The sequence below is a fragment of the Brevibacillus ruminantium genome, assembly GCF_023746555.1.
GTDB lineage: Bacteria > Bacillota > Bacilli > Brevibacillales > Brevibacillaceae > Brevibacillus > Brevibacillus ruminantium.
This window is the reverse complement of the sequence record NZ_CP098755.1, coordinates 1278768-1336438: the sequence shown is the minus strand read 5'-3', so window position 1 is coordinate 1336438 and position 57671 is coordinate 1278768. Positions and strand designations below refer to the sequence as shown.

The 57671-nt window shown below is 52.3% G+C and carries 53 protein-coding genes and 1 riboswitch (1 of these 54 only partly in view); of the genes, 7 read left to right on the top strand and 46 right to left on the bottom strand.

All coding sequences use genetic code 11. The features are described 5' to 3' along the window. The 12 genes from NDK47_RS06525 to NDK47_RS06470 all read right to left on the bottom strand — a co-directional run. Nucleotides 1-227 carry the start of an aldehyde dehydrogenase family protein gene (locus NDK47_RS06525; RefSeq protein ID WP_251874052.1) on the bottom strand. The gene continues 1246 nt to the left of window position 1, outside the view, so 227 of the gene's 1473 nt are visible here — the first part of the coding sequence; the start codon lies at nucleotides 225-227; its stop codon lies beyond the left edge, outside the window. Between the two features lie 46 nt (nucleotides 228-273). Further along, nucleotides 274-1245 (bottom strand): agmatinase, encoded by a 972-nt coding sequence (gene speB, locus NDK47_RS06520; RefSeq protein WP_251874051.1) that lies wholly within the window; start codon nucleotides 1243-1245, stop codon nucleotides 274-276. A 1244-nt stretch (nucleotides 1246-2489) separates the two neighbouring features. Continuing rightward, entirely contained in the window at nucleotides 2490-3635 is a 1146-nt protein-coding gene (locus tag NDK47_RS06515) for a hypothetical protein (RefSeq protein WP_251874050.1), read from the bottom strand. Continuing rightward, nucleotides 3577-5004, bottom strand: a complete 1428-nt coding sequence (locus NDK47_RS06510; RefSeq protein ID WP_251874049.1) for a WG repeat-containing protein — start codon at nucleotides 5002-5004, stop codon at nucleotides 3577-3579. The genes NDK47_RS06515 and NDK47_RS06510 overlap by 59 nt, the downstream gene beginning before the upstream one ends. 144 nt (nucleotides 5005-5148) lie before the next feature. Continuing rightward, the gene (locus NDK47_RS06505) at nucleotides 5149-6261 is read right to left on the bottom strand and encodes a transposase (protein WP_251874048.1); all 1113 of its coding nucleotides are present in this window, start codon (nucleotides 6259-6261) and stop codon (nucleotides 5149-5151) included. A gap of 11 nt (nucleotides 6262-6272) precedes the next feature. Beyond that, a complete protein-coding gene (gene tnpA, locus NDK47_RS06500; protein WP_251871489.1) occupies nucleotides 6273-6671 on the bottom strand; it encodes an IS200/IS605 family transposase in 399 nt (132 codons plus the stop codon). A gap of 125 nt (nucleotides 6672-6796) precedes the next feature. Further along, entirely contained in the window at nucleotides 6797-7000 is a 204-nt protein-coding gene (locus tag NDK47_RS06495) for a hypothetical protein (RefSeq protein ID WP_251874047.1), read from the bottom strand. 84 nt (nucleotides 7001-7084) lie between these two features. After that, nucleotides 7085-7837, bottom strand: a complete 753-nt coding sequence (locus NDK47_RS06490; RefSeq protein WP_251874046.1) for a hypothetical protein — start codon at nucleotides 7835-7837, stop codon at nucleotides 7085-7087. Beyond that, complete coding sequence (locus tag NDK47_RS06485) at nucleotides 7834-8547, bottom strand: fluoroquinolone export ABC transporter permease subunit (RefSeq protein WP_251874045.1); 714 nt, start codon at nucleotides 8545-8547, stop codon at nucleotides 7834-7836. Before NDK47_RS06485 ends, NDK47_RS06490 begins: the two co-directional genes overlap by 4 nt. Further along, a complete protein-coding gene (locus NDK47_RS06480; RefSeq protein WP_251874044.1) occupies nucleotides 8544-9398 on the bottom strand; it encodes an ABC transporter ATP-binding protein in 855 nt (284 codons plus the stop codon). The genes NDK47_RS06485 and NDK47_RS06480 overlap by 4 nt, the downstream gene beginning before the upstream one ends. Continuing rightward, nucleotides 9395-10015 carry a TetR/AcrR family transcriptional regulator gene (locus NDK47_RS06475; RefSeq protein ID WP_251874043.1) on the bottom strand — a complete coding sequence of 207 codons (621 nt, stop codon included), beginning with the start codon at nucleotides 10013-10015 and terminating at the stop codon, nucleotides 9395-9397. Before NDK47_RS06475 ends, NDK47_RS06480 begins: the two co-directional genes overlap by 4 nt. A 185-nt stretch (nucleotides 10016-10200) precedes the next feature. Further along, the gene (locus tag NDK47_RS06470; protein WP_251874042.1) at nucleotides 10201-11115 is read right to left on the bottom strand and encodes an NAD(P)-dependent oxidoreductase; all 915 of its coding nucleotides are present in this window, start codon (nucleotides 11113-11115) and stop codon (nucleotides 10201-10203) included. A 133-nt stretch (nucleotides 11116-11248) separates the two neighbouring features. On the opposite strand from NDK47_RS06470, the gene NDK47_RS06465 reads away from it, so the two are divergent. Both NDK47_RS06465 and NDK47_RS06460 read left to right on the top strand, forming a co-directional pair. Continuing rightward, on the top strand, nucleotides 11249-12409 hold the full coding sequence (locus NDK47_RS06465) for a sensor histidine kinase (protein WP_251874041.1): 1161 nt from the start codon (nucleotides 11249-11251) through the stop codon (nucleotides 12407-12409). Beyond that, nucleotides 12406-13062: a response regulator gene (locus tag NDK47_RS06460; protein ID WP_251874040.1), complete on the top strand. Its 657-nt coding sequence runs from the start codon at nucleotides 12406-12408 to the stop codon at nucleotides 13060-13062. The genes NDK47_RS06465 and NDK47_RS06460 overlap by 4 nt, the downstream gene beginning before the upstream one ends. Here NDK47_RS06460 and NDK47_RS06455 read toward each other — a convergent pair. From NDK47_RS06455 to NDK47_RS06430, 6 genes are all read right to left on the bottom strand, one after another. Next, the gene (locus NDK47_RS06455) at nucleotides 13028-14773 is read right to left on the bottom strand and encodes a sigma-54 interaction domain-containing protein (RefSeq protein ID WP_251874039.1); all 1746 of its coding nucleotides are present in this window, start codon (nucleotides 14771-14773) and stop codon (nucleotides 13028-13030) included. The two genes, NDK47_RS06460 and NDK47_RS06455, sit on opposite strands and share 35 nt — an antisense overlap. 159 nt (nucleotides 14774-14932) lie before the next feature. Continuing rightward, complete coding sequence (locus NDK47_RS06450) at nucleotides 14933-16264, bottom strand: M20 family metallopeptidase (RefSeq protein WP_251874038.1); 1332 nt, start codon at nucleotides 16262-16264, stop codon at nucleotides 14933-14935. After that, entirely contained in the window at nucleotides 16242-17750 is a 1509-nt protein-coding gene (locus tag NDK47_RS06445) for an MFS transporter (protein ID WP_251874037.1), read from the bottom strand. The genes NDK47_RS06450 and NDK47_RS06445 overlap by 23 nt, the downstream gene beginning before the upstream one ends. A 206-nt stretch (nucleotides 17751-17956) precedes the next feature. Next, nucleotides 17957-18868, bottom strand: coding sequence for an ABC transporter substrate-binding protein (locus NDK47_RS06440; RefSeq protein ID WP_251874036.1), 912 nt, complete (start codon nucleotides 18866-18868; stop codon nucleotides 17957-17959). Between the two features lie 117 nt (nucleotides 18869-18985). Further along, complete coding sequence (locus NDK47_RS06435; RefSeq protein WP_251874035.1) at nucleotides 18986-19636, bottom strand: ABC transporter permease; 651 nt, start codon at nucleotides 19634-19636, stop codon at nucleotides 18986-18988. Continuing rightward, on the bottom strand, nucleotides 19633-20775 hold the full coding sequence (locus NDK47_RS06430) for a betaine/proline/choline family ABC transporter ATP-binding protein (RefSeq protein WP_251874034.1): 1143 nt from the start codon (nucleotides 20773-20775) through the stop codon (nucleotides 19633-19635). Before NDK47_RS06430 ends, NDK47_RS06435 begins: the two co-directional genes overlap by 4 nt. A 158-nt stretch (nucleotides 20776-20933) precedes the next feature. Further along, nucleotides 20934-21078: riboswitch (cyclic di-AMP (ydaO/yuaA leader) on the bottom strand. A gap of 162 nt (nucleotides 21079-21240) precedes the next feature. On the opposite strand from NDK47_RS06430, the gene NDK47_RS06425 reads away from it, so the two are divergent. After that, nucleotides 21241-22593 (top strand): hypothetical protein, encoded by a 1353-nt coding sequence (locus tag NDK47_RS06425; RefSeq protein ID WP_251874033.1) that lies wholly within the window; start codon nucleotides 21241-21243, stop codon nucleotides 22591-22593. Between the two features lie 98 nt (nucleotides 22594-22691). Here the strand turns inward: NDK47_RS06425 and NDK47_RS06420 are convergent, their stop codons facing one another. From NDK47_RS06420 to NDK47_RS06385, 8 genes are all read right to left on the bottom strand, one after another. Continuing rightward, nucleotides 22692-23891, bottom strand: a complete 1200-nt coding sequence (locus tag NDK47_RS06420; protein ID WP_251874032.1) for a sensor histidine kinase — start codon at nucleotides 23889-23891, stop codon at nucleotides 22692-22694. A gap of 183 nt (nucleotides 23892-24074) precedes the next feature. Then, nucleotides 24075-25061, bottom strand: a complete 987-nt coding sequence (locus NDK47_RS06415) for an ABC transporter ATP-binding protein (protein WP_251874031.1) — start codon at nucleotides 25059-25061, stop codon at nucleotides 24075-24077. Between the two features lie 15 nt (nucleotides 25062-25076). Next, the gene (locus NDK47_RS06410) at nucleotides 25077-26045 is read right to left on the bottom strand and encodes an ABC transporter ATP-binding protein (protein ID WP_251874030.1); all 969 of its coding nucleotides are present in this window, start codon (nucleotides 26043-26045) and stop codon (nucleotides 25077-25079) included. A 15-nt stretch (nucleotides 26046-26060) separates the two neighbouring features. Then, nucleotides 26061-26990: an ABC transporter permease gene (locus NDK47_RS06405; RefSeq protein WP_251874029.1), complete on the bottom strand. Its 930-nt coding sequence runs from the start codon at nucleotides 26988-26990 to the stop codon at nucleotides 26061-26063. Nucleotides 26991-27005: 15 nt separating this feature from the next. Then, nucleotides 27006-27923, bottom strand: coding sequence for an ABC transporter permease (locus tag NDK47_RS06400; protein ID WP_251874028.1), 918 nt, complete (start codon nucleotides 27921-27923; stop codon nucleotides 27006-27008). A 75-nt stretch (nucleotides 27924-27998) separates the two neighbouring features. Further along, entirely contained in the window at nucleotides 27999-29582 is a 1584-nt protein-coding gene (locus tag NDK47_RS06395) for an ABC transporter substrate-binding protein (RefSeq protein ID WP_251874027.1), read from the bottom strand. 58 nt (nucleotides 29583-29640) lie between these two features. Next, complete coding sequence (locus NDK47_RS06390) at nucleotides 29641-30843, bottom strand: M20 metallopeptidase family protein (protein WP_251874026.1); 1203 nt, start codon at nucleotides 30841-30843, stop codon at nucleotides 29641-29643. Between the two features lie 46 nt (nucleotides 30844-30889). Further along, nucleotides 30890-32239, bottom strand: coding sequence for a M20 family metallopeptidase (locus NDK47_RS06385; RefSeq protein ID WP_251874025.1), 1350 nt, complete (start codon nucleotides 32237-32239; stop codon nucleotides 30890-30892). A 215-nt stretch (nucleotides 32240-32454) separates the two neighbouring features. Here NDK47_RS06385 and NDK47_RS06380 point away from each other — a divergent pair, with 215 nt between their 5' ends. The 3 genes from NDK47_RS06380 to NDK47_RS06370 all read left to right on the top strand — a co-directional run bounded on the left by NDK47_RS06380 (nucleotide 32455) and on the right by NDK47_RS06370 (nucleotide 35151). After that, a complete protein-coding gene (locus NDK47_RS06380; protein ID WP_251874024.1) occupies nucleotides 32455-32631 on the top strand; it encodes a hypothetical protein in 177 nt (58 codons plus the stop codon). Continuing rightward, nucleotides 32625-33932 carry a helix-turn-helix domain-containing protein gene (locus NDK47_RS06375; RefSeq protein ID WP_251874023.1) on the top strand — a complete coding sequence of 436 codons (1308 nt, stop codon included), beginning with the start codon at nucleotides 32625-32627 and terminating at the stop codon, nucleotides 33930-33932. Before NDK47_RS06380 ends, NDK47_RS06375 begins: the two co-directional genes overlap by 7 nt. Before the next feature lie 94 nt (nucleotides 33933-34026). Then, nucleotides 34027-35151 carry a M20 family metallopeptidase gene (locus NDK47_RS06370; RefSeq protein WP_251874022.1) on the top strand — a complete coding sequence of 375 codons (1125 nt, stop codon included), beginning with the start codon at nucleotides 34027-34029 and terminating at the stop codon, nucleotides 35149-35151. Nucleotides 35152-35362: 211 nt separating this feature from the next. Here the strand turns inward: NDK47_RS06370 and NDK47_RS06365 are convergent, their stop codons facing one another. The 6 genes from NDK47_RS06365 to NDK47_RS06340 all read right to left on the bottom strand — a co-directional run bounded on the left by NDK47_RS06365 (nucleotide 35363) and on the right by NDK47_RS06340 (nucleotide 41384). Continuing rightward, nucleotides 35363-35725 (bottom strand): cytochrome-c oxidase, encoded by a 363-nt coding sequence (locus NDK47_RS06365; RefSeq protein WP_251874021.1) that lies wholly within the window; start codon nucleotides 35723-35725, stop codon nucleotides 35363-35365. A 358-nt stretch (nucleotides 35726-36083) separates the two neighbouring features. Continuing rightward, entirely contained in the window at nucleotides 36084-37100 is a 1017-nt protein-coding gene (locus NDK47_RS06360; RefSeq protein WP_251874020.1) for a GNAT family N-acetyltransferase, read from the bottom strand. Nucleotides 37101-37133: 33 nt separating this feature from the next. Continuing rightward, nucleotides 37134-37952 (bottom strand): carbohydrate ABC transporter permease, encoded by an 819-nt coding sequence (locus tag NDK47_RS06355; RefSeq protein ID WP_251874019.1) that lies wholly within the window; start codon nucleotides 37950-37952, stop codon nucleotides 37134-37136. An 18-nt stretch (nucleotides 37953-37970) separates the two neighbouring features. Then, on the bottom strand, nucleotides 37971-38939 hold the full coding sequence (locus tag NDK47_RS06350; protein WP_251874018.1) for a carbohydrate ABC transporter permease: 969 nt from the start codon (nucleotides 38937-38939) through the stop codon (nucleotides 37971-37973). Between the two features lie 20 nt (nucleotides 38940-38959). Beyond that, complete coding sequence (locus NDK47_RS06345) at nucleotides 38960-40330, bottom strand: ABC transporter substrate-binding protein (protein WP_251874017.1); 1371 nt, start codon at nucleotides 40328-40330, stop codon at nucleotides 38960-38962. Between the two features lie 199 nt (nucleotides 40331-40529). Beyond that, complete coding sequence (locus NDK47_RS06340) at nucleotides 40530-41384, bottom strand: MurR/RpiR family transcriptional regulator (RefSeq protein ID WP_251876023.1); 855 nt, start codon at nucleotides 41382-41384, stop codon at nucleotides 40530-40532. Nucleotides 41385-41592: 208 nt separating this feature from the next. On the opposite strand from NDK47_RS06340, the gene NDK47_RS06335 reads away from it, so the two are divergent. Then, nucleotides 41593-41871, top strand: a complete 279-nt coding sequence (locus NDK47_RS06335) for a glutaredoxin (RefSeq protein WP_251874016.1) — start codon at nucleotides 41593-41595, stop codon at nucleotides 41869-41871. Nucleotides 41872-42014: 143 nt separating this feature from the next. Here NDK47_RS06335 and NDK47_RS06330 read toward each other — a convergent pair whose 3' ends face one another. The 14 genes from NDK47_RS06330 to NDK47_RS06265 form a co-directional block, all read right to left on the bottom strand. Then, on the bottom strand, nucleotides 42015-42242 hold the full coding sequence (locus NDK47_RS06330; protein ID WP_251874015.1) for a sulfurtransferase TusA family protein: 228 nt from the start codon (nucleotides 42240-42242) through the stop codon (nucleotides 42015-42017). 98 nt (nucleotides 42243-42340) lie between these two features. Then, the gene (locus tag NDK47_RS06325) at nucleotides 42341-43465 is read right to left on the bottom strand and encodes an MBL fold metallo-hydrolase (RefSeq protein WP_251874014.1); all 1125 of its coding nucleotides are present in this window, start codon (nucleotides 43463-43465) and stop codon (nucleotides 42341-42343) included. Nucleotides 43466-43562: 97 nt separating this feature from the next. Then, the gene (locus NDK47_RS06320; protein WP_251874013.1) at nucleotides 43563-43946 is read right to left on the bottom strand and encodes a rhodanese-like domain-containing protein; all 384 of its coding nucleotides are present in this window, start codon (nucleotides 43944-43946) and stop codon (nucleotides 43563-43565) included. A gap of 21 nt (nucleotides 43947-43967) precedes the next feature. After that, nucleotides 43968-44447 (bottom strand): DsrE/DsrF/DrsH-like family protein, encoded by a 480-nt coding sequence (locus NDK47_RS06315; protein ID WP_251874012.1) that lies wholly within the window; start codon nucleotides 44445-44447, stop codon nucleotides 43968-43970. 133 nt (nucleotides 44448-44580) lie between these two features. Next, on the bottom strand, nucleotides 44581-46566 hold the full coding sequence (locus NDK47_RS06310) for a sodium:solute symporter family protein (RefSeq protein ID WP_251874011.1): 1986 nt from the start codon (nucleotides 46564-46566) through the stop codon (nucleotides 44581-44583). A 16-nt stretch (nucleotides 46567-46582) separates the two neighbouring features. Further along, nucleotides 46583-47347 (bottom strand): cyclase family protein, encoded by a 765-nt coding sequence (locus NDK47_RS06305; RefSeq protein WP_251874010.1) that lies wholly within the window; start codon nucleotides 47345-47347, stop codon nucleotides 46583-46585. A gap of 19 nt (nucleotides 47348-47366) precedes the next feature. Then, nucleotides 47367-48185: a beta-keto acid cleavage family enzyme gene (locus NDK47_RS06300; RefSeq protein ID WP_251874009.1), complete on the bottom strand. Its 819-nt coding sequence runs from the start codon at nucleotides 48183-48185 to the stop codon at nucleotides 47367-47369. A 183-nt stretch (nucleotides 48186-48368) separates the two neighbouring features. Further along, a complete protein-coding gene (locus NDK47_RS06295) occupies nucleotides 48369-50096 on the bottom strand; it encodes a sigma-54 interaction domain-containing protein (RefSeq protein WP_251874008.1) in 1728 nt (575 codons plus the stop codon). A 155-nt stretch (nucleotides 50097-50251) separates the two neighbouring features. Further along, nucleotides 50252-51421, bottom strand: a complete 1170-nt coding sequence (locus NDK47_RS06290) for a branched-chain amino acid ABC transporter substrate-binding protein (RefSeq protein WP_251876021.1) — start codon at nucleotides 51419-51421, stop codon at nucleotides 50252-50254. A gap of 414 nt (nucleotides 51422-51835) precedes the next feature. After that, nucleotides 51836-52837, bottom strand: a complete 1002-nt coding sequence (gene cuyA, locus NDK47_RS06285; RefSeq protein ID WP_251874007.1) for a D-cysteate sulfo-lyase — start codon at nucleotides 52835-52837, stop codon at nucleotides 51836-51838. 208 nt (nucleotides 52838-53045) lie between these two features. Continuing rightward, nucleotides 53046-53996, bottom strand: a complete 951-nt coding sequence (locus NDK47_RS06280; RefSeq protein WP_251874006.1) for a hypothetical protein — start codon at nucleotides 53994-53996, stop codon at nucleotides 53046-53048. A 289-nt stretch (nucleotides 53997-54285) separates the two neighbouring features. Beyond that, nucleotides 54286-54537 (bottom strand): hypothetical protein, encoded by a 252-nt coding sequence (locus NDK47_RS06275; RefSeq protein ID WP_251874005.1) that lies wholly within the window; start codon nucleotides 54535-54537, stop codon nucleotides 54286-54288. A 71-nt stretch (nucleotides 54538-54608) separates the two neighbouring features. Further along, complete coding sequence (locus NDK47_RS06270) at nucleotides 54609-55691, bottom strand: CapA family protein (RefSeq protein WP_251874004.1); 1083 nt, start codon at nucleotides 55689-55691, stop codon at nucleotides 54609-54611. 184 nt (nucleotides 55692-55875) lie between these two features. After that, on the bottom strand, nucleotides 55876-57456 hold the full coding sequence (locus NDK47_RS06265) for a long-chain-fatty-acid--CoA ligase (protein ID WP_251874003.1): 1581 nt from the start codon (nucleotides 57454-57456) through the stop codon (nucleotides 55876-55878). Nucleotides 57457-57671 lie beyond the last annotated feature (215 nt).

Sequence of the window (57671 nt, the reverse complement as noted above, 5' to 3'; positions counted from 1 at the left end):
TCTGCCACTCGGAACAAGAGCCGGGCCCGCTCCACTGCCGGTACGTCCGACCAGATGCCGCTGTCAAAAGCTTCCCGCGCAACCTGTATGGCTCTTTTCGCATCCCCCACTGTTCCTTCGGCAGCAAGTGCGATCACCTCGCCGGTCGCCGGATTGACAATCTCTCTTTTCTCTCCGTTTTCCGCTTCTACCCACTCACCTGCGATATACATCTTCAAATTGATCATCTGTTTTGCCCACCTCTCATTTTTATGAATATTTCGTATTTTATTCTCATAGAAAGCCTGGCGCTGTTTGTTCGGCCGCACTGCCCCCGCTTTTTTGGCGCTCCGCGACCAGTGCCGCGAAATCATGCACCAGTGTGGCGGCCAATAGCGAGGTCGTCTGCGCGGGATCATAGGGGGGCAGCACTTCGACCACGTCAAAGCCGATGTAGTTCAAACCAGTCAGCCCGCGAACCAGCTCCAACGTCTCAAAACTGGTAAATCCGCCGACCTCTGGTGTCCCGGTTCCCAGGGCATAGGCCGGGTCGACAAAATCAATATCAAAACTGAGAAAACAGGGAGTCGATCCGATCGTTTCTTTAATCTGGCGGATGATGTCAGCAGCTCCCCTTTTTCGCATCTCCTGTGTCGTAATCACCTGATAACCCAGCTCCAGACTTGCTTCCACGTCACCAGGATGGTTCAGGGTCCCGCGAATACCGATCTGCACGACCTTTTCGGGAAGCAGCAAGCCTTCCTCATGCGCACGGATAAATGGAGAGCCGTGCCAGTACTTCTCTTCGTAATACGTGTCCCAGGTGTCCGTATGCGAATCAAACTGGATCAGCGCCACGGGACCCCACACCTCTTTGGCTGCTCGGAGTGTCGCCAGCGTTACCGAATGGTCTCCGCCCAGCCCGATGGGAACAATCCCTTTTGCCATCAAATCTCTCATGGCTGTTTCCATCCGCTCGTAACTGCGGTGAATATTGTGCGGGATCACGGACACATCCCCGATGTCGATCGCCCTTGTGTCTTCAAACGGGAAGACTTTGTGGACGGGATGATAGGGAAATAACAGCATCGAGGCCTGACGGATTGCCTGCGGCGCAAAACGGGCCCCCACGCGGAACGAGGCTGCCGTATCAAAGGGCAGACCGACGATGGCGACGAGGGCATCCTCCCGCTGCGCAGGCAAGCGCATGTATGAACCCGTCGTGCAAAATTCCGGCTTGACGTCCGGAGATAACGGATATTGCAAAGTGTTCTCACCCCCGTGATTCGTCCGTACTTGCCTGTATAGAATGCAAGCCTCGTGCCAGTCGTTTAGGCGGCTGCCTCTTCGCGCGTTTTCACCTGGCGGCGCTTTATCGCTCCCTTTTTCCTGACGTTTTGGTTCGGGGGCTTCTCATCTGATGGAAATGCTTCTCATTTTTGAGAAATAGGTTGCAACTATCAGTTTTTGAACATACGTTTGGTTAAACTCATGTCTAACTCCGCGTAACGGGGCTTTTGTGAGAAGAATCATGTTTCCCTGCTTGGCTCCGTACTCCGCCCTGCTGGGAGGATTCACTGTCCGCTCCACAGCGGCTGGCGGGGGTCCGCAAAAGCAGCAACGCTTCGAGGTCATCCCAAGGTTGCGTCCCTGTTTCCCGCCATCCACTGCTCCGCTGAGCTGGGCTACGCAGTCGCACCGCAGGGAAACATGATTCTTCTCCATACATTCTGCTTCTTCGTGCATTTTTAAGTGTATGAAAAACAAGGGCATTTGTACGTAAAAACAGGATTGTTATGATTGAAAAGCTAGATCCTTGTTGATGGATGGAGGATCATGATTGATAGATGAAAGATCATAATTGATGAAAAGCAAATGATGATCCTTACAGATATGGAACAAGGGCTGAAACAACCTTATTTCCCCTCGGCGAATGAACTAAATTACTTTGAAGGAGCGAATGTAAATTTCTCCATCTCAATGCTTGGGCTTCGTATCGAATTTACCTTTGCTTTTATCTTGGCTTTTATCATTTACACTCATATTTACTATCCAATTTGTCTTAGCTGTTGTCTTAGCTTTTGTCTTTCATTTTTGATTTCATCTTTCATTTTCATCATCGCTTCCGCCCACATTTTTTAAAAATCCCCGCTTTCATGAAGAAGCATGTTTCCCTGCGGTGCGACTGTGGAGCCCTGCCCCAGCGGAGGGGGGATTCGCGGGAAAAAGGAGCGCAACCTTGGGATGACCTCGGAGCTGTTCTGCTTTTGCGATCCCCCGCGAATCTCCCCGGAGCGGACAGTGTATGCTCCCTTGCGGGCGGAATACGGAGCTGAGCAGGGAAACATGCTTCTTCTCACTACAGCTCCGTTTTTATGTTTTTCATTGCAGTAAAATTTGGGAAGTATGTCCCCAAAATCAAAATCGCCTGGCTATAAAATGAACAAAGTCCGCACACAGCACGGTGGCCATATACGGACTCTACATGTAACACGGTATGAGTGAAACCCTTAAAGCTGCTTCACGGCTGCTTGCAGCATCGCTTGCGCCTGCTTGTTGTATGGTTGAATCAGTACGTTCAAATGCCGGTTCAGCTCATCGGCAGGGAGCGGCACTGGAAGCTGTTCCATAGGGCGCCCGTTTACCACGATGAGGGAGCTCAACATGCTGCGCTGGAATTCATCGAGCGTAGCCAGCGTCAGTGTTTTTGCTTTGTAGACGCCCCTCCCGGCTTGCACACGAAGCAATTCCCGGAAAAAGAGCTGCTGGTACTCCGCGTAGACGTCCACGAAATGATGACCGCCCCGCTCGTACACGAGCCCTCTTTTGGATGCCCAGTCAGCAAGCTGCTGCTGCGTCAAAGACTGGCTGCCCCCTCCTGTCGCGATAGAATACATCAAGGCATAAAAATCCGTATTCGCAAAACCTGCGCTCAGCACAGTCGGCGCAAGCACGCCTCGTTCGATCAGCGCTGCCAATACCTCCTGTTTGGCTGCTCCCGCCGGCAACTCCAGATACAGAGCGAGGTTGGCAAAGAAATTCGTCTCGCTGCTGCGTCCGCTCTCCCAACCGTAGGCCTTTCCAAAATCGACCAACCGGAGCGGATCTGTTTGAAGCAGTGTTTGAAAGGCAGCAAAGGGTTGGGCAGTGAGCGGCTGATAGGTTACCGCTGGGCGCTTTGTCAAAAGTGCGGTTTGAAACAGCTCGGCTCCGCTTTCACTCAGATATCCGAATCGGTCTTTCTTCAAAAAGACAAACGGAGCAGGCGTGCTCTGCACCAAACCAAGCTGTGGAAAAACCTGATCAAACGGCTTGATGCTTTCATAGACAGGTGCCGATACGACCTTCCAGTCTTTTCCCAAAATACCCAGCAGCCCTGTCTTTTTGTCCCGATACGTTCCGATTTTCACTTCGCCGTGCGTGGACAGGATTTCCAGACGATCATAGCTTCCGTTGGTCAGCGGCTTCAAATCAGCGGAGTACGCATCCCAGCCGCCTGCTTTTTGGATATAGAAAGCATTGTTTGCTTCGTCCAGGCGATAGCTCTGGATGTGCTCCAATCGGGCGAGAGTCTGCCCATTCGCATGAATCCACAGCTCAAAGCTGCCATCCATCTGTTGCAGAGCAAACAGGATTCGTTCGCCCCACGGCTGCATCGATATACTGCGGTATTGGAGGGGAGTAAGCTGCGCCATCTTCCAGAGCCAGGACCAATTGGCCTTTGGCTTCCAACGATATCCCCCGATACGCCTTGCTGATCGGCTGGCCGGTCGTCCGATCGACGAGCTTTATCCCTTGATCGGGGATGAACGTGGTCGCGAGCGAAGAAGTGAGCGGCTGCAGCTTGGGCTGATCGCTGTCGGCAGAAGTCCCGTCCGATAAAAATTCGCGTGTCCGCCCGTCCGCGTCTGTTACCAGCACACGATTGAATTTGGAATCATAACGAATCACCGTTCCCGCTTGCGGCGGCACGAGCATTCCCTTTTGCTGGGAATACAGGCCCACTTTGTTGCCCTCCATGACACTGAGATATTCGTAGCCGCCCAATGTGGTCACACTGTCAAACCAGGCATCAGGCTGCTGGACCGGCTGTCCCCAGACCGTTCGCAAAATGCCTTTTTTCCCATCCGGACGCACCAGCAGCCACATCGCCGGCACCCCTTCCAAACGGGGGTAATCAAAGGGCACCACGGTTTTGCCGCTGATGTGCTTGACGCCGTACTTTGACGTAACGGGGTCCTGCCCCAGCACGTAGCCATCATGCAGATAGTGGGCTCCTTTTTTCAATGAGAAGGAGGTACCGGCGTTGATATCATGATACGTCACCGTTTCTCCCTTCATCGTGATGAAACCGCCCAGCATGTCATGCTCGATCCGCACGTCCGCATACTGCGGCTCCGCAAGCATTTTCCCGTCCTTCCACAAACCGGCTCCCTGCTGACCCTGCACGCGGACGAAGCCTTTTCCCATCGATTGAATGCTGGTGAACTGCGGCTGCAGGAGGTAGCGCCCGCTTAGATCGACAAGGCCGTATTTGCCCCCTGTCACTACTTTGAAAACACTCATTTTATTGCCGTCGCTTGGAGCCAAGGTCGCCTTGGGCACGGAAAAGAGCGGCTTTAGCGTATTCGGGTCGTATACCGTGAGTTGACCAGGCGTCGTGGTCACCAGATAGCGAATCGACTCATCGTCGGGATTTTCTCCCGGTTTTGCCAGATCGACGACCTCAATCTTTCCTGCAAACGGAGGGAGCAGGATTGTACCTGCCGGATCGAGCATCATCGAGCTTTCCCCCTGCATCACGATCACACTCGGACGCGTCTGGGACAAGAAATACGTGTGAGCGCCCGCATACTTGGTTTTGGAAAGGGCTTGCTTGCCCAGATCCATGTACTGAAACCATCCGCCGCTGCGGAGGATGGCGATTTGCTTTTGTTCCGGAATCTCGATATCATCCCAGATTGCGGCCACCACTTCTTTTCCGGTGCGTCCATCGACAATGCCTTTTTTCCCATTCTTGGTCACGATGTAGTAGACACCGCTTTTGGTGAACTACCCACCACTTAAAACCTTACGGTTTTTGGAGTGGGGGCTTCTCGACTTATCGTTGCTTTTAGTAGCCAACGAAAACTGACCGAGCTATCCCTCTCGTTCCAAGAGTTCTTTTTGCTATACCAACGCTAATAAGCGTAATCCTTCACGTTTGATGTTGATAGAAGCATTCCAATCTCTGTCTGCCACAAAACCACAATCACAGTGGAATTTACGCTCAGAAAGGGATAGAGACTCTTTTACTTGACCACAACATGAGCAAGTTTTGGATGATGGAAACCATTTATCTATTTTGATAAGCTTTTTCCCTTGCTCTTCTAACTTGTACCCAAGAAATGTCGTGAACATGCCCCAGGCATGATCAGCAACGCTTTTCCCGAAATGGAGTGCTTGTGACATTCCTTTCATGTTGAGGTCTTCGATAACCACGCAGTCATACAGTTTCACTAATTTGTGCGATTCCTTATGGAGAAAGTCCTTTCGTTGGTTCGCAATTTTTTCATGTAGCTTCGCTACTTTCAGACGTTGTTTGTGCCAACGACTAGAGCCTTTCTTTCTACGTGATAAAATACGCTGTTCCTTCGCTAATTTTTCCAAGGCTTGGCGATAGAAACGAGGGTAATTGGCTGTCTCACCTTCTTCACTATCGACAAATAAGCCATTCATGGAAAAATCTAAGCCAACAACAGCTTGCACTTCTTTTTGTACAGGTTGATGTTCGTATTCAGTGAGAATAGAAACATAGTATTTTCCTGTTTTTGTTCGAGAAACCGTACAAGACTTGATCATATGAAGCGACGGAATTTCCCGATGTTGCTTCATTTTCACAAGTTTCAGTTTCGGCAATTTGATATAGCCATCCAAAAGCATAATGTTTCCGTTTACCACATTGGTTGTGTAGGATTGTCCTGCCTTACGGTTTTTGAACTTCGGAAATTCAGCACGACCAGAGAAGAAGTTTTTGTATGCCTTCTGCAAATTCAGTTGGGCGTTCGCCAATGCGAGACTATCTACTTCTTTGAGCCATGCAAACTCCTCCTTATACTTAGCAGGAGTAGGAAACTTTTGTTTCTTTAGCGCTTCTTTGTCACCCTTGAATTGTTCATATGTTTCCTTTCGTTCAGCTAACATTTTGTTGTAGACGAAACGAACACAACCGAAGGTTTTGGCAAGGAGTTTCTCTTGTTCTTGCGTTGGATACAGACGGAACTTATATGCTTTGTTTGCCATATCGAATCACCTCACTTTACACCTTGATTTTCTATATATTTTTTTATCACTTCAATGGGAGCACCACCTGTTGTAAGCAAACAAAAACTCCTTGACCAAAAATACTCTTTCCACAGTTTCTTTTTCACCTGTGGAAAATGCTTTTTGATAAGTCGTGAACTTGCACTTTTATAGGCATTGATGAACTTTGACATTTCAGTATTCGGATGTGCTTTGAACAAAATATGCACATGGTCAATATCGTGATTCCATTCGACTAAGGAAATATTGTAACTTTCGCCCAATCGAACAAACATATTTTTTGCATAGTCAGATATGGTATCATCCATCACTTTTCGGCGATATTTTATGACCAGAACAAGATGATAATACAATAGGAACACCGAATGATTATTATTGTCTAATTTCATTTATATAACAGCCTTTCTTTTATCTAAGACTGATTATATCATAGCACAAAAAAAGAGACAACTTTAGGCTACGCCTAACCGAAATTCATCTCCCACTTTCACTGTTGCTAAAAGCACCTTCACGTTTAGAAGTGGGAGACTTCTTTCGGAGGAAAGTTAAAATCGTCATACACGGCCTTGGTGACCAGGCTTTGTCCATTCGTAAAACCGATTTTATAATCGCTGATATAGGGTTGAATGATTGAAAAGCTGGCAGCATGCCCAGGCGCTGCCAAAGCGGTCCAGCCCAGCAAAGTTGCCGAGAGAAGTGCGATGATGCGTTTGTTCACAGGTCTTTCCCCCCGACCTTTTCAAGATTATGTCTTCTTTGACGAGTGCGGAAGAAAAATGTTGCGCATCATCCTGGAGGCGTTTCATTCCGTCCGGCGCCAAAATGCCCGATACCCTGCCCAAAGCAGTACGCCGTGATACAGGATAGCCAGGAAGAGGACGACAGGCTCAGAGAGTGTGAGGCCCTGCACCTGCACCCCCAGCAAGCTCGACTCTGACGACGCCATGAGCTGAACAGGCCAAAAGGTGGGAAAGGGTGCAAAAAGCCATGCCCACTGATCGGGTAAAAACAGGGATGCTGCCGGGATCAGCACACTTGCACCGATCGCCTTGGAAAAAGCGAGTCCCTCTACTTTGTTCGCTGCCATCGCTGCCATCACCAGCGCGTACAAGGGTCCTTCCAGTGCGATCAGCAGCAGAAGCGGCAAGCTTTCACCGAATGACGCCTCGCTAAGTCCGCTCCAGAGAAGCAGCGCTGCTCCGCCCATGCCGCTTAGCAGAAACGGAACGGCAAGCCGATAGAGCAGGTATCCCCGCTTGGTCAGGGGGGTTACCGCATAATAAGAAAGCAATTTCTCGTCCCTTTCGTCGAGCATCAACAGTCCGGTGAGTATCCCTTCCATCAGCGCCACCAGCAGCAGCGCCTGACCAAGTATCAGCTCGTGATAATGGTGCAGATTTAACCCCGCCAGATTTTGTATCATTTCCCCGAGAAGCGGGGTGCCAAAGCGCAAGAAGATCAGCAGCAGAAGCGGAGCCCCCACCGACAGGGCGAGCATCGGATCACGGATCAGATGTCTCCCGTCCGCTTTGGTCAACTGCCAGACTGCATTCATGTCATTCGCCCTCCTCCGACTGACGGCAGCCGTCTTCGAAAAGCCTGCCGTACCCCCAGCTCCGCCAGCCAAATCCAGCTTGCGAGATTCAGCCAGGAAAAAAGCCGCTCGTCCCAGCCCAGCAGCTCGAACGGAGCCCCGAGAAGCTTCAGCCCTGCGTGTGACGGGAGCCAGGCAAAGTACGGGAAGGAGACAACGCCAACGACGTTCAGGATTGGCATAAGAAAGATCAGAGTTCCCAGCGTTCCCAGGAAAAAGAATCCGTTCAGCGTTTGGCAGTATACAGCAAAACCCAAACCTAGCAGGGTAAAAAAAACGGAGGTCAGCACAACCCCCGTCATGAAGTCAAACATGCCACTACCCTGGCTGATCCCAAAAACTCCGAGATGAATCCCGAAAGCAGCCGTCACCGACAACAGTGTCAAGGAAAGCGTCTTTGACCAGATATACTGCCTGGGCGTATACGGCGTGACAAACAACGGCCCCAGCAGCTCCTGAGCCTTTTCCAGAAGGACCAGCCCGCCAATAAAGAAAAACCCGAGAACACTGGGATCGGAAAACGTAAGCAAGAGAGCCGCAACCTCCTGTGTCCCTGCGGAGAACTGTTGCAACACCAGCACGTAGATCGCAGACAGGATGGCATAGATGAAGTAAAAACCTTGCCTCCACTGCATTTTGACATCATGACAAAACGCTTGAGCAAATCTCATTCCAGACTCCTCCCCGTCGCTCTGACAAATACGTCCTCCAGAGATGCTTCTGCTGTATGGATGGTCTCTACCGATTGTTTTCGGAGCGTCTCCAAAAACACCGGATTATGCCCGATTCCCTTTAGCGAAAATTCTTCCCGGAGCAGCACTCCAGACCGCCGATATTCCACATGCAGCTTGGGTTCTCCGTTTCTCAGTTTCAGATTCCGGGGCGTATCCATCAGGACGATTTTTCCGTCCACCACAAAAGCAATTCGGTCACACAGCTCTTCTGCTGCCTGCATGTTGTGCGTCGTGATCAAAACGGTTTTTCCGGCAGCCTTTTTTTGCAGGATCAGACTTTTCACCATTTTTGCATTGAAAGGGTCTAGACCGGATGTCGGCTCGTCGAGGAACAACAGATCAGGATCGTGAAGCAAGGCCCTGCAAAGGTTGAGCCGCATCTTCATCCCTTTGGAAAAGTCCGATACCCTCACGTTCCGATGCTCTTCCAGCCCCACCTCCTCCAGCATGGCCAGTGAAGATTTTGTCCGACCGGCGTACAGCGAACGAAACAGCTCCAGATTTTCCAAAGCGGTAAAGCGGCCGTAGAAATTGGGGAATTCAAAGGCAACGCCAATTCTCTGATAGAAATCCGATCCAGTGCGGCTGATTTCCTCCCCTAATACGACCACTTGCCCCTCGTACTGTCTCAGCATGCCGATGAGGATTTTTTGCAGTGTGCTCTTTCCCGCCCCAGACGGACCCAGAAAGCCAAAAACCTCCCCCTTCCCGATGGCAAAGCTGATCTCGCGCAGCGTATAATCGCGGCAGCCCGGATAGCGAAAAAACAACTGGTTCACCTGAATCATCGCGCATCATCCCCCGACCGGATCAAACCGGAAGCAATCAGTTCCACAAGCAAATCAATGGTCGGTGCGAAAATTTCATCCCCGATCTGCTTTTTGTGCAGAGTCAGCAAAACAACGGAGCGGATCAGACTGACAATCACCTCCGGATCATGCTCCCGGGAGATGACTCCACTTTCCTGCATGTGTCTGATCAGCGGTGCAAACGATCGGGCGTCGCTTTCAAACAGCTCCTCCAGCTTTTCCTTGGGCCATTTTCGCAGCAACGTATTCATCGTCTCTTCCTCATGCAACTGGCGCAGCAACGGGTTCGTCTCCATAATCGTGAACGACTCGCGCAAAAATTGGCGAAAGCTCTCCCTGATCAGCTTCTCCGTGGACCAGTACCGCTCGAGCAATTGCCGATGAATTTCTGCTTCCTCCTGCTGCAGGATTTCCAAATAAAGCTCTTCCTTTGAATCGAAAAAGAGGTAAAAAGAACCCTGTGCGATTCCCGCTGCCCGAGTCAAATCAACGACGCTCGTCTTCTTCAGCCCCAGGGTGGAAAAGCAGTGGTGCGCTTGTTCCATCAGCTTGCCGCGAATGATCGTTTTTTCCTCTTCAGAGAATTTTTTCGCCATAGAACCCTCCACATTACGAACCTATGAATAATTTTATTTTATATTCATAAAAAGATTCTACGGTTCGCCAAATGATCTGTCAATCCTCATTTCCGGTTACTTCCCCTAAAAAAGAAAACCCGAGTCCTCACTGCGACTCGGGTCTTATTCTCTTTTCCGCCAATGATTGCCGGAAAAAATAAGCCTTACACGGTTTCCCCAAAATGCTTGTCGTACCATTTGATCAGCGCTTGCGTGCCGTTTTCCTCCATGCCCTGGGCAGCCAGCTCTTGATACAGCGAGAGAGACAGCTCCAGGCCCGGTGTAGCCAGTCCCATCTCTTTTGCTGCTTCCAGCGCAATCGAGATGTCTTTGATGATGTGTTTGACGTAGAAGCCGGGGGCGAAGTTGCCTGCGATCATGCGCGGCGCCAGATTGCTCAGCGACCAGCTTCCCGCCGCTCCCGCCTCGATGCTTTTCAGGACGTTGGTCGGATCGAGACCCGCTTTTTTGGCATAGGCAATCGCTTCACAAACACCGATCATATTGGAAGCAATGGCGATCTGGTTGGACATTTTGGTATGATGTCCCGCACCAGGTCCCCCCTGCAGAATCACGTTGGTTCCCATGAGTGCAAAGATCGGCTCCATTGCTGCAAACACTTCCGAATCACCGCCAACCATAATCGTCAGGCGGGCTTCACGAGCACCCACATCGCCGCCCGATACAGGGGCATCCAGCGAATAGAGTGAGCGTTTTTTTGCTTCTTCATAGATTTTAATCGCCAAAGACGGCTTGGACGTGGTCATATCAATCAAATAGCTGCCTGGTTTGGCATGAGGGATGATCCCTTTTTCACCCAGGTAGACTTCTTCTACGTCTTTCGGATAGCCAACCATCGTGATGATGACGTCTGCTTCAGCCGCCAGCTCCGCAACCTGGTCCTTCCACACCGCGCCTTGGGCGACGAGATCTTCTGCTTTTTGCTTTGTCCGGTTGTACACCAGTACCTGGTGACCCGCTTTCATCAGATGGCCAGCCATGCTCTTGCCCATCACGCCGATTCCTACAAATCCGATTGTTTTTGCTGTATTTGCTGTCATGTTGCTTTCTCCTTTCACGCATACCGCTTTAACTGTTCTTTCTTCTCTTTGCTTTGCTGAAATCCTTCCAGTTTTTTTTGAATTTTATCCATCTTCCTATTATTTTCCTATATAATGAAAGTCGATTACGTTCGAGAGGAGTGGGGAAAGGGTGGACCGTAAATCAGGACTCTTACTAGACACGGTCACGACCATCTTCCTGGCAGTTGCACTGCTCCTGCTTATCATCAACAATCCTGAAGGAAGCGTGTGGTTATTTGGATCGGCTGTACTCTTTCTTTTCCTTTCCATTCTGCGACTCTTCATCTGGAACATTCCCCTCGATAGCAAGCGCGGCCTGCTTTTTATCGGCATCCAGTTTGGACTCGGCTTTCTGATGAATACGATGGACAACTCGTTTGTCTCGCAAATCTTTCTGTTTGTATTGCTGGGAGAAGCCGCTTTTGTCCACTCGGCAGCCTTCAGTTTGAGCTTTTCTCTCGCGTGCGTCCTCTCTTTTGGTTTGAGCCGCTGGATCTATCAGGGCTTCCCTCCTTTCTCAGAGATTGCCTACATCATCCCCCGTTCGCTGGAGTATTTCGCCATCGCTTTATTGAGTCACTTTGCCAAGCGAATGCTGGAGCAAAGGCAACAACTGGCTCTGGCCAATGAGCGACTGCAACAGGCTGCCCGCAAGCTGGAAGAAAATATTTTGCTCCAGGAGCGAACACGCGTGTCCCGTGAGCTTCACGATACGGTCGGTCACACGCTGACGACGGCTTTGATCGGCCTTCGCGCGGGTCTCTTCACCCTGCAGCGCGATCAGGAGGGTGCCCAGAAAATACTGAGAACCGTCGAAGATCATTTGGAAAAAGGGCTGATGGAAGCGCGCAAGGCTGTCCATCTGTTTGCGGAGCGGCAAACCTTTTTGCAATTTATCCCCAGCTTGCAGGCTTTGTTGAACGAGACGAGCAAACAGACCGGGATTGTCATCCATTCTGCCATTTCCCCTGACCTGCCTCAGCTCGACCCGAAGCTGGAAATGATCCTGTATCGGGCGTTGCAGGAAGGCTTGACCAACGGCATCCGTCATGGAAAATGCGCATCTGTTCAGTTTTCGCTTGCAAGAGTGGAGGACGCGATTGTCTTTCAACTCCAAGATGATGGACAAGGGGTAAAGGGACCGCTCGTCTTTGGTTTCGGTTTGCGCACGATGCGCGATCGGGTCACGGAAGCCGGGGGAGTACTAATAGTAGAAACGGCCCCCGCTGGCGGAATGGTCCTGCACATCTCCATCCCCACAACAACTGCAAAAGAGGTGAACTACGCTTGAAGCCCATTCGTATACTTGTCGCTGAAGATGAGCCCATTATCCGCGAAGGATTGCGTATCCTCCTGTCGGCTGACCCCGATCTGGAGGTCATTGCCACCGCCTCAAACGGCCAGGAAGCCGTTCAGCATGCTGTGTCCTTGACTCCCGATATCGTGCTGATGGACATCCATATGCCGGTGCTGGACGGCATTTCTGCCGTGCGGGAAATCAAACAGCACGCACCGTCGCTGAAGATCATCATGCTGACCGGTTTTCAGGATGAACAAAATGTCGTGGAGGCGCTGATCACCGGTGCTTCCGGTTATCTGGTCAAGGATTTGGAGACAACCCAGCTGATCGCCGCCATCAAGCAATGCCACGAAAATCAGTTGATCCTGCCGGGTTCCATCACCTCTGCCCTTGCGTCCCGCCTCGCGCTGGTACCAGCTGCCGACGCGTTTGAACGCGACTGGTCAAACGGCCTTTTTTCGCCCAGGGAAAGGGAGGTCGCTTCCTGGCTCTCAACCGGAGCCGACAATCAGCAGATTTCACACGCTTTGTTTCTCTCCATGGGAACCGTGAAAAACTACGTGAGCGGCATTTACAAAAAGCTGGGCCGAGAAACTCGCGAAGAGGCGGTCACCGTGATTCGCCAAATGATGAAGCAGGCTTGATTCTGCTCAGCTTGCGGCTGATCGTGGATTGATCGACACCCAGCACCTCGGCCATTTTGGTCGTGGTACCATATTTGTCCCGGGCCATGGTCAGCAGCTGCCTTTCCAACAGCTCTACTGCCGTCTTTAGCGGCAGAATGTCCGAGACGCTTACTTTTGTGGCAGCATGCTGGGCGTGACTCAGCATCTCCGGCAAATGATAGGCTTCAATCACATCCTGATCGGTAATGACGATCAGACGCTCGACGATATTTTGCAGCTCTCGCACATTGCCCGGCCATCGGTAAAGCAACAAGCAATCAAGGGCTTCCTGTGAGAAGCTTTTCTCTTTTTTGTACTTTTTGTTGTAGCTGTCCCGGAAAAAAAGAACGAGGGGAAGAATATCATCGGTACGCTCCCTCAGCGGAGGGATATGCATCGGCACGACATTCAAGCGATAGTACAAATCCTCGCGAAAACGCCCCTGCCTGGTTTCCTCCTGCAGATTGCGATTAGTCGCCGCGATAATCCGCACATCGATTTTGACCGGTTTGGTCCCGCCAATCCTCACCAGTTCATGCTCCTGCAGGACGCGCAGCAGCTTGACTTGCAAGGTCAGGGGCAGCTCGCCAATTTCGTCGAGAAACAGGGTTCCCTCATTGGCCAGCTCAAACAGCCCCGGCTTCCCCTCTTTGGTCGCTCCGGTAAAAGCGCCCTTCTCATAGCCAAACAGCTCGGATTCCAGCAAATGCTCCGGAATGGCGGAACAGTTCAGCTTGATATACGGCTTGTCCCGCCGATGACTGTTGTGATGGATGAACGAGGCCACCACCTCTTTTCCCACACCTGACTCGCCGAGGATGAGTACCGTCGAGTCCACCTCCGCCAGCTTCCCTGCCAGATGAACGACCTGCTTCATCGGTTCACTTTTACAGATGAAACCGCCTTCGCGCACTGTCATCTCACTCAGCTTGCGCAGCTCTTGCTTGTACCCTTCCAGCAGTTCGCGGGCATCTTCCAATTCACTTTGCAGTCGCCTCTCTTCTGAGATGTCCCGGCAGAAGTTCACCACCCGGATGACCTTGCCTTGCTCGTCTTTGATCGGCGTTCCTACTACCATCAATCTGCCGCCCAGCCCTGTGGTTTGTACGACCTGCACCTTCTCTTTCCGCTCCAGGACCAGCCGGGTGATGGAGGGGCGGAACACCCCCGTCTGCTCCAGCTCGTAAATGCTTCGGCCCACCAGTTCCTCCGGCTTGTATCCGTAGATTCTTTCCGCAGATGGACTGACGCGTTGGGTGATTCCGTTTCCGTCGGAGATGTAAAACATGTCGTAGCTGGTGTTAAACACCGTTTCCAGCTCCAGTGCATAATACGCCTGCTGTTCTTTGTACATCCGGTAAAAATGGCGGTAGAGCGACTCGGTCGGCAGCCACCCCTCGATGACCCCGTCTGAGCTGTGAAAGACCCAGATCTCGTATTGCCCCCACTCCGCCTCACGACCTTCAATCTCATCAGGCGTGGCTACACCGACAGGAACCAGCCGATCAGGGGCGGTTTTCCTGACGGCGCCCAACAGACCAGGGCAGCGCTGCTCTTGATCTTCCGAGACAAACAGATCTTCCTCTTCCAAGACAAACAGCACCTCCTGCTCCATCATGCGCACGGTCTCTTTCCACCGTGATGGGGGGCTGATTGCAAAAGAACGGTTCCATACTTGCTGGATTGTCATAAATAGCCTCCTGGCCGGACAGATGAAATGGAATGCCGAAAATAGAAAAGACCTCCCTCACGGCGCTGTTCGCACGGTTTCGGGAGGATTCGTATTTCGTTTTGCTTCTTCACATTACATTATACAGAATCGAATGAATTTTTACAATTTTACCTCTCCCTACTCCGAGCGGATGCCGAGATAGGATACCGCCAATCCCATATAGTAACGAATCGATTCCAGATAGTTGTCTACCTCGATCCATTCGTCCGGCTGGTGGGCCATCGTTGGCTCCCCGGGGCCGTAAATCAGGATCGGAATCCCGAGATGGGGCCCATATACAGAGCCGTCTGTGTAATAGTTTACTCCTTTGGCCAGAACCTCCCGTCCCAGAAACGCCATCGCTGCATTCAGAGAAAGCTGGATAAACGGATCGTCCGGGTCCGTCGTGACTGCGGGCAGATCATTTGCTGTGTGAATCGCAAAACGGGCGCCGATGGGCTCGCATACCCGCTCCAGCAGTTCATTCAGCTCTTGTATGATTGCGGAATGGCTTTGGCCTGGGACCGTGCGGATATCCAGCATCAAGCTGCACTGATCCGGTACGACATTTGTCTTAACACCGCCGTGGATGACGCCGATATTCATCGTTGGGTGACCCAGCAGCGGGTGGGGGCTGTACGTAAAGGCATAGCTATTCAGCTCCTGAATAAAGCGGGCCATGGCCATGATCGCGTTTACACCCTGTTCAGGCATGGAGCCGTGAGCCGTTTTGCCATAGGTGATAAGTTCCAGCCAAAGCGCTCCTTTGTGGGCGATAAAAGGCTGATTATTGCTTGGCTCGGAGATTACCATCGCTGTCGCATCGTCGAGCTGCCTCCGCGCGATGACGGCTTTTGCCCCAAGGCAATCTACCTCTTCCCCTACTGTACCGGCGAAGCGAAGGGAGCCGTTCAGCTCGATGCCCGCCCGATGCAGATACTCCATCGCCAGGATCATCGCCGCGACACCGCCCTTCATATCGGTGGTGCCTCTGCCATACACTTTGTTTCCCACTCGCTCGCCGCCAAATGGATCATGCTGCCACTGAATGCTTCCCGTCGGTACGGTATCGAGGTGGCCGCTGTACACGAGCACCTTCTTATCCGCCGAGCAGTCCGCTCCGTTCAAGCTCACGAACAGGTTGGCGCGCTCCGGTTCGACCTCGTCGATGCTGGTTTCCAGTCCGGCCGCCGCCGCTCTGCGCAAAATGGCCTCCGCGACAGCAGTCTCGTTTCCCGGAGGATTTACACTGTTTATGGCGATCAACTCCTGCAAAAAAGCAACGGCATCGGCTTCGTCGATCAATGAAAAGGCCTGCTGCAATCTGTCCAGATGTACGGTGCTTCCTGCTTTTGTCCCGTTATCCTGATTTCCCATGATTTCCACCCTTTCCGGTGACCTTGTCTGTCTCTTTTCCTTCCAGTCACCAATCCCAGTCTTGGTTTGGTCAAACAGCCTGCTCTGCTTCATCCCGTGTCGCTTTTGCAGGCAGATTCAGCTTGTTTTCCTTCAAAATCAGTGCGCATACAGCGGCAACAGCGGCCGTCAGTGAGAAGAAGAGGAAGACTTTGCTGAAATCCTGTGTGCCGTCAGCCTGCACGATGACCAGATAGCCGGCCACGAGCGGAGAGATGAACGACCCCATTTGCCCGATCCCGTTTGCAAGTCCAGTCGCCCCGCCGACTACCTCCCGCGGGTAACGCTTCTGAATATAGGCGTAAATGGTTCCGAAGTTGAGATTGACGAAGAAACCAGCCAGCAGCAGCATGATCATCAGCATACCTGTTTGGCCCTTTTCCACACTGCCCAGCAGGTAGAGGACCGGGATACAGCCCACGTAGGCGATCAAGGCCACCGGCTTCATCCGATGCATCACCTTGTCCATCAGCCATCCCCCCAGCATCATCGCGAAAAAGGCGACGATATACGGTGCGGAAGCAAAGAGCCCCATCTCTTTCAGGTTGAGGCCATGTTGCTGAACGAGGAAAGTGGTGAGCCAGGTGGTCGTTCCCCAATACACTGCGCACTGGCAAAACAGGAGCAGCGTATAAACGTAGAAGTACCCGTCCCGCAGAAAAATGCGGTTGCTTTTCTTCTCCCCTTCTTGCGCTGTCGCAGGTGCGGTCTCATCCATACTCCCTTCCATGATGTGACGATACTCTTCCTGGCTGAGCCGGCCTTTCTCCAGCATCTCCTTCGGTGTGTTGGTGATGTAGTACCAGAGTGCCCACATCCCGATCACACCGGGGATGGCCAGAAGATAAAAAACGGGGCGCCATGAGCCGTCAAAAAAATAAAAAGAGATGCTCGTAATCAGAACCGGAACGATCGCCGGCGCCACTGCCCAGGACGTGGCAAAAAAGGAGACGGAACGGCCCCGCTCGGCAAGCGGAAACCAGTTGTTGATCGTCCGGCAGGCTGGGGCAAAATGATGCCCCTCTCCCAAGCCAAGCCCGATGCGCAAGGCCAGGAACTGACCGAAGGATTTCACCGCACCGGTTAGCGCTGTGACCAGTGTGAAAACGACCATCGCAATATACATGATCTTTTTCGGCCCAAACCTGTCAGCCAAAAATCCCGCTGTGACTTGTGCTAACGAATAAGCAAAGAAAAAGACCGATGCCAGCTGCCCCAGCTCCACAGGAGTGAGATTCAAATCCTTTTGGATATAGGGCAAAAAAGTCAGAACGGCCAGCCTGTCAAAATAGTTGATAATGTAAAGCAGCCATAACACGACGAGAATGACATGCCGGTACCCCCATGCTTTTTTGACGATCACACTCGCATTCATATACCCCATCCTTTCCGAATATGCGCTGTTTTGCCTTGCAGAGTAAAACCCGCGTTTGTAAGCGCTGTCAATCGCGCGGTTTCCCTGTTCCTTACGCAAGGTCCATGCCAGCCGATCCTCCCCAAGAAAAAAGCCCGACTTTTCAGCATATTTCGCATGTTTCATGGTTGGGCATTTGCCGTTTCGGCTGATCTCTTATGCAATTCTGCATAGCAGCGAAAACTTGCTCATTGCGCGAGCGGCAAAAAAAAGACGCTTCGGACAAGGAAGCGTCTGCATGTATGCATAATTACATTCTGTTTATGCTGTTTTGCATAGGATTGGTGGATAATTTTTCCAAGGATCTCTCCTGCCTGAATGACCGGGCTTTATCAGGGGATCAGGCCCTGCTCCTTCAGCCATGCTTCCGCGACATCGCGAGCCTTTTTCTTGTCAACATCGACCTGGGCGTTCAGCTCTGCCATTTTGGTATCATCAATCTTGCCCGCGAGCTTGGCGAGCACGTCGCGAATCTGCGGATGCTTCTCCAGCGTGTCCTGGCGCACCAGCGGCGCAGCATAATACGGCGGGAAGAAATGCTGGTCGTCTTCCAAAATCACGAGATGATGTCTGACCAATTGGCCATCCGTGGAAAAGGCATCAATCACATCGACATTGCCCTCGCTGATTGCTTTATATTTCAGACCGGGGTCCATTGCTTTCGTTCCTTTAAATTTCAGGCCATAGGTTTTTTCCAAGCCTTTCAATCCGTCCGAACGTTCGAGAAATTCCTGTTCGGTTCCAAGTGTCAGCTCCGCAGCGTGCGGAATCAAATCCGAGATCTTATGGAGGTTGTATTTGTCTGCTGTCTCCTTCGTCACGGCGATCGCGTACGTGTTGTTAAACCCGATCGGCTTCAGCCACTCCATTTGGTATTTCTCCGCAAAATCTTTTTTTACTTTGTCGTAAACCTCTCCGGGGTCCTTCATGGCTTCCTGCCCCATGATATTGACCAGCCCTGTTCCCGTATATTCCACGTACAGGTCGGCACTGCCGCCTTTTACGGCGTTAAACGCTACATCGGTTCCGCCGAGAAACGGCTTTGTTTCGATCTGGAGATCGGTGTTTTTCTCCAGCATGACTCCAACGAGGTTGGTTAAAATATCTTGTTCCGAAAAGTTTTTTCCTACGACTGTCACGTGATCAGACGCTTTTGTACCGGTTAGAACCGAACAGCCCGCCATCGTTGCCATCGACAAGGCCAGTGTCACCATCCCAACTTTCCTCAGCCATCTTGCTCTCACAAAATCCTCCCCTTTCAGTTATCTCATCATTTCTCATTTTTTTGATAAAACTCGTGGATTGCGGACTGCATGCTGCCTAAGCCCTTGACCAGAGTGCGTTCTTTTCATCCATTCGGATCAACGGGAATGACGAATCCGCAGTCCTTTTGGCGTTACCCGCCAATCCACCCAGGCTAAAATCAGGTCAAACACTACGGCGAGCAGCGCGGCCGGAACCGCTCCTGCCAGGATGATGCCCGTGTCCACCATGGCTATTCCCCGCAGAATCAAATCGCCCAAGCCTCCCGCACCAATAAAGGCGGCCAGTGTGGCAACCCCGATCGTCATGACCGTTGCTGTACGGATTCCCGCAAAAATCACTGGGCGGGCCAACGGAAGCTCAACAATCCGCAGCATCTGCCCCTTGGTCATGCCCATCCCCCGTCCCGCCTCCAACAGCGATGCATCGACATCCAGGATTCCGGTGTAGGTATTGCGGACAATCGGCAGCAACGCGTAGATCACCATCGCCACCACTGCCGGAATCGGCCCGATGCCAAACAGCGGGATCATGAATCCCAGAAGCGCCAGGCTGGGGATCGTCTGAAAGACAGAGATAAGGGCCAGCACCGGGCCAGCCAGCCGCCGATAGCGAGTCAGCAGGATGCCCGTTGGCACAGCTATCACAATCGCCCAAAACAAGGCGACAATCGACAGTACGATATGCTGCCAGGTCGCTTGCAAGATGTCTGGCCAGCGGTCTGCCATGACCGAAATCACTTCACTCATTGCACCTCACTCCTCTCCCCTTCCAGATAAGGACGGGCCAGCACATCGACGAGACTTGCCCTTGTCAACAAACCTGCCAGTGTTCCGTCATCCCGGACTACCGGTACATACCCGTAAGGCGCTTCCTGCACGTAACCGATCGCGTCTGTCAGTGACGTTGTGGGATGCAGGGTGATGGTTTCGGTCCGCATCACATCGCGAACGGTCAGCGATTCATCGGGATACCGCTTGTGGATATCCGCTGTATCGGCCAAACCCAGGTATTTTCCATTTTTGTCGACAACGATCAGTCCGGTCACCCGCTTGCGGTACATGATCTGCACTGCTTCCGCCAACCCGCGCCCCGGCGAGACCGTAACCGGCTCCGCGACCATCACATCCTGTACAAGCTGCGACAGATGGGCATGCAGCCGCTTTTCTCCGATAAAGCCGCGGACAAAATCGTTGACGGGGTGCCGCAGGATCTGGTCGGGAGTCCCCTGCTGAATGACGCATCCTTTTTGCATGACGACGATCTGATCCGCGATCTTCAAGGCTTCATCCATGTCGTGAGTGACAAACACAATCGTTTTGTTCAACTCCTGGTTGAGCCGGATCAGCTCATCCTGAAGCTGCTCGCGGGTAATCGGATCAAGCGCGGAAAAAGGCTCATCCATCAAGATAATCGGCGGATCGCTCATCAGCGCACGGGCTACGCCCACCCGCTGCTGCTGTCCTCCCGAGAGTTCTGCCGGATATCGCTCCCGGTACTGCTCGGGGTCCAAGCCGACGAGGTCCAGCATGTGATCAATCTTTTTGGAGTCGATCGCCGCCTTTCCCCCCTGGAGTCTCGGCACGAGCGAAATATTCTCGGCAATCGTCAGGTGGGGGAACAGCCCTACCTGCTGAATGACATAGCCGATGCTGCGCCGCAACTGAACAGGATCAACCTGTCCCGAATCCCTCCCTTCGACCGTAATTCGCCCCGACGTAGGCGTGATCAAACGATTGATCATTTTCATCGTCGTCGTCTTGCCGCAGCCGGATGGCCCTACCAGAACGGTAATACTGCCCTGAGGAATCTCCAGATTGAGCTCACTGATCACCGTGGTCGACCCGTACGACTTGCGCACGCGTTCAAAGACAACCGCATTCGCCATTTCACATCTCCCTCCTTTTACAAAAAAGTAGATTTTTTGAAAAAAAAAGACCCTGCAGAAGCAGGGTCGAAAATAACACAAAAAAGACCCTGCCAAAGCAAAGGGTCAAAAAACCGAATGATTCTCCACATCGAAAAATTTCGACATAGACAGCTTGTTTTGACCCATCTTGAGGCTGACGAGGTTAGCTGTCGGACTCGGGAAAGATGGTTCCCTACGGCTGTGATGCGGCCGATTCGCCCCAAAAAAAGTGGTTCCCCCGCTTTCCGATTATGCAAATCGGAAATTAAGCTTATGGCTATTATGCATGAATTCGATCATTTCGTCAAATGAGCAGCGTTTAAAAAGGACAAAGGTCTTAGTCCTTTGGTAATAAAAGTAAATTTTTATGGAATTTTTCAGGAGAAAGAGTCAGAATACTCCTTAGGTTTTATTTTATTTCTGGAATTGAAGGAGGATCATTTCATGCTGACTCACCTGTGGAAACGTTTCTGGTTTCCTGCTCTCTTGATTGTTGGACTCTTGTTGATGCCGTTCCAAAATAACGCGGACGCCGCTTCAAATCTGAGCTTCCAAACCTCGCTGCAAAATGGACAGATGGTCGTCACGGCATCTTTCACCAATACAAATGACGGGGGCAATATAGGGTTGATTGCCACTGGTTACACTGCCGAAGGAGAAGCGATCTCCACCAAAGGGGGAACTGCCTACATCGCTCGCGGCAAGACCGGGAATTATCAGATCACGCTGGATCATGGAGACAAGATCGCCAAGGTGATTGTGGTTCCTGCCGATCCCTTAAACCCTGCTGGAAAGCTGTCCAGCTCTGCCTATTATGAAGGAAATGGCAAAGGGGTCGTCACAGCTGTCGTGGAAAATGGCGGGGAAGGTCGAAACATTGGTGTCATCGCTGTTGGCTATGATGGCGCAGGAAAAGCAATCGAAACCAAGGCCGCAACCGCCTACATCGGAAAAAATTATGTCGGCAACTATCAGATCGTACTGGATTATGCAGCTTCCATTGCAAGCGTAAAAACATTTATCAGCGACACATCCAACCCTACGGCGAAGATCAGCAGTGAAGCGACCCACAAGATCAATGGCAAAACGGTTGTAACGGCTGTCGTGGAAAATGGGGGGGAGGGCCGCTCCATTGGCGTTTTTGCTGTCGGTTATGACGCGAATGGCAAAGCTGTCACGACGAAAGGCAGCAGTAATTATCTAGGCAAAAACTTTGTAGCCAACTACCAGATCGTCCTCGATCAGACCGAGTCCATCGCCGGGGTGAAGGTGTATCTGGCTGATGTATCCAACCCTACCCTCAAGCTGAGCAGTCAGGCAAACACCCTGATTAACGGAAAAATGGTGGTCACAGCCGTCGTCGAAAATGGCGGGGAGGGCAGGACTGTCGGTGTTTTTGCGGTCGGCTACGACGCCAATGGCAAGGCCGTAACGACCCAGGGAGCCAACAATTATATCGGCAAGCATTTTGTCAGCAACTACCAGCTCAATCTGGATCATGGCGACAAGATCGCTTCGACAAAAGTCTTCCTCGTCGATCTGGTCAATCCGGCGGCCAAGGTAAGCTCTCTTGCCTATACGCCTGTCAACGGTACCCTGAACGTAACGGCCGTCGTCGAAAATGGCGGCGAGGGAAAAGCAATCAGCGCAACCGCCGTCGGCTATGATGCAAACGGCAAAGCGATTTCCAGCAAAACAAGCAAAATGTATATTGGAAAACAATTTGTCGGCAACTACCAATTTTCATTGCCGAACGCAGGGAAAATCGCGTCCGTAAAAATCACACTTTCACCTTAACCTCACAAGGTCACTCTCAATGAAAAAGAACAGTGCAACGGAGCTGACTCTCTGCACTGTTCTTTTCTGTTGCGAATGGTAGCCCCTCCCTCTGTCCCCTATGTCCCTGTCTTCACCTGATGGAACCTCTGATCGGGAATACACTGGAGTCGCACCTCCACACAGGTTCCTCTTCCCTCCGTCGAATCGATCTGGATCGAACCGCCCATTTCTTCTAGCAGCTTTTTGCAGACTGACAGCCCGATGCCCGTCCCTTTCTCTTTCGTAGTATAGAAGGGCTCAAACAGATGACGTTTGCGCGACTCGGAAATCCCGCACCCATCGTCTTCGATTGTGATCATGACGTGAGAGCTGTGAGCTTCGCGTGTCGTCCTTACTCGCACCTTCCCCCCTGCCGCGACGGCATCGACTGCATTTTTTATCAAATTCAAACAGACCTGTTCCACGTGCGAGGAAATGGCCCATACCAGATACTGCCCATCATCATAGGTGAAGCTGAGGTCAACATCCTTTTCAATCACATAATACCGGGACAAGTCATATACCCGATGCAGCAATGTACGCAGTTCGATCTGCTGTACCTCTTTTCGCGCCAGCTCGTCCTTTCTTGCCAATATGAGAAAATTGGTCAACAACCCTTCCAGTGCCTGTATTTCTTTTTGACAAATCTCGATGTATTGCCGAAATCGTTCCGGGTCAAAATCCTCCGGAGAAAGACTGTGGCTCATGAGTTGCAAGAAGCCCTGGAACGCCGTCAACGGATTGCGGATTTCGTGAGCCATTCCTGCTGCCATCTGTCCCATTATTCCGATTTTTTGTTGATGCAGATGGCTGATCCGCTTGTCCTTGTGACTGAGAAAACCAATCACAGTATGATGATAGCGAAGGCTGAGCATCTCATGGAGCCGGCTCAGGATGAGATCTTTCTCATCGGTGTCATTCCAGCCGCGCATTGCTTTTTGGACCCGGTCAAATGCATGCATTCGCAGGTTGTACATCCCTTTCAGCAGCACTTTCTCCGGAATATCATGCTTGGCCCATGTTTCCCCCCATTTGTGCGCCTCATAGGGGAGCATTGACAGATAGCTTGCATACGTCTCATCACTGGAATAAAACTGCTGAAAGATTTCTGTCAGCAATCCCTCGATGCCGATCTGCTGCTGTATTTTGTATTTGCTGTAAAAACTGGCGATCGGTTCATCTTCATCAAACATGTCTGTCAAATGCAGGCTGATGATGGTCTGAATCTCGATCAGCAAGCCGTTGTACCAGGTTTCTCTCCCGACAAGCCATTTCATTTATTCTCTATCCCCTATACCTATACTTTGCAAATCAATGAAAATTATGGAAACAATTCTCTGTCGGCAGCAGTTATCCTTTTTCATTCTGTTCGTTATTGGATATTTTTATGGAACATTATTTTTTATCAAGAAAAAAAAACCCGCTGTCTGCATGAGACAACGGGGACTTTCTTCCTCATATTATTCATGACCGAGCGGAAAATGACAGGCAACCACATGCCCCGCTGATCGCGTCGTCAGCTCAGGCGCTTTCTGTCTGCACAGGTCCTGCACATAGGGGCATCTCGTATGGAAATGACAGCCAGAAGGCGGGTTTGCTGGATTGGGCAAATCGCCCTGAAGAATGATCCGCTCTTTTCGCTGTGTCGGATCCGGGATCGGTACTGCCGACAGCAGTGCTTCCGTATAGGGATGGCTCGGGTTGGCAAAGAGCTCGTCCCGCTCCGCGAGTTCTACGATCTTACCCAGATACATCACCGCAATGCGGTCACTGATGTGCTTGACGGCCGGCAAACCGTGGGCAATAAAAATATACGTAAGACCTAGCTCTTTTTGCAGCTTTTTTAACAGATTGAGCACCTGCGACTGAATCGACACATCCAGTGCCGAAACCGGCTCGTCACAGACGATCAAGCTGGGATTTAAAGCGAGGGCGCGCGCGATGCCGATCCGCTGCCTCTGCCCGCCGCTGAATTCATGGGGATGACGGCTCAGGTGATGCTCATCCAGCCCAACCAGGCGCAAGAGAGCCACCACTCGTTCCCGGAGCTCTTTTCCTTGGTACAAGCCATGGATACGGAGCGGCTCTGAGACAATATCCTCCACGCGCATCCGCGGATTCAACGAGGAATACGGGTCCTGAAAAATCATCTGGAGATGCTGCCGCAGTTCACGCAAATCGGTCTTGTTCAGCGAGGAAAGATTTTTCCCTTCAAACCAGATCTCTCCTTCGGTCGGCTCCAACAGCTGCAAAATCAGCTGTCCCGTCGTCGACTTGCCGCAGCCTGATTCCCCCACGATCCCCAGCGTTTCGCCGCGGTACACGGTGAAGTCCAGACCGTCCACAGCGCGTACGGAGCCAGTCTCTTTGGAGAACATGCCTTTTTTATAGGGAAAATGCTTTTTTAATCCTTTTACCTCTAATAGTGCTTCTTTTGTCCGGTTCATCGTCTTTCCCCTCCTTTACGCGTAAAAACAGCGTGCCAGATGGTTGGCGGCCACCTCTTGAAGCTCCGGCTTCTTTTCCTTGCATTGCTCTGTGGCAACCGGGCAGCGCGGATGAAAGGCGCATCCGCCGGGCATGTCCAGGGGATTCGGAACAGAGCCGGGTATCGAGTCCAGTTCCTCCCTCTGCTCATCCAGCTTTGGCAATGATCCCAGCAAGCCTTTGGTATAGGGGTGCCGTGGCTCGGCAAACAGGGTAAAGACATCCGCCTGCTCTACCACTTGTCCGGCGTACATCACGACCACCCGGTTCGCCATTTCTGCCACGACGCCGAGATCATGGGTGATCAGGATCACACCCGTCTCGTACTCTTCATTCAGCTTTTTTAACAGTTCCAGAATTTGCGCCTGAATCGTGACGTCCAACGCAGTCGTCGGTTCATCGGCGATGAGAAGTGCCGGGTTGCAAGCCAAGGCCATCGCGATCATGACCCGTTGCCGCATTCCACCCGAGAGTTGATGAGGGAAAGAATCGACAATTTTTTCCGCGTTGGGGATACCGACCCGCTCCAGCATCTCAATGCTTTGCGTACGCGCTTCTTTTTTCTCCATTTGACGGTGAATCCGAAAGACCTCACCCAGTTGGTTCCCGATAGTAAATACGGGATTCAGCGATGTCATGGGCTCTTGAAAAATCATCGAGAGCTTGTTGCCGCGAAGCTTGCGCAATTCTTTTTTCGTTAAGGTCAGCAGGTTTTGCCCGTCCAGCCAGATTTCTCCGCCTACCACTTCGCCGGGCGCTGCCACCAAGCCCATGATGGACAGCGAGGTGACACTCTTGCCGCAGCCCGATTCACCGACGATTGCCAGCGTCTCCCCTTTGCCTACGGAAAAGGAGACATCGTTTACAGAAGGGACGATGCCCTCCTCCGTTTTGAAGTGCGTGCGCAGGCTTTTCACTTCCAGCAATTTTGCTTCTGCTTTCATGTCGCTCTCTCCCCTCTACTTCGCTCTAGCCTTCATCCGAGGGTCTAGGATGTCTCGCAGCCAGTCACCCAGAAACATGATGCCCAAGACAGTAAGCGTGATGGCAATGCCGGGGAAGGTAGCCACCCACCAGCTGGTCGCCAGATACTGTCTGCCGTCGCTGAGCATGCCCCCCCAGGAGACGGTCGGCGGCTGAATTCCCAGACCGAGGAAACTGAGCGATGCTTCTGAAATGATCGTGGTGGCGACACTCAGCGTCGAGACGACGATAAAGGAAGAAATCACGTTGGGCAAAATATGTGAAAAGATGATGCGTCCGTCACTTGCGCCCACCGTTCGCGCGGCTTTCACAAAGTCACGTTCCTTTACACTGAGCACTTCGCTCCGAATAATCCGGGCGTATTTCACCCAGTTGGTAAATCCCAAAACGAGAATCAATGTCGGCAAACTGGGGCCGAGAACGGTCAGAATGACGAGCATAAACAGGATATTGGGTATCGCCAGAAAGGAATCCACTGTCCGCATGATCAAGCTGTCGATCCATCCTCCGAAGTACCCGGAGACCAGTCCCAGCACGACGCCGATGGCTCCGGCAACCGCGACCGCGCAGATCCCGACCAGAAGGGAGACTTGGGAACCGTACATGATGCGGCTCAACACATCCCGGCCCAGATTATCCGTGCCGAGCGGATGCTTCGCTGATCCTCCCTCCATCCACATGGGGGGCTTAAGCCGTTGGGCCGCCTGTGTCTTGGCCGGATCATGGGGAGCAAGAGTGCTGGCAAAGAAAGACATCAACACGACGCAGACGACAATGATGAGTCCAACTGTACCAGTTTTGCTTTTCAGCAGCATGCGGCTGAACTTGCGGAGCCGGCCTGGCTTTTTTGCCGAAGCGGTCACAGGGTTCACTTGTGGTGTTGGTGATTCCAAGGGAAGAGACACAGGCCTCACCTCCATTTAGTTGTATTTGATTCGCGGATCCAAGACGCGGTAGAGAATATCTGCCAGCATATTGCTGAAAATCACCAGAAAGGCAACGACAAACACAGCCGCCTGCACGATCGCCATGTCCCGGTTGTTGACCGCCTGAATGATCAACTGCCCCATTCCGGGCCAGGAAAAGATCGTCTCTGTAATCAGCGTTCCGCCGATCAGCGTCGAGGTCTGCAACGCCATAATGGTTACCACGGGGATCAGAGAATTCCGAAAGGCATGCTTATAAACGATCAGAGACTCAATCAGCCCTTTGCTTCTCGCGGTTCGGATGTAATCCTGGCCGAGAATCTCCAGCATGCTGGAGCGTATCAGCCTCGTCATCTCAGCCGCAATCCCTGTTCCCAGAGTAAAGGCGGGCAGAATCAAATGCACCCATGACTCCCTCCCCGACACCGGCAAGGCTTTCAAGGCGACGGAAAACAGCAAAATCAGCATGATGCCCAACCAAAAGGGCGGCATGGCTTTTCCCAGGACAGAGGTACCGGACACGAAAATATCCAAAAAGGAATTTCGCTTGGTCGCTGAAAGAATTCCCAGCGGAATCGAGATGACCGTCGCGAACAACATCGCGGCAATCGCCAGTTCGAACGTAGCGGGAAGACGTTCTAAGACAATCGGCAGAGCCGGCATGTTATAGCGAAAGGATGTGCCAAAATCTCCCTGCACAAGATTGCTCAGATAGCGAAAATATTGTACATGCAAGGGCTGATCCAACCCCAGCGCGGCGATCAGGATCGCCCTGTCCTCATCAGTGGCGGTATCCGACAACATCAATGAGACCGGGTCCCCCGTCATGTAAACCAGTACAAATACAATGAGGGAGATGAGAAACAAAACAGGAATCATCTGGAGAATGGCTTTGAACAAATACTGTCTCACGGTGTCACCTCCTGAAACGATTGGATGAAACAGGAAGGGGTCTCGCCTGTGGAGACCCCCTTCGGCCGTACCCCTTTATTTCAGCGTAATCTCATCTGCGAACAGCATTTCGTCCAGTCGCGGCTCAAAGCTGATGCGGTCGCTTACACCGTAGTTGGCATTCATTTGGAAGAGATAGATATGCGGTCGTTCTTCTGCGATGATCTCTTGTGCACGTTTGTACTGCTTTTCACGCTCTTCCGCGTTCATGTTTTGCCCCGCATCGCTGAGAAGCTTGTCCAGCTCTGGGTTGCTGTAATCGGACTCACCCTTTGCGCGTTCGGTAGTCAATCGGTCAAATGCCAGTGATCCGTCAAACATGGAGTTTCCATACGCAATCATGAAAATCTCGTTAAATGTCTTTGCTTTATAGCGATCGTTAAACTTGCTCCATTCGAGGAATTCCAGCTTGGCGTTGATCCCTACCTCCGCCAGCATCGCCTGCATCAATTCTGCTGTTTCCTTGTCTTTCAGGTAGCGTCCGCTGGTCGCACTCATGTTGAGCTCCAGGCCGTTTGGATAGCCTGCCTCTGCCAACAGCTGCTTCGCTTTTTCAGGATCATACAGGGTGTTTCCGTAGAGGTCGAGATTGGTACCGAAGTTGCCGGGGGTAACCCGGGTGCGCGTCGGTACGCCTCCGCCGCTGAGGATATTATCCACAATAGCCTTTTTGTCGATAGCCAGATCGATGGCTTCGCGGACTTTCGGATTCTCCGTCACGGTTCCCGGTGTCAGGCGCAAGGTCAATTGCATTACGCGCTGCGTCGGACCTTGTTTGGTATCGGTGCCATTGTTGTCCTTGACGCGTTTCAGATCGCTTGGAGGAATGTTGACGGCAATATCCACCCCGCCTGTCAGCAGCTCCGCCACACGGGTAGCGTCTTCAGGGATGGAACGGAAGACCACTTTATCCCATTTTGGCTTTTCTCCAAAGTACGCATCGTTTTTCTCCAAAACCAAACGGTCATCGCGCTTCCACTCTTTCAGCTTGTACGGACCAGTTCCCACGGGATTTTTCAGGAACTCTTCCCAGCCTTGTTCCTTGATGTACTTGGAAGGAAGGATGCCGGAGCCCAGACGGCTCAAGCGATTCAACAGCACCGGTTCCGGTTCAAATGTTATGATTTCAATCGTATGCGGATCGATGATTTTCACTTCTTTGATCTGCTTGTAATTTCCGTATTCCAGCAGCTTGTTGTCTGTCGCTACACGCTCCAGCGTAAATTTGACATCCTCTGCAGTGAATTCGTCGCCGTTATGGAAGGTGACGCCTTCGCGCAGCTTGAAGCGCCAGGTCGTGTCATCCACGGTTTCCCACTCGGTAGCAAGGAGGGGTTGAACCTTTTGCTGGGCATCCTTTCTGACCAGATAATCAAACATGTTGACGTGAACCGCCTCTGTCGAGGTGTTGTTATGGTCGTGGATATCAAAGGAGACGATATCGTTTCCACTGGCAATGGTCAGTACTTTTTCGCCGTTGTTCTCGGCGGATGGATTGGTTGATCCAGCAGGTGCTGAAGGCTGGGACGGCGTGCTGGACGATTGGCTGCTGCAGCCCACCAGCGCCGAAGAAAGTGCCAAGATGACAGCTAGTCCCAAACCGGCAATGCGTTTTTTCATCTCTGTGTTCCCCCTTGTGAATGGCTTATCTTTTTCTTTTGTTTACTGCCAGTTCTGTTTACTGCCCCAGGTAGTTCAAGGCAAAAGCGGACAGCATCGCAACTCCGATCGGAAGCGCGTTTTCATCGAGATCAAAAAGCGGATGATGTAAGGGATAATGCGTATTCTTGTTCTCGCCCGCCACGCCCAACCGGAAGAAGACACCCGGTACGTGATGCGTGTAATAGGAGAAGTCTTCACCGCCCATGGACGGCTTGACCAGCTCGTATTTTCCTTTCCCCAGGACGCCATCTGACGTTTGGAGGAGAAGATCGACCATTTTGTCGTCATTGAGGATGGACGGGTAACCGAACTGGTAGTCCAATTCGTAGGTCGCTCCAAAAGCGGCTGTGACCCCGGCAAGCACTTTTTCAATGCGCTCGGGCATTTTCTCCCGCAGTGCCGGATTCAGCGTCCTCACGGTTCCGTACAGCTCCACCTCAGGCGCAATAATATTGCTGGCGCTTCCTCCCTGGATTTTGCCGATGGTGATCACGATGGGATCGAGCGGATCGACCTGCCTGCTGGAAATTTGCTGCAGGGCCGAGATCACCTCTGCCGTGACCGCGACCGAATCGACCGTCAAATGCGGATGGGCTGCATGTCCGCCCCGTCCGATGACGCGGATGCGGATCGTATCTGCGGCAGCACAGCCTACGCCGCGTACAGCCGTCACTTTCCCAACCGGCACGCCGGGAAATACGTGAAGACCTGCCATCGCCTCAATTCCGGTCTCCCGAAGCAGTCCGTCCTCAATCATGACCTGGGCACCGCCGCCGCCTTCCTCAGCCGGCTGAAACACGAACACGACGTTCCCCTTGCTCGGCTTTTCCACCTGACTGAGAAACTGGGCCGCCCCCATCAGGATGCTGGTGTGGGCATCATGTCCGCACGCATGCATTTTCCCGTCTACCTGTGAACGGTAGGGCGTATCCTTCTGATCGTGGATCGGCAGGGCATCCATATCAGCCCGAAGACCAATCGTCGGACCAGGTTCGCTCCCTCTGAGAATCCCGACCACACCTGTCCTGCCGAGCCCTCGCTTTACTTCCAGTCCCAGCTGCTCCAGATGCTTCGCAACGATGTCGGAGGTTCGATTCTCTTCAAAGCTCAGCTCCGGATGCTGGTGAAAATCGCGCCTCCAGGCAATGATCTGTTCCCGCAAGACACTTGCTTTGGCAAGAATCTCGGAGGTTTGGTACAAGGCCGGAATTTGTCCCATAACACGGACGCCTCCTTTTTCCTTTGATTGTCCCTGTGATCAGGATTTACGCTTCCTGTGAAAACGCCTCGAGGATTGCGGCGATATGCTTGATGCCCTGTATGTAATCTTCGATGCTGATGTTTTCGTTGGGCGCATGATTTTGGGAAGCAAAGTGGCCGACACCGACTGAGACTGCAGGAATGCCGAGATGCTGGCAAAGAATATACATCGGCCCAGTGCCGGGCGACATCGGCATGATCGTCGGCTCCATCCCGTAGATCTCCTTGGAAGTCTGCACCACCGCACGGGTAAGCGGATTGTTCAGCGGAGTCCGCGCCGGATGTTCCAGGGTAAAGGACTGGATCTCGATATCCGAGTATCCGTGCTCATCCAGGTGTTTTCGTAATAAAGCGAGAATTTCATGCGGGTCCTGGTCCGGCACGAGACGAAAATCGAGCTTGACTCTCGCCTCTGCGGGCAATACCGTCTTGGAGCCCTCTCCGATATAGCCGGAGACGATGCCGCATACGGTACAGGTCGGTTGGAAAATCAGCTTTTCTTTCAGCGGGATGCCCTTCAGATCAAGCAAAAATGATTTCAATCCGAGCTTTTCCAATGTATCTTCTTCGTTGTAGATCATGTTTTTCAGCATGTCCTGATCGTCTTCGTTCAGGCTGGCGACCTTGTCATAAAAGCCTTCGATGCTAACGCGTTCATCCTGCCCCTTCAAGGTGTTGAGGGCCCAGATGAGCCGCCAGGCGGGATTCTCGATAATGGCTGCATTGGCGGAGTGAAGATCGATATTCGCTCCCCGGCAAACCAGCTCGACGTAGCACATCCCCTTTACCCCAAGGCTGATTTGCGGTCGGCCATCCGCATTTTTGTATCCGAATTCCCACACGCATCCATCCGCACCGATGCGATCGGCATATTTCTCGACGAATTCCTCCAGATGCACGCTGCCGATCTCTTCCTCGCCCTCGACGATAAATTTGACCCCTACGGGCAGCTTCCCTTTTACCTGGAGATAAGCGTGGACAGCAGCCAGCCTAGCCATCAGATTTCCCTTGTTGTCAGCTACACCCCGTGCATACATGTACCCGTCGCGGATTTCGGCGCTAAAGGGTGGTGATTTCCATAATTCAATCGGGTCTTCCGGCTGCACATCATAGTGATTGTAAAACGAGAGAATGCGCTCGCTCTGCCCTTCAAATTCTCCAAAAACGACGGGATAGCCTGATGTTTCCAACAATTCAGCTTTGCCGCCGATTTCCGTGATGTAGCCCTCCACCATCGCCGCTGTTTCCTTCATTCCGCGGTTCTGGGCAGCCACACTCGGCTGTTGACAGATTTCTTGCAACCAGCGAATATAGGTCTCTCTGTTCTGATCGATAAAGGAAAAAACATCCTGCATACGGGCTGCACCTCCTATTTTGGAAAAATTCCCTTATGGTTCCTTAATTTAAAACTATAGGGTCTGTGCTACATTTGTGTCAACTTAAAAAATTCAAAAAAATGCAACAAAATTTTTTTTCTGGAAGGATTTTCATCCCGGTCAGAGAAATGAATTTTTATTTAAGGAGTTATTCCTAAATTGTTCCAAAAATATGTACAGAAAAGGAGTTCATTATGGCTGTAGCAAGATGCACGCTTGTAGAAGCCCTGTCGTCCTCAATACGTCTCTGTTCTTGCCTGATCCGTAAGCACGCAGCTTCCCGTCACTCGTGGGCCGCCTATTCGCCCAGCCCGCCGGATGACAACACCGGTGTCTTCTACTGTTCCGTCGGTGTGATCAAGCCATGCTGACGCGTGTCGGAGTCGTTGGACCTCGTGATTCTGTTCAGCTCATCTGTGAAGTGGGAGCGGAATTTCAGGATCAAATGATGTTCATTCCCTATGTCTATCAAAATACTGCGGAAGCCATGGAAATCGTGAATGCCGCGGAGGACAGTGTAGATATCTGGCTGTTTTCCGGACAATCGCCATACGCCATCGCCAAAGATCATATCCGCAAGAAAAAAGCATTCTACCCGCAGCTGCAGGGAACGAGCCTGACCCGTATTCTGTTGGAAGCCGTCTACCGCGATCGGCGTGAGCTGGAGAGGATCAGTTTTGATACGATTCCGACCGATTCTTTTCAGGAGTTGTGCGTCGAATTGAATCTGCCCTTTGATCAGATTCATCTGTTTTCCTATCGCGGTTTCATGCCATCCACAGAACTGGTTGCCTTTCATACCGAGCTGTATGCCAAAGGGAAGGTAGAGGCATGCGCCACCTGCATCAGCTCCGTTTACAACGAATTGCAGGCCCAGGGGATTCCTGTATACCGGGTTTACCACGATCGAATGGCGATCCGGACCATGCTGCAGCTGGCTAGCCAGCAGGGAGAAGCACTGCACTACAAAAAGTCGCAAATCGCTGTCCAGGTGGTCGCCATCCAGGGGCTGGACAGACTGATCGGTGAAAACAAAGGGGTATATGAGGTTCACCGTCTGGAATTGAAGCTTCAGGAGATTATTCTCGATTACGTCGAAGCTCACTCAGGTGCTGGCGTTCCCCTGGGAAATGGGAAGCACCTGATCTTTTCCACGCGCGGTTCTTTTGAAGACAACCGGCGATTTCCTCCGTCCTCCCTGATCGAGAAAATCTGGCTGCTCGCTGATCTGCCCACCTATATCGGCGTAGGCTTTGGCGCAACCGCTCTGGCTGCTGAAAAGAATGCGCAGCTCGCCCTCTTGCATGCCCAAAAAATGGGGGATTCTGCGGCCATTCTGGTCAATGACGAAGGACAGATGGAAGGACCCTTGCGCTCTCCTGGCAGCATTACCTACGAATACCGGACGGACAACAAGGAAATGAGCCTGCTGCTGCGCAAGGCTGGCGTCACCATCACCACCTACAACAAAATCCTGTCCATTCAGAAGAATTTGGGCAAAAACAGCATCAGCTCCACGGAAATAGCAGAGTGGCTGGGGATGACACAGAGAAATGCCCGCCGAATCCTGAGTGATCTGGAGCAAAGCGGCCTGGCGGAATTGACTGGTGAGGAAGCCCCGGCGAGTCGGGGACGTCCGCGCAAAGTGTACCGGTTGGTCCAGCCTTTTTGACCAAAACGAAAAAACAGCGCCGTCTCGTGGCCACATCGTATTCCCTGTACTGTCAATGAGCTTTATCGCCACATCTCAAAGGAGGAATGAAAAAATGTCATCTGTCCTGTCTTATCTAAAAGAAGCGGAACAACAAATTTTATCCGATCTGGAGCGCGTCGTTCGGGCGGAATCCCCTACACATGACAAAGCGGCTGTGGATCACTGCGGCGATGTTTTTCAGGAATTGTTTCACCGCTATTTGGGACTTTCAGCAGACGTCATCCCGATGAAGGAAACGGGCAATCAACTGCGTTACACCATCGGAGATGGACCCGAACAAATCCTCATTACCGGCCATATTGACACCGTTTGGGAAAAAGGCAGGCTTTCGTTTCGCACGGAAGGAAACCGAGCCTACGGGCCGGGCATCCTCGATATGAAAGGGGGCAATATTCAAGCTTTGTGGGCACTCCGGGCCCTGCGAGAAGTGGGCTTGCCTTTGAATAAAAAGATCGTCTTTCTTTTGACCAGCGATGAAGAGACAGGCAGTGATACCTCCCGTGCCCTGATTGAAGAAGAAGCTCGCAAAAGTGTGGCTGTGCTAGTCCCTGAGCCTGCTGTTGCCCATACAGGGGCGCTCAAAACCGCACGGAAAGGGGTGGGACATTACCAGCTCGCCATCAAAGGAAAAGCCGCTCACGCTGGCAACCATCACGAGGACGGCATCAGTGCCATACAAGAAATGGCTCTGCAGATCATTGATTTGCACGCCCTAACCGATTACGCCAAAGGAACCACGGTCAATGTCGGGATCGCATCGGGAGGGAACCGCACGAATGTGGTCGCTGAGCACGCACTTCTGGATATTGACGTCCGTATTACAAGTATGGCTGAAGCAGAGCGCATACAAAAAGCGGTGCTGGGTGCTGTTCCCAAGCTGGACGGGATTACGCTGAAGGCTTCTGGCGCACTGAATCGTCCGCCGATGGAACGGACGGCGGAAACGGCCCGCTTGTTCGAGCTGGCCAGCCAATGCGGTGAACAGCTTGGGTTCACTCTGACGGAAGCAGCCGCCGGAGGAGGCAGCGATGGTAATTTTACAGCGGCCTTGGGCATTCCCACACTGGATGGACTCGGATCAGTAGGAGACGGCCCGCACGCTGAGTATGAACATATTCTCATCGACCAGCTCGCTCCCCGCAGCGCCTTGCTGGCCCACCTGCTTGCCAAGCTGTAACCACCTTTGTCCCCCAATGAGAGCGGAAAACGGGAATCAAAAAGCCGGCGCAACCTGATCGCGCCGGCTTCCCCCTTATCTTTCTACCGAAATACAGCCGAACTTTCGCCGAACTTTTGCCCGAACCTCTGCCGAGCGAACCGCACATCTTTCCCCCGATGCTTTTTCTTTTCCCCGTTCCGTCTCTGAAAAGATTGCGCCGGGGCGTGCTTTACTTCACATGCCGAAAAAGATTAACGACAAAGAGGATAATGCCAATGATCAAAGGAATGGCTCCCAGCGGGATGATCCACTCGACAGCCATGTTTCCATACGATACAAACCACAGACCCAGCATCATGACAGGAAGCCCTATGTTATGCAGCCAAAAGTGAACCTTGGCAAGCCCGGTTGCTGCTGCTGCCGGAAAGAGATGATAGAAAATCCCGGCGAGCGCCAGCGATACCCAGCCCACCAGATTGAGATGCGTGTGGACGCCTCTCAGTTGAAATTCATGCGACATTGACATGTACATCCCCAGCAGGATGGCGATGACAAAATAGACCCCGGCAATTTTGATCAGTCGAATGCCCATCCGATCTCCCCTTTACGCTTTGCCTGTTGTGGTGAACCGCTATGAAGACCGACCTCCTTTCACAAGAAGTCTTTTCTCTGCGTATCCGCGTCTAAAGGTGGAGATGTTGCGTACACTACTACATGGTAATCGCAATCATACGAAATATTCGTAAAATTTGAGGCGAAGGACTCAAAAATGATCCGGCTCGTCCCCTCAACAAGGACGAGAAGTTCGCCAATGGCCGAACCTCGTTCGCAATCTGTTTGAGATAGCTGTCATGTGCGCATGCTCGACGCTCAGGATTTTATCCAAAACAGGTAAACATCTGCGTCCAGCGAAAAAGCAGCACCGAATCGTTACATACAAAAATCCCCGCTCAGCCGGGGATTTTTTCCTGCTTTTCTACCACAGTTTTTGCATATGTCTGGTACCTTTTCCACACCTGAAAGCCCAGCTTTTCGTAAAACCCCACCAGATCAGTCCAGTCGATACAGATCGTTCTGATTCCCCGCTGCTGAAGGAAATAGATGCCTGCCTCCACAACGGCCCGGCCATAGCCTTGCCCTCGTTCGGCCGGATCGATGCCCAAAGGACCAATCCCGCCCAGCTCCTCGGCAAAAAGTGGAGCCCAGTATACGTTCTGGGCAATCAGCGGCGAGCGGCTGTCATTGATGCGGCAAAACCCCATAATTTTCCCGTTTTTCTCGGCGAGCACAAACTCTCTTCCGGTGCCCCCTTTTTCAAAATAGCAGAGCGCCTCGTACTCCCAGCGGCCGGGAAAACAGCGGCGAAAAAACGAGAGAAGGGGCTCGCGATCCTGCGGCTCACCCATTCGAAAGCGGACTTCGTCCCGATTCGGCCTCTCCAGCAGGGGAAGTAAGCCCGGTCCGGCTCCATCGGAATCAGCCTCAACCGCTTTGCGCCCCAGCAGATCGTATTGCGGTCTTCCCCGTAGGTACCCCCGCCTCTCCAGCCAAGCCATCAGCTCCTGCTCTTCTTCCGGCACGCCTGGAAAGTAATGCCACCAATCACTTCCCAGCGCGATTTTATCTACCTTCCACGAGGTGAGTGCCTTCTCCGCTCGCTCCAGCAGCGCCGTGCCAACGCCTTTCCTCCGATACCCACGATCCACCAGCAACGTTTGAATCCAACCCATCCCTTTTCCCCATGTCACCGAATCCTCTTCTCGCCACCGCTTGGCGATGACGATGCCAACCGGCCGCTGGCTGCTGGCTTCCACCGCGACCCAAGAGCCCTCCGGCACCAAATGCGGATCATCCAGGCTGTTCTGCTGCAGAAGCTCTTCCCTCATCGGAAAACGATCGCCGAGCTGTGTGTTCCAGAGCTGGCAGACGGGTTGCAGCCATTTAGACTCCCAGCGGTGAAATTCCATTTTTGCTCTCTCCTATCGTTCCAACTCTATCGGTTACTTCAACCCGGAGCTTCGCGCTCCCTCGACGAAGTATTTCTCCGCGATCAAAAACACAATCAAAATCGGAATCAGGCTAATCAAAGCCCCTGCTACCAAATACTGATCGTTGCCGCCTGTCCACTGCCCTTTCAACGACAGAATGCCGATGGGCAGCGTGTACTTTTCCCGGGTAGTGATATAGATGACCGGAGCAAGGATTTCGTTCCATTTCGCCATGAAGGTTAAAATCGCCAACGTCGCCAGCGATGGCTTGCACATCGGCATGGCAACCCGCCAGTAAATCTGGAATGGATTGCACCCGTCGATTTTGGCCGCCTCTTCATACTCCCGGGGAATGCCCAGAAACGCCTGCCTCATCAGAAAAATTCCAAAAGGCTGACCCAGCCATTCCAGGATCCAGAGCGGCATCAACGTATCCAGCATATTCAGTTTCTTGAAGATCATGAACTGCGGAATAATGGTGACTACACCGGGAATCATCATCGTCCCCAGCACGATCAGGAAGAGCGTGTCCCGAAACGGAAAACGGAGTCGCGCGAAGGCGTAAGCCACCATCGAGCTGGACAGGATCGCTCCCAAGATCGAAAGCAACGAGACCGTCAGGCTGTTAAAGGTGTAGGTATTGAAATGGGCCAGCTCCCATACTTCCGGGTAGTTGCTCCATTTGATCGGATTTGGGAACAGCTCCGGCGGGTACTTGTTGTATTGCGCTACGGTCTTCAAAGAGTTGAACAGCGCCGTCAGGAAAGGGGTAAACATAATGAGCGAGCTGATTCCGATGGCCAGGTAGGCGAGTATTTTTCGCGTCTTCATACGTGCTCTCCCTCCTCCCTAGTCATCGTAATGAACCCAGCGTTTTTGCAGTCTCATCTGCATGTAGGTAAAGACAAACAGCAGCAAGAAGAGCACCCAGGCAATCGCCGAGGCATAGCCCATGTGGAAATAGGTGAAGCCTTCGCGGAAAAGATGCAGCATCAGCACCAGGCTGGCGTTGTTCGGACCGCCTGCGATCCCGTCGACCGCTCCGGCCGTCATGACGTAAATCTGTTCAAAGCTCTGAAACGCGCTGATGGTACTGAGGATCAACACCAGGAAGGTCGTCCCCGAAATCAGCGGCACGGTGATGCGCCAAAACTTTTGCAGCGGCCCGGCCCCGTCGATCTCCGCCGCTTCGTACAGATCGCCCGGTACATTTTGCAGCCCGGCCAGAAACAGGACCATCATATAGCCGACTCCCTTCCAGATCGCCACGGCGACAAGAACGGGGATCACCAGCTGCTCGTCTGCCAGCCAGTTCTTGGGCTGCATGCCCAGCTTCACCAACAGCGAGTTGGCCCAGCCAAAGCGGGGATTGAAGATGGAGTCAGCTACATAGGCGATCACTGTCCAGGAAGAGATCACCGGGATAAAGTGAGCGATCCGGTACAGCTTTAAGCCCTTCAGCTTTTGATTCAGCGCGACCGCAAGCACCAAAGCGAGCGCGGTCTTGATGGGAACCAGCAGAATTGTAAAATAAATCGTGTTCCACAGTGCCTTCCAAAACAGCGGATCGTCCATCATCTTTCGGTAATTGGACAGCCCCGTCCATTTGGGAGGATTCAGCATGTCGTAATTCGTGAAGCTGAAATACAGCGACGCTATGGATGTGAAGGCAACAAAAACGATCAGGTGAACCAGGTAGGGGGAGATGAGCAAAATCCCCCATCTCCCCTCACTGTCCAGCCACTTTTTTTTTCGGGGCTTCGGAAATGGACGCTTGTCGGCTCTTTGTTCACCAGTCAGTTCCGTATTTAGGTTCATGACTGCCCCCCGTAAGCGTTTTATTTTTTGTAGAACTCATCCAGCACCTTTTGGACTGCGGCATTGGCATTTTTCAAGCCTTGCTCCACACTGGCCTCGCCTGAGAACACCGGGAACATCTGCTCGTCAAACGCTTTGCGCCATTCGCCGAAGACCGCGTTGGCATCGAGGGAGCCGGCAAATTCCATGCTGTCCAGATACACTTTGGCATTGAGCGACGTATCGGAGTTGAGCACTTCCTCAGCCACCTTTTTCTTGACCGGGATCGCTTCGCCCAGCGACGCCCACTCCCGCTGTGCTTCATCGTCGGTCGCCCAGTATTTGATCCACTCCCAAGCTGCCTGGGTTTTCTTATCATCCGCTTTTTTGCTGATTACCCAGGAGTTGACGATGCTGGGGGCAAAGCGTTTCCCTCCGGGTCCTGCCGGAAGCGGTGCCACATCAAAGTTCAAGCCGGATTCACGCATCTTCACACGGGCGGCATAGATATCAATCTGCATCCCGGACACACCGCTCAAAAATGGCTTGAACGGATCCTGGAAGCTTTGCAGATCGACCGGATCGGGAAAGATGCCTTTTTTCATGCCATCGACCATCCATTCAACCGCCTGCTTGTTTTCCGGAGTGTCGAGGACGGCCTTTTGCAGGCTCTGGTCCAGCACGCCGCCACCAAAGGTTTTCATCAGCGGGAACCAGCCGCGGCTCACACCGACGGGACTGCTGAAGATCGTAAAGCCGTACTCTGACACCTTGGTCGCGTCGAAAGCCGGGTCTTTGGCATTCTTGCCGCTGGCATCAATCGTGAGCAGCTCAGCCGCTTCCTTCACCTGATCCCAGGTCCAGGTGGCATCGGGGTATTTCACGCCCGCTTTGTCAAAGAGTGCCTTGTTGTAATAGAGAACCCCGATTTGAACGCCCTGCGGAACTCCCCAAATTTCTCCGCCAGGCCCTTTGTTCGCGTCCATCCCGTAATAGTCATCTTTGTTCAAATCCTTGTCGATGAGGTCCTTCAGGTCTTTCAGTGCACCGCGCTCGGCAAACTCAAAAACCTTCACCCCGTCACTCAGCCACAGATCAGGAGCATTTCCACCGGCAATCTGTGTGTTCAGCTTCTGGAAGAACTGTGCATGAGGACCTGTTTCTGTGGTAATTTTGATGTGCGGATTCTTCGCCATAAACTTGGCCAGCAGTTCCTCCATCTTTTTCTGTGTGGGCGGATCGGAGTAATACCCCATCTTTAATTCGATTTGCTCCGTTTTGGTCTGGTTGTTCGTGGCGCTTGGCTGTTCGCCCGTGTTTGCCTGCTGTCCGCTTCCAGAACAGGCTGAAAGCAGTAGAGCGGCAGACAAGAGCGCTGAGCTGAAAAGTGACAATCTCCTCTTTCTTTTCAATGCAGACCCCTCCATTTATCTAGAAACTTGTTATTGCCAACAGATATGAGAGATGGGTATAGGCACAGGTGTGTAATGTGGAACGACGTTAGGTTAATGGGTGCTGAGAATGGTTAATGGGTGCTGGAACAGCCTGAGTGGTGCGTCAGTTGGTGGGTGTTCTCGTGAGGTCGATTCTTTTGTGAAAACGCTTGCATATCTAATCGGTACGAAATTCGGCAAGAACGGCTTTGCGCGTCCTTCGCAGGTAGGATACCGCTTTTTCGTAGCTCTGTGCGGCTACGCCCATGAAGATCATATCGATTACAGCCAATTGAGCGATCCGGGAAGACGTGGCGGCACTGCGCATGTCTGCCTCGGATGAAATGGTCGTGAGGTGGATGTCTACGAGCGTGGAGAGTGAGTTTTGACCAAATTTGGTGATTCCAATCGTAATGGCCCCTGCTTCCCTCGCTCTGGTGATAGCGGAAAGGACTTGACGGGTTTCTCCCGAGTAGGAAATCCCGACGGCCACATCCTCGTCTGTTAGTGTAACCGCAGAGGTAATTTGCAGATGTGCATCAGCATGTGCATTTGCTGTTTTATCGATCCGCAAGAACTTTTGCTGGGCATCCTGGGCGACCAGTTGGGAGGCCCCCACTCCGAAAAAGTCGATGCGCCGCGCCCGATAAATCGCTTGGACTGCCTGTTCTACGGCGGCCGGGTCTAGTACCTTGAGCGTTTCACGCAAAGAGTAGATGTGATTCGCCGTGACAGACTCGATCAAGGTGGGAATGTCGTCGGAGGGGAGTATCTCTTTGTACTCTTCTTCTCCGGCTGAAGGAGATTGCAAATCAGCGGCGATGCGTATCTTCAGCTCTGGGAATCCATCCAATCCCATGTTTTTGCACATACGGATGATGGCAGCGGGGCTCGCATGACTCCGCTCAGCCAATTCCTTGATGGAGAGGCGGATGACTTCACGGGGATTCTCCAGGATGTACTCTGCCACGCTGCGCTCAGATGGCTTGATCGTTTGTAGGTATTCTCGAATTCTCAGCAATCCTCCGCTCAGCAAAGGCATTCCCTCTTTTCTACTGTGTATAACGGCCCAGCTTTTACCAATTTAAACCCATTATACGATATTGAAATTAAAAATCAATACAAACTATTCTTTATAAAAATAATTTTCAAAATTTTCTCTTTGTAAAATTGCGCTTGACCCTTTACCTAGCTACAGGGCTGATAATCATGAATAGGAGGGAAAAGCATGGAGGGGCTAGATGTATCGCATGGCGAAAATTGAAGTCTACTCAATGGGAAGTGAAAGATGTCAGACCTTAATTGAACAGGCGAACCAACTGGCCTGTTCCAAATGCAGTATCGTCGTGCATGATATGCGGAAAGAACAGGCTTCCCCCGAGTCAGAGAATAAAGCCAAAGAATTCGGACTTACCTCTTTCCCGGCAGTCGTAATGAATGGAAAGGCTTATCAGGAAGAGGGGTTACGAAATCTGCTGAAGTCTTTTCAACGGCGGGACTCCAAACACAGAGCAACCTAAACCTAACCAGCATTGAGAAACGCTTACTGCTTTTCCCTCCACGCTTCGCAAAAATAAGAAAAGCCGGCTTCTCCTCTATTCAGAGGAAACCGGCTTTCCGCTTACAGTATTTCCCTTCCGTCTCTTCCCTTGTCTGTCTATCTCTATCCCTTGCGAACAAAGATCCGGTATACCCCTGCATCTTCTTCCATTTTCAAAAGCTCATGATGATTCGCGCGAACCCAGCTTTGAAAATCGTTGACAGAGCCTTTGTCGGTTGATTCCACTTGCATGATTTGACCGCTTTCCATGGCATCTACAGCCTTTTTCGCTTTGACAATCGGCATCGGGCAAGCAAGTCCTTTGGCATCTACAAATACGTCTACGTTCATGATTAATCATTCCTCCTTGAATTTTTTCGATGGTTGATGTTTGTTTACGTGTAGAGCCTTTTCACATGAAAATCTTTTCAGGTGCCGGCTCGTAAGGATCAGCCGTGGTGCAATGCGCAGCGATTCGGGCCGATTTCCAGCTCGGTCGCCTTCTCTGCTGTGACCTCCAGGGTGCCGCGGTTCACTTCCACGATTTCCTCGTAGTTGGGCGGCGTGGCACCAACCGAGTGCGCCACCTTCTCCGTAAACAGCTCGCGGTCGACCGTACGCATTACTTCGTTGTTCCGGCGAATCTCGCCCAGCTGGGCACCGATATATCCCGCTTCGCTGATTTCCGAGAGGTCGGCATAGTGGGTTGGCAGGACCAACACATCGTCACGCAAGGAAGCGATAGTGGTAAAGACGGTGTCATACAACGCTTGTGCCCATTCCGCTGCCTTTCCGCCAAGATCGGGACGGCCGAGACCGCCGACAAAGATCGTATCACCCGAGAGCAGATACTGATCGTTGACCAGCACGGAGACGCTTCCCGGCGTATGGCCAGGGGTGGGAACCGCCAGGATTTTGACTTCTGCACTTCCTACCTGCAGCAGCCCCTGCTTTTCCAGCGGTTCATAGGGCCGATCAGAGCCTTGCATTTCACCGGAAGAAATGTAGTACACCGCGCCGCTCTTCTGTGCTAGCTCGCGGCCGCCCGAGATGTGGTCGGCGTGCAGATGTGTATCCAGCACATACTTGATCGCAATGTCTTCTTTCTGAGCCAATGTGAGGTATTCTTCGATGTGGCGGCCGGGATCGACGACGAGCGCTTCCTCGCCGGAGATCACCATGTAGGACAGACAGCCTTTGGCCAGGCGATTTACCTGGATTAGCTTGAGCGCATCATCCTCCATGACCGTCACCGGATGGTAAAATTGGCTCCACTCGTTCATCCCCTGCTCCAGGTAGCTGGCCTCATATCCTTTTTCCACCAGCATGTCTGCTACCATCTGGGCACTGCCGCCTTTGGCGCAGATGACAACGATCTCTTCATCCGCAGGGAGCGGACGGTAGATTTCTTCATTCTCGTCGAGAAAATCAAAGTACGGAATGTTGATAGAGCGCACTTTTTTCCCTTCGATTTTCCAATCAGCATAATCTTCTGGATTGCGCACATCGAGCAGGAAGATTCCCTGTTCCATTTTTTCATGCAAGTCTTTTGCTTGTATCGCTTTTGCAGACAATGTTCTCACCTCTCTATTGTTAAATAGTTAAGATTTTGCAATCGGACCCACCCATAAAAAAGGGAGTTGATGAACCATCAAGCTTCTGTTTTCCCGCTTATCGCTTGACTTCCACTCTTCCCGTCCAGCCGGACATACCCGTCTGGAGATGACTGACCTCTTTGACTCCGTTTTTCAGCAAAATTTTGGCAGCCTGTCTGCTTCTCATCCCGCTCTGGCAAGTGAGGATAACGTGCTTTGAAGGATCGACGTTGGGGCAGCTCTGTCTCAACTGTCCAAGCGGCAGATTGGAAAACCCGGGAATATGCCCCCTCCGGTATTCAAACGGCTCGCGAACATCCAGCAGCACATAGGAACCTGGTTTTTTCAGCCGCTCCTTCAATTCGTCCGGGGAGAGCTGTTCCAAGCCTTTGACCGGAAGCATGTTTTTCAGGAAAAAAAGCACAACCACTGCCAACAAGCCATAAAATATCCAATCCAAGCGGCTTCACCTCTCTTTTTCTTAAATGAACAGATTGACTTTGGACTGCTCAGCTTCGGCCAGATAGGTGGCGACACCCGCATATTTCAAACCGTCTACCAGCTCCTCTTCCTTGATCCCGAGAACGTCCATCGACATCGTGCAGGCGATCAGCTCGACATCCAGCTCCTTGGCCAGCTCTATCAGCTCAGGAAGTGAAGCCACATTCTTTTTCTTCATGATGTGCTTCATCAGGGCAGAACCCATGCCACCCATATTTAGTTTGGAAATGCCGAGCTTGCCAGGACCCCGCGGCATCATCCGCTCGAACATTTTCTCCAGGAAGCTTTTGTTGACCGGAACGTACTGTTCTTTTCGCAGGATGTTCAGGCCCCAAAAGGTGAAGAACATCGTGACCTTGTTGCCCATGGCTGCCGCTCCTGTAGCGATGATAAAGCTTGCCATCGCTTTGTCCAGATCACCGCTAAACACCACCATGGTTGTTTGCTTTTGCGTATCCATCTATCTGTATCCTCCTCTTCCGAATACCTACCGGGGTATGTTGCTGCGTAAAATGTTTTAGTTACTATTACCCCTATGGGTATATGGTATAACGAAAGAACGGCCCTGTCAATGGACAGAGCCTTCCCTATCATTAGGCACCTTTTTCCTGCAGCAGCGCAGCGTGCGCCGTCAGTATTTGTCGTCCGTCTGTCGTGATCGCCATCTTCCGGCGCCACAACCCGCTTTCCTCAAGATAGCCTTGTCTGATCAGCTTGGCCACGATTACGGACACTTTCAGCGAGTCCAGCTCATGCTGCCGGATATGCGCGTTTAACTGACTGCTGCCTTCGCCTACTTTTTGCAGGATGACCAGGTCTTCTCTGCTCACCATGCCTTTATCTGCATGGATCACGCTCACACTCTCGTCCATCAGCCGGGTCGCTTCTTCCGCCAAACGGAAAGTGTAAAAACCCGGTCCAGTATAGCTTTCGCGGAAAATCAACCGCTTCTGATCAAGCGATTCAACGAGGCGGTTGCTAACGGTAGAATCTTCTCCAAGCATGTCGGTGATCTCCGCCATCGTATTGTACCCGGCGTACATCAGCTGGAGCACCACCTGTTCTTCCATGGATACGGACAAGCTGTTCGAATCCGCCTGCCCCTCCAGCTTCCAGTTCTTATCACCGTAGTACTGCGGCTGGGTCATCAGACTGACGATGACCGTGCAGACCAGTGTGACGACCAGCCCGACCACCCCAACATGTGTATACGTTCCAATCACGAATACCTTCATCAGCTCCAGCAGCGTGAATAATCCGGTTACCCCGATGCCGGCAAGCGCACCGATAAATGCGCCTTGCTTCGTCGTTCTCCGCCACCAGATACCCAGCATGACGAGAACAGACGGCGGACCCAGCCAAGCGGTGGCAAAAGCAAATAAATAGAGCGGACCGCCTGGGTAGAAACAGAGGACCCACACCAGCAAACCGAGGCAGATGGTGATCACCTTGGATGGCATGGTCAACTCGCGCGGTGTGGCGTTTGGTCTGATATAGCGCTGATACAGATCCCTCACAGCCGTAGAGGAAGCGCCGATCAGAGCAGTCGTCGATGTGGAGATAGAGGCTGCCAGAGCTCCGATCAGGGCAAACGCAGTAACGCTGACTGGGAGCGCTTTCAAAACCACGCCAAACGCGGCCATCGGTGAGACATTCCCTTTCGGCTCAAATGTATCCGGGAACGCAGCGCCTGCATAAAGACCGGTGACGACCAGGATGAGATACGGTACCAGTGCCAGAAGGACAGCCGCATAGATGAAAGAATGTTTGGCCACCTTTTCACTGCGGGTCGATGAAACGCGAAGCCAGTAGTAATTATTGCCCCAGACAAGAAAGCAGCCGAACAGAATCACAAAGGTGAGCAAGCTGGGATATTGCAGAGAAAAGATCGGCAGCTGCCCCCCGGTAATCCCATGCGTCCAGTGCCCGGACGGACCCGGCCACTGGGAACTGATGAAGTCAAAGCCGCCGAAACGGGAGAGCAAGCCCAAAAACATCAGGGGCAAGGCAATCAGCCCGATGCACATCTGGACAAAGTCCGTCAGGGTAATGGCCCAAAAGCCGCCCGCATACGTAAACAGCAAGAATAATAAAAAGATGGCAGAAAGCGTCCAGACGAGCGACCAGCCGGTAAAGCCATTGACCACGATGGCCATGGAGACCACGTTGTTGGCCATGATGCCGATCAGTCCCAATATCGAGGCGATTGTCACCAGTACACGGGTGCGGGAATCAAAGCGCATCGCCAGCCATTCCGGAAGCGTCTGCGCACCGCAGCGGCGAATGTACGGTGCAAGGACAATTCCGTACAAAGCCAGGCCGCCAAATAGATACGCAATCCCGAAGCCAAACGAACCCCAAAACCCGCTCGTGATGGCAAGGCCGGGTCCCAGTGTGATAATCGTCCCGGCAAATCCGATGGCCGCCACCCCGAAGACATTGATCAGCATACCGACCTCGCGTCCCCCGAGCAAATAGTCATTCGCACTGTTCACCCATTTCCGCGTCATCCATCCCCCGTAAAAGAGAATCACGAAAAAAACGGCCAGATACAGCAAAAAGACGACGTTGAAGCTCATGCTCTTCCCCTCCCGCTTATTCCAAAATAGCTACAGGGCGTGCCCATCCGGCACTGGCGCCTTCGATGTTGACCGGAAATACCGCTACCTTAAAGCCGAACGGCCGGGGCAAGCGCTCCAGGTTGGCCAGCTTTTCAATCTGGCAATACTCTTTCTCCTTGCCCACAAAATGAGCAGCCCACAGCACGCCGTCACGCGGATTTTCCCTGTACGACTGCGCCTGCAAATAAAAGGGAATGTCCCAGCCCCAGCCATCTGTGCCCATCACTTTGATGCCCTGATCAATCAGCCAGCATGTCGCCTCTGCGGACACGCCCGCATGCTGGTTGAAATACCCCTCTTCGTAAATGTATTGATCTGCTCCCGTGCGGATCAGGACGATATCATACGGCTTCAATGCATAGCCGATCTCCTCCAGCTTTTGCTGCAAGTCCTCCGCCGTCAGCTCGTATCCTGCGCCTTTGTCATGAAAATCGAGCAGCACGCCGTCGCCGTAAAACCACTCCAGCGGCAGTTGGTCGATTGTCCGGGCCGGCTTGCCCTCGGAGGTCGGCCAGTAATGCCACGGGGCGTCTACATGTGTCCCCGTATGTGTGCTCAAGCTGACATTTTCGACAGCCCATGCCTTCTTCTCCGGAAAGTCATCCGGAGAAAGACCAAACAGCCCTGCCGCCTGCTCCGCCCCCTGTTCATGCTGGACGTACTCGATTTTCGCCGGAAGCGGTTCCTTGACTCTTTCGCTGATCGGTACACTCAAATCAATAATCTGAAAGCTTCTCATGACGGATCCTCCCTCGTTCTCATTTACTGCTTAGTCCCAAAATGGACCTGGCTTCCTCCACGCTCGCTATCTCGCGACCCAGCTCCTGCGCCAATCTGACAATTCTGTCAACAAAAACGGCATTTGATTTTGCCAGCTCGCCCGTCCTGTAGTACACATTGTCCTCCATACCAACCCGCACATGCCCTCCCATGAGAATTCCCATCGTGTTCATCGCAAGCTGATGCCTGCCGATGCCGATTGTCGACCAGGTAGAGCCGGCCGGAATCGATTCGACCAAATGAAGCAGATTTTTCACCGTTGCCGGCATACCGCCGGGGACACCCAGGACAAATTGAAAGTGAAACGGCGGTTTGATCAGCCCTTTTTTCGCCAGCATCAAGGCGTTGTTGATCATCCCGGTCTCAAAAATCTCGATCTCGGGCTTTACCTGATGCTGATTCATTTTCGCGGCCAGCCGCTCCAGAAAGTCAGGCGGGTTGAGAAATACCCCGGGGCCGAAGTTCATCGATCCAGCATCCAGTGAGGCGAACTCGGGCGTTAATTCGCAAATTTTCAAGCGCTCTACTTCCCGGAGATTCAATCCTCCCGAAGAAGTCAGGTTGATCAGGATGTCGCATTTTTCCCTGATGCGCTCCACCGTTTCCCGAAAGGTCTCGTAATCCATCGACGGATTGCCTTCCCGATCACGTACATGGATGTGGGCAATCGAGGCACCTGCCTGCCAGGCGGCATACACTTCATCGGCGATCTCTCGCGGGGTAATCGGCAGGTATGGCGTATCCTTTCGCGTCGTCACGGCTCCTGTCGGTGCCACGGTGATGATCAGCTTTTCCACATTCTTCCCTCCTCTGCATTTTCCGTTCACTCCTCTTCCGTAACACATTTCGTGCCAACTGGAGAAAATGGAGTTCAACGACGTTATCCCACATGTTTCCATGAAAGAGGGGAAGGATGCTGTACGAAATATGTACACTCCTGTTGTCTGATTCCCGTACACTGTCCGAATATCGTACACTGGCTAAACAGGAAATCCGTATCGTTTCATTTTTTGGTACAGCGTGCTTCTGGAGATGCCCAGCATTTTGGCCGCCATGCTCTTGTTTCCCGCCGCTTCGATCAGCACGGCGCTGATCTGATTCTTTTCCGCCTCGTCCAGACTGTGCACGGCTTCAAGCGGACGCGCCGGAAATGACGTCTCCCGACCGAACAAGGTCTCTGGAAAAAGCTCCGGTCCGAGGACGTCCCCTTTGGCGAATACACAGGCGCGTGCGATCACATTTTCCAGCTCGCGAATATTGCCCGGCCATGCATAGCGCTGCAAGCTTTCTTGCACGGCTGGGGCGAGCGTGAGAGAGGGATTGTCAGGCTTGTCTGTTTCAAATTTGCGCATAAAATGGGCTGCCAGCATCAAGATGTCCTCCGCCCGTTCACGCAGGGCCGGAATCTTCAAGTTGACGACATTCAGGCGATAATAGAGATCGAGCCGAAAATTGCGCTTGGCTACTTCTTCCTCCAGATCCCGGTTGGTTGCCGCAATGATCCTCACGTCGATGGGAATCGGCTCATAGCCCCCTACCCGCACCACATACCTGCTCTGCAGCACGCGCAGCAATTTGGCCTGAATCTCCAGCGGCATCTCGCCGATCTCGTCGAGAAAGACCGTCCCGCCGTTTGCCAGTTCAAATTTGCCCGGCCTTCCCCCTTTCCGCGCTCCAGTGAAGGCTCCATCGACATACCCAAACAGCTCACTTTCCACCAGCTCGCGGGGAATGGAGGAACAATCGATCACCACGAACGGCCCGTTTGCCCGCCTGCTGTCATTGTGAATAGCGTGAGCGAACAGCTCTTTTCCTGTCCCGCTTTCTCCCTCGATGAGAATATTGGTATCATCCCGCGCCGCCCATCTCGATTGCCGAATCAGCTCCTGGACCTTTGCAGAGTGGGTGATGATGTCGTCAAAAGTGAAAAAAGCTTTGGCTCCCACCATGCTGGTGACGAGGTGACGAATCACTTTAATCTCGCGAAAGGTATCGATCACCCCGATAATCTCGCCCAACTCATCAAAGACAGGGATAGCCGATTTCATCAGGTGCAGCTTCCCCTTTTTGGGCATCGTGATAAAGAATTCCTTGTTGACCCATCCTTTGCCTGAATCCAGAACAGAGAGCACTTCCGGCTGAAAGTCGACGATGTCGCAAAGATGCACTCCGATGGTTTCAGCCACGGTAATCCCCAAAATATCGGCACCCTGTCTGTTTACATAGACAATCTCACCGCTCCGATTGATCGCCATGAACCCCTCGGAAATCGTCTCGACAATCTGTTTTTGATAGTGATTATGCAGCATCATCTCAGCGGCCAGCTTTTTTTCATTCCACTGTGTCCTGATCAAAACGGCAATCAACTGCCAGTGCGCCCGGTCGATTACCTGTTCCCCACCGGAATGAAGGGCTAGCCAATACTGTACGCCATCCAGCTCCATAGGCTCCGCGTATACAGAGGAAGGCCCAGCGGCTGTATGCCCATGCTGCTCTTGCTGGTTCATCTCCTGCCTTTCTTGCTTTGTCGTGACTTGGGTGCGGATCAAAAGCTCGATCTCCTCCAGCCGTTGCTTCACCTCCTGTTGCGGGGAATCCTGATGGACCTTCCACACCACAAGTGACAGCTCTTCTGTAAACAGACAGACATAAGGAAACGGAAACGCGGGCAATTCTTCAAATAGATAGCGGAGTCCCAAATGAGCCATCGTATCGCTCTCCTTTCCTCTTTAAAACAGAAAATTCATTCTATTTCTTCCGCATAACAGACGCTCCTTCCTGTCTCTTCCCCCCATTCGCGAATCATCACACTGTACACAAAAAAGACCGATGCTCGAAGTGAGCATCGGCTGGAGGATCGCGCTTATTCTGCTTTTCCGATGAAGGACGTGCCTTCTTTTTCAAACTTGTAGATAAAGACGTCCGCGTATTTATTATCCCCTTTGTCATCAAAGGTGACCTTTACGAATTTGCCCTGGTACTCTTTTGTATTGTGAACTTGTTCCAGAATTTGTTCACGAGTCGGCTTTTTGCCGCCGTTTGCTTGGATCGCCGCTTCAATCCCGTTGAGGATCACGTTGGCCGATTCAAACGCATAGTCGGAGTAGGTTCCCGGCTTTTTGCCCATCGCTTTTTCGTACTCTTCTGCCCACTTGCGGCCTTCTTCTGTCTGCTTGGCATCTCCGGCCAGAGAAGTGAGGTAAACGCCGACTGCTGCATCGCCGGCAATTTTCAGCAGGTCTGGAGAGTCAATGCCGTCCCCGCCCATGAATTTGCCTTGGTAGCCTTTTTCTTTCGCCTGCTTTATGATAATGCCCGCTTCGGGGTAGATGCCGCCGAAGTAAATCAGGTCAGGGTTGGAGGCAACCGCGGTATTGACGACGAAGTTATAATCCTTTTCTCCCTGGTTTACCCCTTCATAGCCCAGTACCTTGACGCCGTCTTTTTCAAACTGCGCCTTTACCTGGTCGACCAGCCCCTGCCCATAGGCGGTCTTGTCGTGTATCAGGAAAACGGATGTCACACCGAGCTGCTCTTTTGCATATTTCGCACCTTTGGGTCCTTGCGCGTCATCACGGGCACAGATCCGGTGAACCGTTTTCTTTCCTTCCTCCGTCAGTGTCACACCGCTGTTCGCCGGAGACACCATGACCAGACTGCCTGATTCGTACTTAACGGATGAAGGAATCGCGACGCCGGTATTAAAGTGGCCGACGACACCCATGACCTCCGGGTTTGCTACGAGCATTTCCGCGTTGGAAACGCCGATTTTCGGGTCTGCTTGGTCGTCTTGAGGGTATAACTGCAAGTCAAAACCGAGCTTCTTGAACTCCTCTTTCCGCTGCTCGATTGCAAAGGCTGCACCGGTCTTGATCGCGTCCCCGATCGCTGACTGCGAACCGGAAAGCGGGCTTTGGGTGGCAATCAGGATCTTTTCTCCGCCACCAGACGACGCCCCGGAACTTCCTTGGGCTTGGGTATTCGTGTTCTGCGCTGGAGCTGATCCTTGCGAGTTACAGCCAACCAGTGACATGCTGGCCAACAAAATCGAAGCAAGAACGAAACTCAACTTTTTTTGACGCACGCAAATCCCCCCTGAGTGCTTCTTTTTCTATCATATCTGTTAATATAAGAAAAAAACCAAAATTCTGAATCTTACATATTGTCAATAAAAACAGGGATTAAATCTTACATTCTATCTATGTTCAGAATCACCGTTTCATGCATCTTCTTCTTATTTTCAATCTATATGTTTCTTTCCATCATTGGCATTCCATTTTTTTACATTTAATTGAAGTCTCAACTTACTTCTTTTCTCCTGCACTCTATGAAACTCCTGTGAAAAAATGCCGGGTGCAGCCGTGCCAGAAGACCCTTCCCTTGTTTTCATAGATCTGCCCATAAAAAAACCGGCGTAAAACGCGCCGGCTTCCTGCAAAAGAAATCCTTACATTTCCGAAAAAAATGTGTCCGCATAGGTATACAATGCAGGTGTCCCGCCTGTGTGCAAGAAGAGTACGCGGTCCTCTTTCCGAAAAGCTCCCCGGCGAATCAGACCGATTAACCCCGCCATGGCTTTTCCTGTGTATACCGGATCGAGCAGAATGCCTTCCGTCCGGGCCAAAAGCTTCACAGCCTCTACCATTTCCGCTGTCGGGATGGCGTAGCCCGGCCCCACATACTCATCTTCACAACGCACCAGTGACGCGGGCAATTCTCCCTTTAGTCCGACGAATTCTGCCGTAGAAAGGAGCAGCTCTTGCACTTTTTTCTCCTGACTTTCACGGTCTCGGCTGACATTGATCCCGATGACCGAACTACTCGACTGACGAGCAGCAAAACCGGCAATCAGCCCGGCCTGCGTACCGGCGCTTCCTGTTGCCGTCACGACGTAGTCAAAGGGAATCCCCAGCTCCAGGGACTGCTGCTCGATCTCTTCTGCACAGGCCATGTATCCCAGCGTACCTACCTCACTGGAGCCGCCGACCGGGATCAGATACGCTTTCCTGCCTTCTCGTTCGAGAGCAGCCGCCAGCTTTTCCATTGACTCCTGCATGTCACCATCTGCGGGAATCACCTCGATTTTTTCCGCTCCCATCAGATGAAACAGCAAATGATTGCCGCTGGCGTGCGGCTGATAGCCTGTTTCGGGCTCGCTTAGCACCAATTGGCAGGAGAGCCCCTCCCGCACGGCAGCTGCAAGCGTCAAGCGGCAGTGGTTGGATTGAACAGCTCCGCAGGTGATCAGTGTATCGGCACCTTGCTTGATCGCATCGGCTACGAGATACTCCAGCTTCCTCGTTTTGTTTCCTCCCGCTGCCAGTCCAAGCTGATCATCTCGCTTGATATAAACCGTCGGGCCGCCGAGACATTCTGAAAATCGAGCCAGCCTTTCGATCGGAGTTGCGCCCCCCGTGTAACGTCTGCGTTCAAAGCGGATTGGATTCATCTTCTCTCCTCACTTTCTGCACTGTTTCCCTGGCTTCTTCCACAGCTATCCGAAAACGCCACCAGTTTTTTCATCATAGCGCATTTCCTTTGCCGTTACTACGCGAATGCCTCCGGCTCTTCAGATCATTTGCGGTGATCGCAGCGGGCAGCCGCACTCTCAAATCAACGGATGATTCTTTGCAAGAGCTGTGACGAGCAAAAGCCGGCTACCCCTTTTCGCGGGCCGCCGGCTTTTCTTGTTCACGTTTAAATTTTGCATCCCAATGCTCATAGTCATGGATCGCGAATCCGGCGTAGGCCGGGTATTTTTTCATGCGCCGCTCCAGAATGTCCAATTGCTGCTGCAGATGCCCTGTATCTTCCTCATAAAAAGTGGTTCTGCCGCCTTCCCGGCTTTCCAGAACGTTGAGACCGATGACCACTTTTTGTCTGGAATGGCCTGCTTCTGCGAGGATGTGGCTGCTGATATCGAGCACGCCGTTTCGCCCCTCCACGTGATCGCGGTACGCCATCAGCGTTACATGGTCCAACGCGCCCAGCAGCCATTGACTGACACTCTCCGACTCACGATCGGTCAATTGATTCGTCCAAAACGGGATATCTGCGCTTACTTCCAGGTTCGGATCTTTTTTTGTCTCCCGGATGACCAGCTCCATATTGGTCAGCCACTCGTTCTTTACCTTTTCCTGTTCCTGCCTCCAGTTCGGATGGACATGCGGTTCGATGTCCACATGGATGCCAGTAAATCGTTCTTCGCTGGAAACAGAGCGGTTATAGGCATGCACCCATTCGACAAATGCAGCGATGCTGTCCTGACGGGAAACGAGCGACCACGCGGGATCACCTGCCAGCGCATCCACCTGAATTTTTCTCGCTTTTGCCTCACTGATAAAGGCTTGATACGCGTGTCGCGGCACTTCTTTTCGATCGATATGCAGATAGATTCGATTGACCCCCTGCTGGTCAGCAAAGGCCAGAATCCGCTCCGGATCTTCGGTAATCAGGGCGGTGTTCCAGATCCAGGTGGCTTTCAAACTCGGCGGGGACGAAGAGAGCAGCCACAGCATCAGCACGGACGTACAAACAGAGAGCAGCAGCTTTCCCCACAGATACCGGCTTACTCGTTTGCAAGGCTTTCGCTTTCGGTTCGGTTTCAAGTAAATACGGCTTCCTCCTTACGCCAGGCTTCTCTGACATCTGTGCGTCTTTCCCTCCTACCCTACAGACGTCTTTTGCCCCGGTGCAAGTTGCGGCGATTTCTTGAACATGCCTGGATTGCGCTGCGCTCTACAGACCTCGGCCGCAGATGTCGCCTGCTCCCACGCATTTCCGCATCTCTTCGGAGAATGCGATTGCCAGAACCATTCCGCTATCATCAGTAACAAAGACACTGTTAAAGGACATCGAGCTTTCCTGCAAGAGGCGCAGGGCGTGCTGCAGCTTTGGTTAGTCCGGCAACAGAACGGCAATCTCGGCGGCCCTCGCCTCCAGACTCTGCTTCATGCCGCGAAGCATCAGGTCTGTAGTCTGTGCCATTTTATCGCTATAGGCTCGATTGATGTCCAGGACATTTTGGGTAATGACTTGCTTTACGACCTGATGAATTCCCGCACCGCAGCTCAGGACGATTAATAGCGTAGAGATGGAATACAAAAATATCAGCCAGAATCGGAGTGTTACATGTTTGAATCGACCCATCAGGCATTCTCCCCTCGATACTTCTAAAGGAGATACCCTGTTTTTCTTTCTTCCAAACTAGATGACTGCTCTTACTTCCGCACGATCCCCGCTTCGTCGATCACCGCTCCAAACGAGAGGCTCTGCACCTTTTGGATCAGCTTTTTCCCCTGCTCGCCTGTCAGCGGCACCGGCTGTCCATTGACGATTTTCGCCGGTACGATCTTCCCTTCGGTCTGATTTTGGGCAAAGGTCAGGGTCACGATCATGGACTCGCTTCCTTTGGGATTCCGGGGCGTGGTAAACACAAAGTTGCCGACACTGTAAAAGATCGGAGCCTCCTTGTACCATTCGACTCCCATCAGGGAATGGCTGTGCGATCCGACTACCGCATCTACCCCTTCATCGATCAGCAGCCGTGCCAATTGCTTGGCGTACTCTTCGGGATAGTCTTTGTACTCCAGATTCCAATGCATGATCGCGATGGTGATATCGGACGCTTCCACCGCTTTGCGGACGTAGCTCTGCATCGGCTCACGCGAATAAGCACTTGCCAGTCCGGCCTTGTTTTTGCCAGCAAACCATCCCTGGTTGGGCAGTACTCGGCTCAGACCGATGACTGCTACCCTTTTTCCTTTGATCGTGCGGATCACAGGAGCATAGGCTTCCTCCTCATTCTTCCCCCCGCCGACATAGGCGAGGTTGTACTCGCGAAGATGCTTCATCGTATCGAGAAAGGCATCCATGCCGTAGTCCATCGAGTGGTTATTGGCCAGATTGACGATGTCAAATCCGGCATTGACCAGCCCGGCGAGCGTCTCCGGCCGGGAGCGGAAGGTAAACTCCTTGGATTCCGGTTTTCCCCGTTTGCTGACGGCTGTCTCCAGATTGCCCACTGTCAAATCGGCCTGTCGCAGCAGATCTCCCGTTTTGGCAAACGGATAATCAACACCATAGCGTTCAATCTGCTTGCCCACGCTCTTGTCCAGAAGAATATCGCCCACAATCGTCACCGTTATCGGCTCATCAGTTTCCGGCTTCAGGGGCATCGGCAGCTCCGGCGATTGTTGAGCAGCTCCCCCGTTTTCCGCCTGAACCAACAGCGGGACCAGACTCAAATTGGCAAGTGACAAAGTTGTCAGCAAAAAGACCACTGTTTTCCACAATCCGTTCATGTTTCACCTCTATCCTCATTTGCCCCATTCTATGAGGGAGGGAGGCGTAGAGATGACCAGAATATAGTAAAAAAAGAGACCGCCTCAGGCCAAATTGGCCGGACGGTCATCGTTATATAGTTATAGGTTCAGAAATTTCATGCAATATCACTAATATTTCAACAAAAGGGACTTTTCCGATCCGTTATGTGGCGCTGGCTCCCTGTTCTTCCTCTCTCAGCCTGCGACGCAAAATCTTGCCGACTGCTGTTTTGGGCAGCGCCTCCCGAAATTCGATCTGCTGCGGAATCTTGTAGGCGGCCATCTGTTCACGGCAGTAGTCCTGCAGCTCGGCTTCCGTGAGCGACGCTTCTTTTTTGAGGACGACGAAAGCCTTTACCGTCTCGCCACGGTAGGCATCGGGCACGCCAATCACGACAGCCTCCTGCACAGACGGATGCTGGTAGAGAACTTCCTCCACTTCGCGCGGATAGATATTGAAGCCCCCGGCAATAATCAGGTCCTTTTTGCGATCGATGATATAGTAATATCCCTCTTCGTCTTTGTAGGCGATGTCCCCGGTGTAGAGCCAGCCATCCTTGAGCGTTTCTGCCGTCTCCTCCGGCATGCCCCAGTAGCCTTTCATCACCTGTGGCCCCCGTACCACCAGCTCACCCGCCTCATTTGGCCCAAGCTCGGTCTCACCGTCCTGCAGACTGATGATTTTGGATTCGGTAAAGGAAATGGTTTTGCCGATCGATCCTACCTTACGCTTGTCCATCTGGTTAAAATGCGTGACGGGAGACGCCTCCGAAAGTCCAAAGCCTTCCAGAATCATGCCCTTCGTCTTGGCTTCAAACTCTTTAATCACTTCACCCGGGAGCGGCGCAGAACCGCTGGCGCACAGGCGGATGGACGAAATACCGTACTCCTCTGCCCTGGGATGGGCGTTGACCGCGACATACATGGTCGGCACGCCCGGGAAAATCGTCGGCTTGGTCTCTTTGATCGTCTGCAGTACATCATCCAGTTCAAACCGCGGCACTATGATCTGCTGCGAGCCTCCAAAGATCGCCATATTCATGCAGACCGTCATGCCGTATACGTGAAAAAGTGGGATCACAGTGAGAATCCGATCCGGCCGCTCCAGATCCCCCTCCATAATGGCATAGCATTGATAAGCATTGGCATAGAGATTGCGGTGGGTCAGCATCGCACCCTTCGAGCGTCCGGTCGTGCCGCCCGTATATTGCAAGACGGCGACATCATCGGGAGTGGTGGAGGTGGCAGGCAGGTCTTCGAGCACATCCTCGGCCAGAGCGAGCACGTTTTCATATCGAAGATAACCGGCCGGCAGTTCGTTATCCGTCGCCGGCAGTTCGACGACGATTCTTGCCGTTAATTCTTGCACGCTTTTCACTTTTTCGACAACGGGCAAAAATGGTGCGAAGACGATCAGGGCTTTGGCCCCGGAGTCACTGAGGTAGTGTTCCAGCTCCGCCTGAACGGACATCGGATTGATCTGCACGACGATGCCGCCGAGCTGCAAGATTCCGTAATAGGCTGCCACGTAGTGCGGACAATTGGGCAGCATGATGCCTACCCGGTCCCCTTCCGAAATCCCGAGGCTGTGCAGTCCCGCTGCAAATCTTTTTACCAGGTGACCCAGTGTTTGATAATCCCACTGCTGTCCCTTGAAATACACAGCACTCCGTTCCGGAAATCGCTTACAACTTTGTTCCAGCATTTGCGGCAAGGTCCCTTGCAAATAGTCATTTGTGCTCATCGTCTTACACTCCCTCATCTTTTTTTGATTGGAAAGTTGTCTCAAGACATGTGCTGCCTGCCCACTGTTGCTTTGCTGTTATCGACCCTCTCGCCTATTTCCTCTCTCCTACTTTTTACAACCCGACGGCCGATTTTCCTGCTGGAATTTACAAGAAGAGGAAGGACAAAAAACGACGTGTTTTTTCGTTTGTTACCCCCCTGTAACGAAATTCT

Coding starts and splice junctions, on each gene's coding strand:
- NDK47_RS06435 (WP_251874035.1), bottom strand. CDS start 19,636: ATGAGTGAAGTGATTTCGGTCATGGCAGACCGCTGGCCAGACATCTTG.
- NDK47_RS06455 (WP_251874039.1), bottom strand. CDS start 14,773: ATGACAATCCAGCAAGTATGGAACCGTTCTTTTGCAATCAGCCCCCCA.
- NDK47_RS06365 (WP_251874021.1), bottom strand. CDS start 35,725: ATGGGCATTCGACTGATCAAAATTGCCGGGGTCTATTTTGTCATCGCC.
- NDK47_RS06315 (WP_251874012.1), bottom strand. CDS start 44,447: ATGGATACGCAAAAGCAAACAACCATGGTGGTGTTTAGCGGTGATCTG.
- NDK47_RS06330 (WP_251874015.1), bottom strand. CDS start 42,242: ATGAACGTAGACGTATTTGTAGATGCCAAAGGACTTGCTTGCCCGATG.
- NDK47_RS06380 (WP_251874024.1), top strand. CDS start 32,455: ATGGCTGTAGCAAGATGCACGCTTGTAGAAGCCCTGTCGTCCTCAATA.
- NDK47_RS06450 (WP_251874038.1), bottom strand. CDS start 16,264: ATGAAGCAGAGCAGGCTGTTTGACCAAACCAAGACTGGGATTGGTGAC.
- NDK47_RS06310 (WP_251874011.1), bottom strand. CDS start 46,566: ATGAGCTTCAACGTCGTCTTTTTGCTGTATCTGGCCGTTTTTTTCGTG.
- NDK47_RS06295 (WP_251874008.1), bottom strand. CDS start 50,096: ATGGCTCATTTGGGACTCCGCTATCTATTTGAAGAATTGCCCGCGTTT.
- NDK47_RS06480 (WP_251874044.1), bottom strand. CDS start 9,398: ATGATTCAGGTGAACCAGTTGTTTTTTCGCTATCCGGGCTGCCGCGAT.
- NDK47_RS06350 (WP_251874018.1), bottom strand. CDS start 38,939: ATGAACCTAAATACGGAACTGACTGGTGAACAAAGAGCCGACAAGCGT.
- NDK47_RS06265 (WP_251874003.1), bottom strand. CDS start 57,456: ATGAGCACAAATGACTATTTGCAAGGGACCTTGCCGCAAATGCTGGAA.
- NDK47_RS06425 (WP_251874033.1), top strand. CDS start 21,241: ATGCTGACTCACCTGTGGAAACGTTTCTGGTTTCCTGCTCTCTTGATT.
- NDK47_RS06445 (WP_251874037.1), bottom strand. CDS start 17,750: ATGAAACATGCGAAATATGCTGAAAAGTCGGGCTTTTTTCTTGGGGAG.
- NDK47_RS06505 (WP_251874048.1), bottom strand. CDS start 6,261: ATGGCAAACAAAGCATATAAGTTCCGTCTGTATCCAACGCAAGAACAA.
- NDK47_RS06485 (WP_251874045.1), bottom strand. CDS start 8,547: ATGAGATTTGCTCAAGCGTTTTGTCATGATGTCAAAATGCAGTGGAGG.
- NDK47_RS06290 (WP_251876021.1), bottom strand. CDS start 51,421: ATGTCACTGGTTGGCTGTAACTCGCAAGGATCAGCTCCAGCGCAGAAC.
- NDK47_RS06305 (WP_251874010.1), bottom strand. CDS start 47,347: ATGAGAAGCTTTCAGATTATTGATTTGAGTGTACCGATCAGCGAAAGA.
- NDK47_RS06490 (WP_251874046.1), bottom strand. CDS start 7,837: ATGAATGCAGTCTGGCAGTTGACCAAAGCGGACGGGAGACATCTGATC.
- NDK47_RS06395 (WP_251874027.1), bottom strand. CDS start 29,582: ATGAAAAAACGCATTGCCGGTTTGGGACTAGCTGTCATCTTGGCACTT.
- NDK47_RS06410 (WP_251874030.1), bottom strand. CDS start 26,045: ATGAAAGCAGAAGCAAAATTGCTGGAAGTGAAAAGCCTGCGCACGCAC.
- NDK47_RS06515 (WP_251874050.1), bottom strand. CDS start 3,635: ATGCAGCCGTGGGGCGAACGAATCCTGTTTGCTCTGCAACAGATGGAT.
- NDK47_RS06370 (WP_251874022.1), top strand. CDS start 34,027: ATGTCATCTGTCCTGTCTTATCTAAAAGAAGCGGAACAACAAATTTTA.
- NDK47_RS06415 (WP_251874031.1), bottom strand. CDS start 25,061: ATGAACCGGACAAAAGAAGCACTATTAGAGGTAAAAGGATTAAAAAAG.
- NDK47_RS06375 (WP_251874023.1), top strand. CDS start 32,625: ATGCTGACGCGTGTCGGAGTCGTTGGACCTCGTGATTCTGTTCAGCTC.
- NDK47_RS06335 (WP_251874016.1), top strand. CDS start 41,593: ATGTATCGCATGGCGAAAATTGAAGTCTACTCAATGGGAAGTGAAAGA.
- NDK47_RS06275 (WP_251874005.1), bottom strand. CDS start 54,537: ATGGGTCGATTCAAACATGTAACACTCCGATTCTGGCTGATATTTTTG.
- tnpA (WP_251871489.1), bottom strand. CDS start 6,671: ATGAAATTAGACAATAATAATCATTCGGTGTTCCTATTGTATTATCAT.
- NDK47_RS06390 (WP_251874026.1), bottom strand. CDS start 30,843: ATGGGACAAATTCCGGCCTTGTACCAAACCTCCGAGATTCTTGCCAAA.
- NDK47_RS06360 (WP_251874020.1), bottom strand. CDS start 37,100: ATGGAATTTCACCGCTGGGAGTCTAAATGGCTGCAACCCGTCTGCCAG.
- NDK47_RS06270 (WP_251874004.1), bottom strand. CDS start 55,691: ATGAACGGATTGTGGAAAACAGTGGTCTTTTTGCTGACAACTTTGTCA.
- NDK47_RS06420 (WP_251874032.1), bottom strand. CDS start 23,891: ATGAAATGGCTTGTCGGGAGAGAAACCTGGTACAACGGCTTGCTGATC.
- NDK47_RS06475 (WP_251874043.1), bottom strand. CDS start 10,015: ATGGCGAAAAAATTCTCTGAAGAGGAAAAAACGATCATTCGCGGCAAG.
- NDK47_RS06385 (WP_251874025.1), bottom strand. CDS start 32,239: ATGCAGGATGTTTTTTCCTTTATCGATCAGAACAGAGAGACCTATATT.
- NDK47_RS06430 (WP_251874034.1), bottom strand. CDS start 20,775: ATGGCGAATGCGGTTGTCTTTGAACGCGTGCGCAAGTCGTACGGGTCG.
- NDK47_RS06355 (WP_251874019.1), bottom strand. CDS start 37,952: ATGAAGACGCGAAAAATACTCGCCTACCTGGCCATCGGAATCAGCTCG.
- cuyA (WP_251874007.1), bottom strand. CDS start 52,837: ATGAATCCAATCCGCTTTGAACGCAGACGTTACACGGGGGGCGCAACT.